The sequence below is a fragment of the Pseudomonas putida genome (assembly GCF_002906855.1).
Lineage (GTDB): Bacteria > Pseudomonadota > Gammaproteobacteria > Pseudomonadales > Pseudomonadaceae > Aquipseudomonas > Aquipseudomonas putida_N.
The window spans coordinates 954,702-1,010,859 of record NZ_MINI01000048.1 but is presented as its reverse complement, the minus strand read 5'-3'; the positions used below and the strand labels follow the sequence as shown (position 1 = coordinate 1,010,859).

The 56,158-nt window shown below is 63.5% G+C and carries 50 protein-coding genes, 2 pseudogenes and 1 riboswitch (1 of these 53 running past the window's edge); of the genes and pseudogenes, 15 read left to right on the top strand and 37 right to left on the bottom strand.

Going from position 1 to position 56,158, the window contains the following annotated elements:
* On the top strand, positions 1 to 701 hold the 3' portion of the coding sequence (locus BGP85_RS27400; RefSeq protein ID WP_103446239.1) for an amino acid ABC transporter ATP-binding protein. 34 nt of this gene lie to the left of the window's left edge; 701 of the gene's 735 nt are visible here — the last part of the coding sequence; its start codon lies beyond the left edge, outside the window; its stop codon occupies positions 699 to 701.
* 104 nt (positions 702 to 805) lie between these two features.
* Here BGP85_RS27400 and BGP85_RS29755 read toward each other — a convergent pair whose 3' ends face one another.
* The 13 genes and pseudogenes from BGP85_RS29755 to ubiE form a co-directional block, all read right to left on the bottom strand.
* Positions 806 to 1,510, bottom strand: a complete 705-nt coding sequence (locus BGP85_RS29755; RefSeq protein WP_445482634.1) for a methyl-accepting chemotaxis protein — start codon at positions 1,508 to 1,510, stop codon at positions 806 to 808.
* A 198-nt stretch (positions 1,511 to 1,708) separates the two neighbouring features.
* Positions 1,709 to 2,749 (bottom strand): annotated as a pseudogene (locus tag BGP85_RS29750) (methyl-accepting chemotaxis protein); the annotation flags it as partial.
* 133 nt (positions 2,750 to 2,882) lie between these two features.
* Positions 2,883 to 3,596 (bottom strand): methyl-accepting chemotaxis protein, encoded by a 714-nt coding sequence (locus BGP85_RS29860; RefSeq protein ID WP_422763809.1) that lies wholly within the window; start codon positions 3,594 to 3,596, stop codon positions 2,883 to 2,885.
* Between the two features lie 141 nt (positions 3,597 to 3,737).
* Positions 3,738 to 4,799 (bottom strand): annotated as a pseudogene (locus BGP85_RS29855) (methyl-accepting chemotaxis protein); the annotation flags it as partial.
* Positions 4,800 to 4,900: 101 nt separating this feature from the next.
* The gene (locus BGP85_RS27385) at positions 4,901 to 5,608 is read right to left on the bottom strand and encodes a 16S rRNA (uracil(1498)-N(3))-methyltransferase (protein ID WP_103446008.1); all 708 of its coding nucleotides are present in this window, start codon (positions 5,606 to 5,608) and stop codon (positions 4,901 to 4,903) included.
* Complete coding sequence (gene tatC / locus BGP85_RS27380; RefSeq protein WP_103446007.1) at positions 5,605 to 6,396, bottom strand: twin-arginine translocase subunit TatC; 792 nt, start codon at positions 6,394 to 6,396, stop codon at positions 5,605 to 5,607. The genes BGP85_RS27385 and tatC overlap by 4 nt, the downstream gene beginning before the upstream one ends.
* Positions 6,393 to 6,770 (bottom strand): Sec-independent protein translocase protein TatB, encoded by a 378-nt coding sequence (gene tatB, locus BGP85_RS27375; protein WP_103446006.1) that lies wholly within the window; start codon positions 6,768 to 6,770, stop codon positions 6,393 to 6,395. Before tatB ends, tatC begins: the two co-directional genes overlap by 4 nt.
* 3 nt (positions 6,771 to 6,773) lie before the next feature.
* Positions 6,774 to 7,046: a twin-arginine translocase TatA/TatE family subunit gene (locus BGP85_RS27370; RefSeq protein ID WP_103446005.1), complete on the bottom strand. Its 273-nt coding sequence runs from the start codon at positions 7,044 to 7,046 to the stop codon at positions 6,774 to 6,776.
* A 24-nt stretch (positions 7,047 to 7,070) separates the two neighbouring features.
* Positions 7,071 to 7,406: a phosphoribosyl-ATP diphosphatase gene (locus BGP85_RS27365; RefSeq protein ID WP_103446004.1), complete on the bottom strand. Its 336-nt coding sequence runs from the start codon at positions 7,404 to 7,406 to the stop codon at positions 7,071 to 7,073.
* 1 nt (position 7,407) lies between these two features.
* Complete coding sequence (gene hisI / locus BGP85_RS27360) at positions 7,408 to 7,800, bottom strand: phosphoribosyl-AMP cyclohydrolase (RefSeq protein ID WP_027592414.1); 393 nt, start codon at positions 7,798 to 7,800, stop codon at positions 7,408 to 7,410.
* A gap of 72 nt (positions 7,801 to 7,872) precedes the next feature.
* Positions 7,873 to 9,495 (bottom strand): ubiquinone biosynthesis regulatory protein kinase UbiB, encoded by a 1,623-nt coding sequence (gene ubiB, locus BGP85_RS27355; protein WP_103446003.1) that lies wholly within the window; start codon positions 9,493 to 9,495, stop codon positions 7,873 to 7,875.
* Complete coding sequence (locus BGP85_RS27350; protein WP_103446002.1) at positions 9,492 to 10,115, bottom strand: ubiquinone biosynthesis accessory factor UbiJ; 624 nt, start codon at positions 10,113 to 10,115, stop codon at positions 9,492 to 9,494. Before BGP85_RS27350 ends, ubiB begins: the two co-directional genes overlap by 4 nt.
* Entirely contained in the window at positions 10,115 to 10,885 is a 771-nt protein-coding gene (gene ubiE, locus BGP85_RS27345) for a bifunctional demethylmenaquinone methyltransferase/2-methoxy-6-polyprenyl-1,4-benzoquinol methylase UbiE (protein WP_103446001.1), read from the bottom strand. Before ubiE ends, BGP85_RS27350 begins: the two co-directional genes overlap by 1 nt.
* Before the next feature lie 124 nt (positions 10,886 to 11,009).
* Between ubiE and BGP85_RS27340 the strand changes: the two genes are divergently transcribed.
* A complete protein-coding gene (locus tag BGP85_RS27340) occupies positions 11,010 to 11,285 on the top strand; it encodes a polyhydroxyalkanoic acid system family protein (RefSeq protein WP_103446000.1) in 276 nt (91 codons plus the stop codon).
* 30 nt (positions 11,286 to 11,315) lie between these two features.
* On the opposite strand, the gene BGP85_RS27335 is transcribed toward BGP85_RS27340, so the two are convergent.
* On the bottom strand, positions 11,316 to 15,983 hold the full coding sequence (locus BGP85_RS27335) for a DUF6543 domain-containing protein (protein WP_258036123.1): 4,668 nt from the start codon (positions 15,981 to 15,983) through the stop codon (positions 11,316 to 11,318).
* 257 nt (positions 15,984 to 16,240) lie between these two features.
* On the opposite strand from BGP85_RS27335, the gene BGP85_RS27330 reads away from it, so the two are divergent.
* Both BGP85_RS27330 and BGP85_RS27325 read left to right on the top strand, forming a co-directional pair.
* A complete protein-coding gene (locus tag BGP85_RS27330) occupies positions 16,241 to 16,660 on the top strand; it encodes a phasin family protein (protein WP_103445999.1) in 420 nt (139 codons plus the stop codon).
* Between the two features lie 10 nt (positions 16,661 to 16,670).
* Positions 16,671 to 17,447, top strand: a complete 777-nt coding sequence (locus BGP85_RS27325) for a phasin family protein (protein ID WP_103445998.1) — start codon at positions 16,671 to 16,673, stop codon at positions 17,445 to 17,447.
* Positions 17,448 to 17,514: 67 nt separating this feature from the next.
* Here the strand turns inward: BGP85_RS27325 and BGP85_RS27320 are convergent, their stop codons facing one another.
* The 14 genes from BGP85_RS27320 to gshB all read right to left on the bottom strand — a co-directional run bounded on the left by BGP85_RS27320 (position 17,515) and on the right by gshB (position 31,478).
* Complete coding sequence (locus BGP85_RS27320) at positions 17,515 to 18,129, bottom strand: TetR/AcrR family transcriptional regulator (RefSeq protein WP_103445997.1); 615 nt, start codon at positions 18,127 to 18,129, stop codon at positions 17,515 to 17,517.
* Between the two features lie 13 nt (positions 18,130 to 18,142).
* Positions 18,143 to 19,825 carry a class II poly(R)-hydroxyalkanoic acid synthase gene (phaC, locus tag BGP85_RS27315; protein ID WP_103445996.1) on the bottom strand — a complete coding sequence of 561 codons (1,683 nt, stop codon included), beginning with the start codon at positions 19,823 to 19,825 and terminating at the stop codon, positions 18,143 to 18,145.
* 68 nt (positions 19,826 to 19,893) lie between these two features.
* Complete coding sequence (gene phaZ / locus BGP85_RS27310) at positions 19,894 to 20,745, bottom strand: poly(3-hydroxyalkanoate) depolymerase (RefSeq protein ID WP_103445995.1); 852 nt, start codon at positions 20,743 to 20,745, stop codon at positions 19,894 to 19,896.
* A gap of 63 nt (positions 20,746 to 20,808) precedes the next feature.
* On the bottom strand, positions 20,809 to 22,488 hold the full coding sequence (phaC, locus tag BGP85_RS27305) for a class II poly(R)-hydroxyalkanoic acid synthase (protein ID WP_103445994.1): 1,680 nt from the start codon (positions 22,486 to 22,488) through the stop codon (positions 20,809 to 20,811).
* A gap of 353 nt (positions 22,489 to 22,841) precedes the next feature.
* Complete coding sequence (locus BGP85_RS27300; protein WP_103445993.1) at positions 22,842 to 23,219, bottom strand: gamma-butyrobetaine hydroxylase-like domain-containing protein; 378 nt, start codon at positions 23,217 to 23,219, stop codon at positions 22,842 to 22,844.
* 159 nt (positions 23,220 to 23,378) lie between these two features.
* Entirely contained in the window at positions 23,379 to 24,722 is a 1,344-nt protein-coding gene (hslU, locus tag BGP85_RS27295) for an ATP-dependent protease ATPase subunit HslU (protein ID WP_103445992.1), read from the bottom strand.
* Between the two features lie 76 nt (positions 24,723 to 24,798).
* Positions 24,799 to 25,329 carry an ATP-dependent protease subunit HslV gene (hslV, locus tag BGP85_RS27290; protein WP_027920652.1) on the bottom strand — a complete coding sequence of 177 codons (531 nt, stop codon included), beginning with the start codon at positions 25,327 to 25,329 and terminating at the stop codon, positions 24,799 to 24,801.
* Between the two features lie 212 nt (positions 25,330 to 25,541).
* Positions 25,542 to 26,813, bottom strand: a complete 1,272-nt coding sequence (locus BGP85_RS27285) for a dihydroorotase (RefSeq protein ID WP_103445991.1) — start codon at positions 26,811 to 26,813, stop codon at positions 25,542 to 25,544.
* The gene (locus BGP85_RS27280) at positions 26,810 to 27,814 is read right to left on the bottom strand and encodes an aspartate carbamoyltransferase catalytic subunit (RefSeq protein WP_008099987.1); all 1,005 of its coding nucleotides are present in this window, start codon (positions 27,812 to 27,814) and stop codon (positions 26,810 to 26,812) included. Before BGP85_RS27280 ends, BGP85_RS27285 begins: the two co-directional genes overlap by 4 nt.
* 13 nt (positions 27,815 to 27,827) lie before the next feature.
* Positions 27,828 to 28,346, bottom strand: a complete 519-nt coding sequence (gene pyrR, locus BGP85_RS27275) for a bifunctional pyr operon transcriptional regulator/uracil phosphoribosyltransferase PyrR (RefSeq protein ID WP_103445990.1) — start codon at positions 28,344 to 28,346, stop codon at positions 27,828 to 27,830.
* Between the two features lie 60 nt (positions 28,347 to 28,406).
* Complete coding sequence (gene ruvX, locus BGP85_RS27270) at positions 28,407 to 28,832, bottom strand: Holliday junction resolvase RuvX (protein ID WP_103445989.1); 426 nt, start codon at positions 28,830 to 28,832, stop codon at positions 28,407 to 28,409.
* Positions 28,832 to 29,401, bottom strand: coding sequence for a YqgE/AlgH family protein (locus tag BGP85_RS27265; protein ID WP_103445988.1), 570 nt, complete (start codon positions 29,399 to 29,401; stop codon positions 28,832 to 28,834). Before BGP85_RS27265 ends, ruvX begins: the two co-directional genes overlap by 1 nt.
* 132 nt (positions 29,402 to 29,533) lie before the next feature.
* Positions 29,534 to 30,433 carry an energy transducer TonB gene (locus tag BGP85_RS27260; protein ID WP_103445987.1) on the bottom strand — a complete coding sequence of 300 codons (900 nt, stop codon included), beginning with the start codon at positions 30,431 to 30,433 and terminating at the stop codon, positions 29,534 to 29,536.
* 91 nt (positions 30,434 to 30,524) lie between these two features.
* The gene (gene gshB / locus BGP85_RS27255; protein WP_103445986.1) at positions 30,525 to 31,478 is read right to left on the bottom strand and encodes a glutathione synthase; all 954 of its coding nucleotides are present in this window, start codon (positions 31,476 to 31,478) and stop codon (positions 30,525 to 30,527) included.
* A 196-nt stretch (positions 31,479 to 31,674) separates the two neighbouring features.
* On the opposite strand from gshB, the gene BGP85_RS27250 reads away from it, so the two are divergent.
* The 7 genes from BGP85_RS27250 to trhA are packed head-to-tail and all read left to right on the top strand — an operon-like array spanning position 31,675 to position 41,153.
* On the top strand, positions 31,675 to 32,076 hold the full coding sequence (locus tag BGP85_RS27250) for a response regulator (protein WP_103445985.1): 402 nt from the start codon (positions 31,675 to 31,677) through the stop codon (positions 32,074 to 32,076).
* Positions 32,077 to 32,122: 46 nt separating this feature from the next.
* Positions 32,123 to 32,488, top strand: a complete 366-nt coding sequence (gene pilH / locus BGP85_RS27245; protein WP_103445984.1) for a twitching motility response regulator PilH — start codon at positions 32,123 to 32,125, stop codon at positions 32,486 to 32,488.
* Positions 32,485 to 33,039, top strand: coding sequence for a chemotaxis protein CheW (locus BGP85_RS27240; RefSeq protein ID WP_103445983.1), 555 nt, complete (start codon positions 32,485 to 32,487; stop codon positions 33,037 to 33,039). Before pilH ends, BGP85_RS27240 begins: the two co-directional genes overlap by 4 nt.
* Before the next feature lie 47 nt (positions 33,040 to 33,086).
* Positions 33,087 to 35,111 carry a methyl-accepting chemotaxis protein gene (locus tag BGP85_RS27235; protein WP_258035836.1) on the top strand — a complete coding sequence of 675 codons (2,025 nt, stop codon included), beginning with the start codon at positions 33,087 to 33,089 and terminating at the stop codon, positions 35,109 to 35,111.
* Positions 35,112 to 35,120: 9 nt separating this feature from the next.
* The gene (locus BGP85_RS27230) at positions 35,121 to 40,010 is read left to right on the top strand and encodes a hybrid sensor histidine kinase/response regulator (protein ID WP_103445981.1); all 4,890 of its coding nucleotides are present in this window, start codon (positions 35,121 to 35,123) and stop codon (positions 40,008 to 40,010) included.
* On the top strand, positions 40,003 to 40,476 hold the full coding sequence (locus BGP85_RS27225; protein ID WP_103445980.1) for a chemotaxis protein CheW: 474 nt from the start codon (positions 40,003 to 40,005) through the stop codon (positions 40,474 to 40,476). The genes BGP85_RS27230 and BGP85_RS27225 overlap by 8 nt, the downstream gene beginning before the upstream one ends.
* A gap of 59 nt (positions 40,477 to 40,535) precedes the next feature.
* Positions 40,536 to 41,153 (top strand): PAQR family membrane homeostasis protein TrhA, encoded by a 618-nt coding sequence (gene trhA / locus BGP85_RS27220; RefSeq protein ID WP_085676688.1) that lies wholly within the window; start codon positions 40,536 to 40,538, stop codon positions 41,151 to 41,153.
* Between the two features lie 8 nt (positions 41,154 to 41,161).
* Here the strand turns inward: trhA and BGP85_RS27215 are convergent, their stop codons facing one another.
* Together BGP85_RS27215 and BGP85_RS27210 are read right to left on the bottom strand one after the other, a co-directional pair.
* Positions 41,162 to 41,884, bottom strand: a complete 723-nt coding sequence (locus BGP85_RS27215; RefSeq protein WP_103445979.1) for a 16S rRNA (uracil(1498)-N(3))-methyltransferase — start codon at positions 41,882 to 41,884, stop codon at positions 41,162 to 41,164.
* A 53-nt stretch (positions 41,885 to 41,937) separates the two neighbouring features.
* The gene (locus BGP85_RS27210; RefSeq protein ID WP_103445978.1) at positions 41,938 to 43,344 is read right to left on the bottom strand and encodes an adenosylmethionine--8-amino-7-oxononanoate transaminase; all 1,407 of its coding nucleotides are present in this window, start codon (positions 43,342 to 43,344) and stop codon (positions 41,938 to 41,940) included.
* Between the two features lie 369 nt (positions 43,345 to 43,713).
* Between BGP85_RS27210 and BGP85_RS27205 the strand changes: the two genes are divergently transcribed.
* From BGP85_RS27205 to BGP85_RS27195, 3 genes are all read left to right on the top strand, one after another.
* Positions 43,714 to 45,480, top strand: coding sequence for a flavin monoamine oxidase family protein (locus tag BGP85_RS27205; RefSeq protein WP_103445977.1), 1,767 nt, complete (start codon positions 43,714 to 43,716; stop codon positions 45,478 to 45,480).
* Between the two features lie 200 nt (positions 45,481 to 45,680).
* Positions 45,681 to 46,232, top strand: coding sequence for a cytochrome b (locus BGP85_RS27200; RefSeq protein ID WP_103445976.1), 552 nt, complete (start codon positions 45,681 to 45,683; stop codon positions 46,230 to 46,232).
* A gap of 34 nt (positions 46,233 to 46,266) precedes the next feature.
* Positions 46,267 to 46,845 (top strand): YceI family protein, encoded by a 579-nt coding sequence (locus tag BGP85_RS27195; RefSeq protein ID WP_103445975.1) that lies wholly within the window; start codon positions 46,267 to 46,269, stop codon positions 46,843 to 46,845.
* 61 nt (positions 46,846 to 46,906) lie between these two features.
* On the opposite strand, the gene BGP85_RS27190 is transcribed toward BGP85_RS27195, so the two are convergent.
* The 5 genes from BGP85_RS27190 to ahcY form a co-directional block, all read right to left on the bottom strand.
* Positions 46,907 to 48,808, bottom strand: a complete 1,902-nt coding sequence (locus tag BGP85_RS27190) for a DEAD/DEAH box helicase (protein WP_103445974.1) — start codon at positions 48,806 to 48,808, stop codon at positions 46,907 to 46,909.
* Between the two features lie 218 nt (positions 48,809 to 49,026).
* On the bottom strand, positions 49,027 to 49,815 hold the full coding sequence (locus BGP85_RS27185; RefSeq protein WP_103445973.1) for a substrate-binding periplasmic protein: 789 nt from the start codon (positions 49,813 to 49,815) through the stop codon (positions 49,027 to 49,029).
* Between the two features lie 63 nt (positions 49,816 to 49,878).
* On the bottom strand, positions 49,879 to 50,955 hold the full coding sequence (locus BGP85_RS27180) for a hypothetical protein (protein WP_103445972.1): 1,077 nt from the start codon (positions 50,953 to 50,955) through the stop codon (positions 49,879 to 49,881).
* Positions 50,956 to 51,049: 94 nt separating this feature from the next.
* Positions 51,050 to 51,895, bottom strand: coding sequence for a methylenetetrahydrofolate reductase [NAD(P)H] (gene metF, locus BGP85_RS27175; RefSeq protein WP_103445971.1), 846 nt, complete (start codon positions 51,893 to 51,895; stop codon positions 51,050 to 51,052).
* A 126-nt stretch (positions 51,896 to 52,021) separates the two neighbouring features.
* On the bottom strand, positions 52,022 to 53,431 hold the full coding sequence (ahcY, locus tag BGP85_RS27170; protein ID WP_103445970.1) for an adenosylhomocysteinase: 1,410 nt from the start codon (positions 53,429 to 53,431) through the stop codon (positions 52,022 to 52,024).
* 20 nt (positions 53,432 to 53,451) lie between these two features.
* Positions 53,452 to 53,548: riboswitch (S-adenosyl-L-homocysteine riboswitch) on the bottom strand.
* 179 nt (positions 53,549 to 53,727) lie between these two features.
* Between ahcY and BGP85_RS27165 the strand changes: the two genes are divergently transcribed.
* The gene (locus tag BGP85_RS27165) at positions 53,728 to 54,129 is read left to right on the top strand and encodes an acyl-CoA thioesterase (RefSeq protein ID WP_012274534.1); all 402 of its coding nucleotides are present in this window, start codon (positions 53,728 to 53,730) and stop codon (positions 54,127 to 54,129) included.
* A gap of 32 nt (positions 54,130 to 54,161) precedes the next feature.
* On the opposite strand, the gene BGP85_RS27160 is transcribed toward BGP85_RS27165, so the two are convergent.
* Positions 54,162 to 55,397, bottom strand: coding sequence for a cation:proton antiporter (locus BGP85_RS27160; protein WP_103445969.1), 1,236 nt, complete (start codon positions 55,395 to 55,397; stop codon positions 54,162 to 54,164).
* Positions 55,398 to 55,781: 384 nt separating this feature from the next.
* Positions 55,782 to 56,078, bottom strand: coding sequence for a DUF3800 domain-containing protein (locus BGP85_RS29405; RefSeq protein ID WP_258035830.1), 297 nt, complete (start codon positions 56,076 to 56,078; stop codon positions 55,782 to 55,784).
* Between the last annotated feature and the right edge of the window lie 80 nt (positions 56,079 to 56,158).

Below are 56,158 nucleotides of genomic sequence, written 5' to 3'. Positions count from 1 at the left end.
ACACCCGTGGCCATGTGGTGCGGGCTGTGGATAACGTCACCACCAAAGTCGCCAAGGGCGAAGTGGTGGTGGTGCTCGGCCCGTCGGGTTCGGGCAAGTCGACCTTCCTGCGCTGCCTCAATGGCCTGGAGCACTTCGACCAAGGTCATGTGGCCATCGACGGCCTGCAACTGGCCGACCCTAAGACCGACATCAACGCCTACCGCCGTGAGGTCGGCATGGTGTTCCAGCACTTCAACCTGTTCCCGCACATGACCGTGCTGGAAAACCTGTGCCTGGCGCAGAAGGTGGTGCGCAAGCGCAACAAGGCCGAGCGTGAAGCCAAGGCCCGTGCTTTGCTGGAGAAGGTGGGTATCTCGCAGAAGGCCAACGAGTACCCGTCGCGCCTTTCGGGCGGCCAGCAGCAGCGGGTGGCGATCGCCCGTGCCCTGGCGATGGAGCCGAAGGTGATGCTGTTCGACGAGCCGACCTCGGCGCTCGACCCGGAAATGGTCGGTGAGGTGCTGGATGTGATGAAGACTCTGGCCCAGGAAGGCATGACCATGGTCTGTGTCACTCACGAAATGGGCTTTGCCCGTGAAGTGGCAGACCGGGTGCTGTTCTTCGATCACGGCAAGCTGCTGGAAGATTCGGCGCCGGCTGAGTTCTTTGCTGCGCCTAAAGACCCGCGTGCGCAGGCGTTCCTGCGCCAAGTGCTGTAACCGCACCGGCCCCTTCGCGGGACAAGCCCGCTCCTACAGGAAACGCGATCCCTTGTAGGAGCGGGCTTGTCCCGCGAAAGGGCTGCAAAGCAGCCCCGGCAATCTCAAAGGTTGAACCGCCCCACCATCCCCCGCAACTGTCGCCCCAGCTGCTCCAGCTCCCCACTCGAAGCCGCCGTCTGTTCACTGGCCGCACTGGTCTGGTCCGACACATCCCTCACATTGATCACGCTACGGTTGATCTGCTCGGCCACCACGCTCTGTTCTTCGCTGGCCGTGGCAATCTGCTGGTTCATGCCCTGAATGCTCGATACCGTGTCAGTGATTTGCCCCAAGGCATGTCCGGCCCTGCGGCTCAGCTCCACGCTCTGCTCGGTCAGGCGTTTGCTGTCGTCGAGGAGGCTGTTGACCTCATCGGTGCCGCTGTGCAGGCTGTCGATCAGTTGCTCGATTTCCTCGGTGGACTGCTGGGTACGCTGTGCCAGCCCGCGCACCTCATCGGCCACTACGGCAAAACCGCGGCCCGCTTCACCAGCCCTGGCCGCTTCGATCGCTGCATTCAGCGCCAGCAGGTTGGTCTGTTCCGACACGGACTTGATCACATCGAGAATGCTGCCGATGCGCTGGCTTTCGCCGGCCAGGTGCTGCATGGCGGCCAGGCAATGGTCCATCTGACCGGCCAGCTGTTCGATGCGGCCGATAGCTTCACCTACTACCTGGTCACCCAGTTGTGCTTGCTGATCGGCATTGGTGGCCGCCAGTGAAGCTTGCTCGGCGTTCTGCGCCACTTCCTGCACGGTGGCGCTCATCTGGTTCATGGCGGTGGCGACCTGGTCGGTTTCCTCGCGCTGCTGGTTGATGCGCAGCTTGGTGTCCTCGCTGCTGGCTGCCAGCTGCGAAGCAGCCTGGGACAGCTGGCCGACGCCCTGATCGATACCGCCAATCAGCTCGCGCAGGCTCATGGTCATCTCGCGCATGCTGGCCTGCAACTGCCCCATCTCGTCGCGGCGCTGCACGGGTTCGAGCTGGCTCAGGTCGCCTTTGGCGATACGCGCCGCCAATGTCAGTGTCTGGCGCAGGGGGTGAGTGATCTGTTGGGTAATCAGCCAGCCGGCAACGATGCCGACGATCAGGGCCAGCAGGGCCACGCTGGTTAGCAGGGAACGGGCAGCCACGGCCTCGTTGTCGCGCTGTTCCACTTTCCGTTCACCCAGTTCGACGCTGACAGCCCTGAGCTCGATGCCCATTTGCTCCATTTCGGTCTGTAGCTGCTCGACCTGCAGCGCGGTGCGGCGGTATTGATCGAGGCTGGTCCGATACTTGGCCAGTTCGATGCCGGGCTGCTCGGTGAGGGCACGAGGCAGGCCCAGCGGCCTGAGGGCTCTGAGCAACTGCTCGAGGCTAACGTCGGCGGCCTCCAGCGCGGCATCGCCAACCTTGGCGAAGTCTTCCAGCGGGAAAAACGTATAGGCCGGTACCAGGCTCTGCTGGTTGGCGCCGTCAACATGCCGGCTGAGGGTGTCCATCAGACCCAGCACGGCGCCTTGCTGGTTATCGCCTGGCATCTTCAGCAGCGCCTGAGTCTGCAGGTCATCGACGACGGTATTCAGTTTCGCTTCCTGCGCCTGCATGGCCGTGCGCAGCTGTGTGCGACTGCTCACGGCGTTCTGCAGGGCGGTGAAAACATCACGCATTCGCTGCAGCAGTTGCAGCTTCTGCGCCAGCATCTGCCGCGACTCATCGACGCTACTGCGTTGCTGAAGTGTCGTCAGCATGCTTTCCAGCTGCCCGAGGATCTGCACGATCTGCGCCTTGCTGGCGTCGTCCGCCAGCACCCGGTAGGTGATGCGCTCGGCGCGCAGGTCTTTGACCAGATCATTGATCCGGCCGATTTCGCTGAGTTGTTCCGAGCGGGTGATGGCGCCGTCGAGGGCGCGCCAGCCGCTGACCGTGGTGGCCAGTGTGAGCGCGAGGACTACGGCGAAGCCCAGGGCGAGCTTGGCGCCGACACTGATGTTGCCGAGCCTGTGATTGAGGTAGCCGAACATGGCAGGTCTCCGTCCAGTTGATAAGGATGGGGTGCTGGCGTAGTGCTGGCATCCCATCCCTGCCCATCGGCGGAGGGTTTGTAGGACTTGACCTGAAAGTTCTGTAGGAAAATTCAGCGTAAGTCGTGAAGCATCAGAGCCTGAACCGTCCGACCAAGCCCTGCAGGTGGGTGCCCAGGCGGGCCAGCTCAACGCTGGAACTGGCGGTCTCCTCACTTGCCGCCGACGTTTGGTCGGAGATATCGCGCACATTCATCACGCTGCGGTTGATCTCCTCGGCAGTGGCGCTCTGCTGCTCGGCGGCGGTGGCGATCTGCTGGTTCATCGCCTGGATCGACGACACCGTGTGGGTGATGGTCTCCAGCGAACTGCCAGCGCGGCGGGTCAGTTCGACGCTGCTGTCGGTCAGCTGACGGCTTGCGTCCATCACACTGGCCACGCGCTGGGTGCCGCTTTGCAGGCCGGCGATCAGCTCTTCGATTTCTTCGGTGGATTGTTGGGTGCGCTGGGCCAGGCTGCGCACCTCGTCAGCAACCACGGCAAAGCCACGTCCGGCCTCACCCGCACGAGCCGCTTCAATGGCGGCATTGAGCGCCAGCAGGTTGGTCTGTTGGGCCACCGACTTGATCACGTCGAGCACGCTGCCGATCTTGTCGCTTTCGGCCTTGAGCTGGTTCATCGCTTCGCTGGAGTTGACCACCTCACTGGCCAGGCGCTCGATCTGTGCGACCGCCTCGCTGACCACCCGATCGCCCTCGCGCGCCTGCTGGTCGGCCATGGCGGCAGCTTCCGAGGCCTGTTCGGCATTGCGCGCCACCTCGTGCACGGTGGCGGCCATTTCGTTCATTGCGGTCGCCACCTGGTCGGTCTCGACCTTTTGATTGTTGACCCCGGAGCTGGTCTGCTCGGTGACTGCCGACAATTCTTCGGCGGCGCTGGCGATCTGCGTCACGCCATCGCCGATGCCGCCGATCAGCTCGCGCAGGCCTTGGGTCATGCGCTGCATGCTGGCCTGCAGCTGGCCAAGTTCGTCGCGGCGGGTCGAGTGCAGGTCCTGGCGCAGGTCGCCATTGGCCACCCGCTCGGCGGCGGCGAGGGTCTGGCGCAGCGGGATGATGATCTGCCGGGTGATGGCCCAGGCCGCGAGCAGGCCCAGTACCAGGGCCAGGGCCGTGGCACTGCCGAGCATGACTTTGGCCTGAGCAGTGCCGGCATCGCGCACTGCGGTCTGCGAAAGGGTCATCGCTTCACTGGTCTGCAACAGCACCGTGCCTTGGTCAGCCATGCGCTGCAGCGCCTGCTCGCTGGCGCTTTGGGCAGTGCCGAACTGAGTTACCGCATCGCGGTAAGCGGCCAGCGCGGTGGCCGAGTCGTCGAGGCTGGCGGCATATTCGGCCGGTAGCCTGGCGGGCAATGCCTTGAGCTCGGCCAGCGCCTGGTCGATGGCCTGCAGCGCGGTCTGCTGGTAGTCAGCGTTGCCGCTGTAGGTGTAGCCGCGTACCTGAAAGCGTGCCTGCTGCACCAGCGTGCTGACGTCCACGGCATGCTGGTACTGGCTGATGTCGCCACTCTGCAGCAGGCGCTGCTGCACACGGCTGATCAGCTCGGCGGCCTTGTCGGCGCTGTCACCCAGCACACCACGAGCAGCATCGCGCCGTTGACCGGCTTGCTTGAGCTCGTTGAAGGCTTCCTGGTACTGGCTGACTGCGTCCTGTTGCTGTTGCAGGCGCTGGCGGTCGGTAGGCTGCTCGATCTGCCCGAGCATGAGGCCGATCTGGCGCTCAAGATTGCCCAGGGCTTTTTCCAGCTCGCCGATGGCCGCGTCGTTGCGGTCGCGCTGGTAGTGTTGGCGGGCGATGCGCAGTTCCTGGGTGTACTGGTGGATCACTGAAATGTTGCCCAGCTTGTCACCGCGCTCGGTAACGCTGTTCAGGCCCTGCCAACCGGTAAAGGTGATGGCCAGAGTCAGCAACAGCACCAGGCCGAAGCCCAGCCCCAACTTGCGATTGACGCTTACATTCCCCAGCGATTGGGAAAACCATTGGTGCATGTTCGACCCCCCCGGCAACGTGGCAGCACGGATTTTTGTTGTGTTGCCAACACCATCGGCTTGCGCGGGGGAAACTTGATAGGAAAAAACTGACCCGCCTGTCAGAAAATCCTTGAGAGCAGGGCAGTAACGGCTGTTTCCACCCGCAAAATGCGATGGCCCAACTGAACAGGTGCCAGGCCAGCCTTGCCAAACAGGTCGACTTCGTAAGGGATCCAGCCGCCTTCGGGGCCGATGGCCAGGGTTACGGGGCCTTCAACCGCGCGTGGGCAGGCCGGGTAGGGGCCGGGGTGGCCGACCAGGCCGAGGGTGCCGTCGGCGATGGCAGGCAGGCGGTCTTCGACGAACGGTTTGAAGCGTTTTTCGATGATCACCTCGGGCAGTACCGTGTCACGGGCTTGCTCCAGGCCGAGAATCAGGTTCTCGCGGATGGTTTCAGGGTGGAGAAAGGGCGTTTGCCAGAAACTTTTCTCGACCTTGTAGCTGTTGACCAGGATCAGCCGCGGCACACCGAGGGTCGCCACGGTCTGGAACAGCCGGCGCAGCATCTTCGGGCGCGGCACGGCCAACACCAAGGTCAGCGGCAGCTTGGCCGGTGGCTGCTGGTCGAAGGCGACCTCCAGCTCGGCTTCGTGCTTTTCCAGGCGAAGCACCGTGGCCTTGCCCATCATGCCGTTGATGCGGCCCACGCGCAGGGTGTCGCCCACGGCGACGCGGTGGATGTCCTGCATGTGGGTGAAGCGCCGATCAGCGAGAACGACGCGGTCGGCCGAGACGAAGTCGGCCTCTTCAAGGAGTAACAGGTTCACGGCTGGGTCGCTGGCGGCTGGTCGTTATGGTCGTTGGTGGCTTCGTCGTCAGCATGGCTGCGCTTGCGGATCAGGCTGCCACACAGCACGCCGATTTCGAACAGCAGCCACATGGGCACGGCGAGCAGCGTTTGCGAGAAGATATCCGGCGGGGTGAGGATCATGCCGACCACGAAGCAGCCGATGATCACGTACGGGCGGACCTTCTTCAGGTACTTCACGTCGACCACGCCGATCCACACCAGCAGCACCACGGCCACCGGGATCTCGAAGGCAACGCCGAAGGCGAAGAACAGCGTCATGACGAAATCGAGGTAGTTGGCGATGTCGGTCATCATCGCCACGCCTGCCGGTGTGGCAGCGGCGAAGAACTTGAACATCAGCGGGAACACCAGGAAGTAGGCGAAGGCCATGCCGGCGTAGAACAGCAGGATGCTCGACACCAGCAGCGGAATGGCGATGCGCTTTTCATGGCGGTACAGGCCTGGCGCGATGAAGCCCCAGATCTGCTGGAGGATGAACGGTATAGCCAGGAACAGCGAGACGATCATGGTCAGCTTGAACGGCGTCAGGAACGGCGAGGCCACGTCGGTGGCGATCATCGTCGCATTGGCTGGCAAGTGATCACGCAATGGCGCGGAAACAATGGTGTAGATCTGCTGGGCGAAGGAGAACAGCCCGGCAAAGATCAGGAAAATGACGGCAACGCAGCGCAGCAGGCGGGTGCGCAGTTCGGTCAGGTGCGAAACCAGCGGCATAGGCTGGTCGTGGTCCGGATTTTCGCTCATGGGGCTCGCGGCGGTTGAGGCGGTTCAGAAGGTGCGGCCGGGGCGGCAGGTGGCTCGGCCGGCCTGGCTTCGAGCCCGGCAGGTGGCTGCACACTGGCCGTGGTCACCGGCGGCTGCGCGGGTGGTGTCAGTGGGTTGAGGATGCGCTTGGCTTCTTCTTCCATCTGCAGGATGTGCTCGTTATGCAGCTGGCGGCGGATGTCGTCGGCGCCGATTTCGCGCTCGACCTCCATCTTGATCGCATTGAAGCTGCGTTTCAGCCGCCCGATCCACAGCCCCGCAGTACGCGCGGCGCCAGGCAGGCGCTCGGGGCCGAGCACCAGCAGGGCGACCAGGCCGACGAGCAGCAGCTCGCTGAAGCTGATGCCGAACATGGGTCAGTCTTTCCGCTGTGGCTCTTGGACCGGCTGGGCCTGGCCCTCGATGGTGTGGCCTTGCTGCGGCTGGGCAGTGTTCTGTACCGGCGGCACAGGCTGGGCGGGCGGCGGGGTCTGCTCGGCCGGCTTGTTCTCTTCTTCGCTCATGGCTTTGCGGAAGCCTTTGATCGACTCGCCCAGGTCGCTGCCGAAGTTCTTCAGCTTCTTGGTGCCGAACACCAGGACCACGACGACCAGCAGGACGATCCAGTGTTTCCAGTCAAAAATACCCATGGTGCTCTCCTAAATGCGGTTTGCTCAGGCCGATGGCTGACGCGCGGCCTTTTCATCGTGCCCGGAAAGCCCGAAACGGCGCTCCAGTTCATCAAGCACGGCTTGTGGATGCTGGCCCAGCGCGCTGAGCATGACCAGGCTATGGAACCACAAGTCTGCGGTTTCATAGATGACATCACTGTAATCCTTGCTCACGGCGGCGTCTTTGGCCGCGATGATGGTCTCGACGGACTCTTCGCCGAGCTTTTCGAGGATCTTGTTCAGCCCCTTGTGGTACAGGCTGGCCACGTAGGAGCTGTCGGGAGCCGCTTGCTTGCGCTCTTCGAGCACTTCGGCCAGGCGGTTGAAGGTGTCGCTCATGTCAGTGTCCTGCGCTGTAGATGGCATCCGGGTCTTTCAGGACCGGGTCGACGGTTTTCCACTGGCCGTCTTCAAAGACGCGATAGAAGCAGCTTTCGCGGCCGGTGTGGCAGGCGATATGGCCCAGTTGCTCGACCATCAGGATGATCACGTCGGCATCGCAGTCCAGGCGCATTTCATGCAGCTTCTGCACATGGCCGGACTCTTCGCCCTTGCGCCACAGCTTGCCACGGGAACGCGACCAGTAGATGGCGCGTTGCTCGGCGGCGGTCAGCGCCAGCGATTCGCGGTTCATCCAGGCCATCATCAGCACGCGTCCGGTCTTGTGGTCCTGGGCGATCGCCGGTACCAGGCCATCGCTGTTCCACTTGATCTCGTCCAGCCAGTCTTTCATCGTCGACTCCAAAGCGGGCCCGCTCCTGTGCCGGGCCCTTTGCGCTAGTGTGCCAGCCAGCAGCGCGGCTGGCTATTGGCGCACGATCAGGTAAAGGCCGGCGGCCAGCATCAGCCAAGCCGGCCAGGCGGCCGGGGCGGCAAGGCTGGCGGCTTCGGCGGCACCGGCGGCCAGTACTGCGCCGCCACCGAGCAAGCCGGCACCGAGCAGGCGCAGTGCCCAACGGTCGCCCTGGCGACGACGTTCCGGCAGTTGCGGGTCTTCCAGGTGCGGCTGCGACAGGCGCTCAAGCAGGTCTCGGGTCATGCCGGCCAGGTGGGGTAACTGTTCAGCCTGGCTATACAGGTTGCCGATGACCGCCTTGGGGCTCATGCGGTCGCGCATCCAGCGTTCCAGGAACGGCTTGGCGGTGCTCCACAGGTCCAGGTCGGGGTACAGCTGGCGGCCCAGGCCTTCGATGTTGAGCAGGGTCTTCTGCAGCAGCACCAGTTGCGGCTGGACCTCCATGTTGAAGCGCCGTGCGGTCTGGAACAGGCGCATCAGCACCTGGCCGAAAGAAATATCCTTTAACGGTTTTTCGAAGATCGGCTCGCACACCGTGCGGATCGCCGCTTCGAATTCATTGACCTTGGTATGCGCCGGTACCCAACCCGAGTCGATGTGCAGCTGGGCAACGCGGCGGTAGTCGCGCTTGAAGAAGGCGATCAGGTTGCGCGCCAGGTAGTCCTGGTCCTCGGCTGTGAGGCTGCCGACGATGCCGCAGTCGATGGCGATGTATTGCGGGCTCCACGGTTTGACCGTGCTGACGAAGATGTTGCCCGGGTGCATGTCGGCGTGGAAGAAACTGTCACGGAACACCTGGGTGAAGAACACCTCGACGCCACGCTCGGCCAGCATTTTCATGTCGGTGCGCTGGTCGGACAGGGTAGCCATGTCGGTGACCGGCACGCCGTAGATACGCTCCATCACCAGCACCTTGGGGCGGCACAGGTCCCAGTACACTTGGGGCACGTACATCAGCTCGGAACCTTCGAAGTTGCGCCGCAGCTGGCTGGCGTTGGCCGCCTCGCGCAGCAGGTCGAGCTCGTCGTAGATGGTCTTTTCGTAGTCGCCGACGATTTCCACCGGGTGCAGGCGACGGGCGTCGGCCGAGGCGCGTTCTGCGGCCTTGGCGATCAGGAACAGCCAGGCCAGGTCCTGGGCGATGATCGGCTTCAGGCCAGGGCGAACCACCTTGACCACCACCTCTTCGCCACTCTTGAGGCGGGCGGCGTGCACCTGCGCGACCGAGGCCGAGGCCAGTGGCTCGACGTCGAAGCGGCTGAACACTTCGCCGACCTTCGCACCGAGCTGATCTTCGATCATCGCCACGGCTTTTTGTGGGTCGAATGGCGGCACGCGGTCCTGTAGCAACATCAGCTCGTCGGCGATGTCGGTGGGCAGCAGGTCGCGGCGGGTGGACAGCAACTGGCCGAACTTGATGAAGATCGGCCCCAGGTCCTGCAGCGCCAGGCGCAGGCGCGCCCCGCGGCTGAGCTCGGAGGGCTTGCGCGGCAGCCAGCGCCAAGGCATCAGCAGGCGCAGGCTGGCCAGCCACCAAGGCAGCAGGGGTTGTTCGAACAACAGGTCATCGAGACGGTAGCGGATCACCACACGCTGGATGCGAAAAAGACGGCGGACGGCGAGCAGCTTCATGCGTTATCGCTGGTATCAAGGGATCGGGAGAGGCGCTTGAGGCGGGCCTCGAGGCGTTCTGTGTCGAGTTTCAGGGCATCGAGTTCGCTGAAAGCGGCTTCGGCTTCGCGCTTGCCGACCAAGGTGCGGGACTCTTCGGCCAGGTATTCGGAGAGGTTCTGGCTGAAGCGTGCCAGGCCCTGGCGGGTCCAGCGTGCGCGCAGGCGAAGGTGGCCAGCTAGCATTGCCGTGGCGACTGGGCCGAGCCAGCGCTGCAGCTCGTGTTCCCAGTCCAGTTCCAGGTCCTGCAGCACGCCGAACAGGTCGAGCAGCACGGCACTGTCGCCGTGCAGTTCGACTTGCGGGCTGTGCAGCACGGCAGTCTTGTCACGGGCCATGGCCAGTTGTATCAGGCTGCCAGCCGGGGCGTGCAGGCTGCAGTCGACCTCGCCTTCCCAGTGGCCGGCAAGCATCAGGCCTTCTTCATCGGGCAGGATGAACACCTGCAGGGCCGGTTGGCGGCAGTCGATCTCGATGACCTTGCCTTCCAGCGCGGCCAGCCGCGGCAAGGCCGTGCTGTCCATGCGCAGGACGCGGTTCAGGCCATGTTCGACACTGGCGAGCAGCCCGGCCAGCAGCATCAGGGCTTGATTCCCCGGTGCACGGCAACGATGCCGCTGGTCATGTTGTGGTAGGTGACGCGGTCGAAACCGGCCTCGACCATCATGCTCTTGAGGGTTTCCTGGTCGGGGTGCATGCGGATCGACTCGGCGAGGTAGCGGTAGCTCTCGGAGTCATTGGTGATCAGCTTGCCGGCCAGCGGCATGAAGGCGAACGAGTAGGCGTCGTAGGCCTTGGACATCAGCTTGTTGGTCGGCTTGGAGAACTCCAGGATCAACAGGCGGCCGCCCGGCTTGAGTACACGCAGCATCGAACGGATGGCTTCGTCCTTGTGGGTGACGTTGCGCAGGCCGAAGGCGATGGTCACGCAGTCGAAGTGGTTGTCCGGGAATGGCAGCTTCTCGGCGTCAGCCTGGACGAACTCGATATTGCCGGCCACGCCACGGTCGAGCAGGCGGTCACGGCCGACCTTGAGCATCGAATCGTTGATGTCGGCCAGCACCACCTGCCCGGTCGGTCCTACAAGACGCGAGAACTTGGCGGCCAGGTCGCCGGTACCGCCGGCGATGTCCAGCACGCGGCTGCCGGCGCGCACGCCCGACAGTTCGATGGTAAACCGCTTCCACAGGCGGTGCATGCCACCGGAGAGCACGTCGTTCATCAGGTCGTACTTGGCGGCGACCGAGTGGAACACTTCGGCGACTTTCTTCGCCTTCTGGCTTTCAGGGACGTCCTGATAGCCGAAATGGGTGGTGGGTTCGGCGTGGTCGCCTTTGCGCTGGTCGTTCATATCGCTTCACCGGAAAAAATTACCGCCATTCTAGGGCGAATGGGCGGATTTGTCTTGGCGGGGTGTGCCTTGGTGCAGGGGCGGGCATAATGCAGATTATGTCTACATACCCAGGAACACCCGCATGACCCAGATCAGCGTCGAACGCAAACACTCCCTCGGCCGCGATGCCGCGCGCGCCAAGGCCGAAGCTCTGGTCGACAAGCTCAGCCGCGAGTACGACCTCAAGGCCACCTGGAACGGTGACCGCGTCGATGTGGCCCGCAGCGGCGCCAATGGCAGCGTGCACATCGGTGACGACAGCATCCGCGTGGAACTGAAACTGGGCATGATGCTGTCGATGATGAGCGCTACCATCAAGGGCGAGATCGAGCGGGCGCTGGACAAGGCCCTGGCCTGACGCCCGGGCTGTCGCTGGCAAGGGCGTAGTTTACTGGTCAGGGAACGGAATCACCCCGTCCACCTGCTCCAGGCGCAGGTCGCCACGGTAGACCTGCAAGCGCTCTGCAGCGCTGCTGGCTTCTTCCATCCGCGCCTCACGGTCCTTGCCACGCGGCTCCCAGAATTTCAGGTGACCCTTGGCGAAGTCCCGGGCCGGTGCCTCTGCGCTGCGGTAGTGGAAGTGGGCTTCCCAGAGCACCGTTTGCGCCGCCTCGGTGTCCCTGATCTGGTACACGTCGAGGTAGTCGCCGGGTTTGCTCAGGGCCTTGCGCGTGGTGGTACGGCTGATCTGCAGGCGCTTCTGTTCATTCAGGTAACGTAGAGCTTCGCCGTCCGGGTGGCGGGTCTTCAGGTAGGCCTCGGTGAGCAGGCGCTGCTTTTCTGCCGTAATCGTCAGGATGGCCAGGTCCAGTTGGCTGGCCAAATTGATGTCCTTCGGCGTATCGCTAGTTGCCAGTTGCTCAGACACCTCGCGCATGTCCTGGGTCTGCCAGTCCAACAAGTCCCTGAGGCTATTGGGCTCGTTGGTATACAGTTTGGCGAGCCTGATCCGTTCGTCCTTTCGCTCCAGCAGACGCTTCGCGCGATAGCGCTGCTCGGCTCGGTCCGGAACCCCCGGTTGGGCATTCTGGGCGGGGATTTCGTACCAGACACCCTCGCGTAGCTCATAGCGGCCAGCCGGTTGCTCGGTGATCGGATTGAGTTGAACCGCCAGATTGTCCTCCTGCTCACGCTCCACCAGCACCGAGTGCCCCTTCGAGGTGCGAATCAAGGTGCGTTTGCCGGCCTTGACGCGATGAGTGACGGGGCGGGGGGGCGAGGCAACGCCGCTTTCGATGCTTTTGACGACCCCGTCCAGTTCGGTTTCGGTCAGGTCGATCAAGGTATCCATCGCCTGCGTGAACTCAGCCAGGACGGGGCTATCGATGGCCACTTCGTCGAACGACTGCAGGTAGTGAGCTTTGCCAAGCGTGCGCCGGTAGTCGCGCAGGGCGTTGTTCAGCACCTCGGCCTGTTGCTCGACCGGCAGGTTGGCGGCGGCCAGACCATCATGGGTCCAGAAGGTGGTAGACAGCGCGTTGTCGCTAAGGGCGCCCTGCAACGGCAGCAGCTCGGCCGCCGATTCGGCGCTGAGCAAGGTCTTGTCCAGCGTGAGGTACGCCAGGTCGCTCAGCATTTGCGCACGGATGATCAATGTCGAATAAGGGCGCGTCTTGATGGCTTTGTCGATCTTGGCTTTTTTTTTCTGGAAGTCGACCTGGCTGTTATCGAGCGCTGCTGCCAGTGTCTTGTCCAGCCGTTCACTGGTCTTGAGCAGGCGTCGGCTGACGGCCAGTGCGTCGCGGGTGGCTTCACGGAACACGATGTAGTTGCGTATCTGTACCTCATCTACCGGCTGCTTGCGCAACCCTTGGGCCAGTTCCTTCAAGCGTTCGTGGTCGGGAAGCTCCAGCAGGCGCCGCATCAGCAACATGTCGTTGTCGATGCAGGTTTCGGTCCAGTCGTTGAGCCTGCGTTGAATGACATTGCCACGGTCGAACTTGAGAAAGCGTGGTTCGAGCATCTGCTTGAACAAGGCCGCGTTGGCGTGCAGGAAAACACCTTGTTTTTCCAGATACAGGCTTGCCAGCCTGAGATGTGGCAGTTGCGTCTTGCGCAGGTCCAACAGTTGCTGGCGTTGTTGCTGGAGTGTTGCGGGCAATGACGAGCGCGCGTCAGCCGGGAGTGCCTTGAAGGCGTCGGTGAAAGCCTTGGCCAGTTCGTCATAGGGCTTCAGCCGCTTCTGGGCCTTTTCCAGCAGCGGCTCGAGCTTGGCCAGTTCCTGCTGATTGGCCAGGGTACTGGTACGCATCTGATCGAACGCCTGCCGGTTCTCGGCGGTGATGGCCTGGCGGTTTCTTGGCATGCCGCCAGCCAGGCTCAGGTCCAGCGACCACTCGCCGTTCCAGCGGGTCAGCCAGGGGCCTTTACTGCGCTCACGCCCGACGATGTGGTAGCCGTCCGCGCTCCCTTGCCATTGCGATACCCATTCATCCTGGCTCTGGTCCGGGCCAATTACCTGCACACCGCCCCAGGTTTCCTGCACCTCGAAAACCGCCTCGTCCAACTTCACGTAGTAACGCTGCGCAACCTCGTACAGCCCTCGCAGGCGCCCCTCGCTCAAGGGCGTCAGGCCTGCGAGCGACTGCCGGGCCTGCAGCCTGACCAGTGCCTGGCGTCGCTCCGTCGACAGGTTGCCCAGCCTTTGGTTGTTGCGCCAGCTGCTGGCATAGGCATACCCAGGCCGAGTGCTGGCATCAGGGGCTGCCCAGTCACGCTCTGTGGGTGGTGCGCTGGACGGCGCCTCGTTGAATAGCCGCTCGGGCGGTTGCGCGAAACGCGGCGGTGCCAGCGGCTCGACAGTGGGCGCAGGAGCGTGCGTTGCGCCGTGCGCCAGGAGCATGGCCAGGTTGGTGAGCAGGTCGGTGACCGCCAGAATGCGGTCTTCGTCCGCGCCCTTGAGCAATGCCGACACATCATCCTTGGCTGCCGAGACCGCCAGCACCAGCCACACAAGACTGGCGAGGGGGCCATGCCAGAACAGCGTCAGCGTATTGAACAGCGCCCAGGCCGCCTGCTTCACCAGTGCCCATTTTTCCTGGGCATTGGAGACGCTGTTTGTGGACGCCGCCTGTAACATGGCTTGGACCCTGGCATCGAACAGGTGCCGGTCGAGGTCGTCGTCCCAAGCCGCGAATGTGATCGTTACCGGCTGCTTGAGCTTGTCCAGCACGGTGTCGACCAGCGCGGAATCGACGCCCAGCAAGTGGGCGATGTTCGACAGCCCGGGATGCAGATGCGGGCGGATGAAACCGTCGTTTTCGTAAACAGCCCGGACGTCATTACCCAGCCAGTCGAGCACGCTCTGCTGCAGTTCACCTTTGCTGCGCAGGGCCGCCATCAGCGTCTCCAGGGTGGCGAATTGCAGCAGGGTGTTGTTCTCATAGAACGGGCGGTACAACAGCCAGCCAGTGCGCTCTGGCAGGTCGATGAGGTACATGCCGTGCGCACGATCGGCGGTTGTGGCCCCCGGTGCGCAGAGAAAGGCCAGCGGGGCGAAGCGTGGCCCTGGGGCGTTGTCGTCGGCATTGCTACAGGCATCGAGAAGCGCCTTGCGGGTGGCTTCGTCCAGTTGCCCCTCGCAGCCGGCCTTGAGCGTGCTGAACCGCAGCTGGCTGCGCCATTCACGGGCAAACTGGCTGATACGTGCAGCCCTGCGTGGCTGGGCGTTGACCATGTCGTTCACGTACTTCGGGTAGCTGCCGCCGATGTCAGCCTTGAGGATCAGCGACTCGATGTCCTCAAGCGTGAGCCCAGCTTGGTAGGGTGTGCCGTCGGCGTTGCTGATGCGGGTTGCCACTTCATTGGAGCCCAGCCGGGAAATGGCCAGCTCGGTCAGGGTTTCGTCCCTTAGGAACAGGCTCTGTGGTGCTGTCGGGCTAGACCCTTCGAGCCTTTCGGAAATGCTGATGAGCAGCGCATCCGGATTGCACGTTGCCTTGCCTTGATGTGCCATCTGCAACTGCTCACGCAAGCGTCGGCTGGCGTAGCGGCTTATCGAGTCGATATCGCCCAGCGAGGTGGTTCCCTTGAATTGCCCCTGGCTGGCGGCCAGGTCGAGCAACGCCGCATGATAGTCGAAGCGCTCCCCGGGCTTTGCATTCACCAGCCAGCCAGGCAGCTTGATGGATGGTAGGCCATCGACCTGGCAAGCTTGGTCGAGAAAGTGGGGTGATGGGTCGCTGACGCGAGCGAAATTCGCCTCTAGCTCGGTGACAGAGGGCAGGCCGGTCACCCGCAGGCGCCTGATGTCGTCAAGGATGACGTTGAGAATTTCAGTGGCCTGCAGGGCAAAGGGGCTTTCGCCTGCAGGCGAGCGGGCCCAATGGAGCGTGCGGAAGCGGTATCGGTCGGCCAGTTCGGCCTGCAGCGCGGCACTGAACGCAGGCAAGTCCTTGTAACTGCAAATGACGCCGGACGACTTGCAGGCCAGCACCCGATTGGCTATGCCCCGCGTGGCTGTCAGCAGCAGGGTGGGCAGTGGCGGATGAAAAGTGTTTCCGTCGTTTTCCAGCGTGATCTGCAGGGTATTGATCGACAACCCATCAGTAGTGCCCGCGAGCATTTCGTAAAGCACCGATTTTTCGTCGTCGCGCAGCCCTTGGCGCTGCACGTTGACTGACAAAGCGGCTTTGATGGTCTGCTCGACCCAGCGCAGCCGGGGTACCTGGCTGTCGTCGTCGTAGCCGCTCCAGAAGCTGACCTGGGCTTGCTGGAAGGCTTCGACAAGGGTGCTGAGGAGGTCGTCGAAAACGCTGTTGAGTCTTGCCATGTCCAGGTTGATTTCCGGCTTCGAAGCGCTGTCATCGGCGCTTTCCTGTGCACGAAAAACCTGTGGCGGGGCAATGCTCAGCTGGTCTGTTTCCTTCAGCTGCATTGGGGTGCGCGCCAGGAAATGCGCCAGCAACACATCAATCAGTTGGCGTTGTCCTGGCGAGTTGCCATCTTCGGCAGGGGAGAGGACGACAAACAGGTCCAGGGAAGACAGTTGTGGGTGGTTGTGACGGATCCACGGGTAGTGATCGACGAGGAGGTCGTAACCCTCGCGAGACAACACTTCTCGCAAGCGCGGCCGCTTGGCAAAGCAATTTGCGATGGATTGTCTGAAGGTTGGGCTTTGCAGCATGTCGCTCATGGTGAGGCTCCGATCAGGTGAAAGCCTGCACGCTAGGGCACCTGCGCGGATGGACGGCGGTACATGAATGTGGCCGCCGTGAGCTTAGGGTGAGGTTTCTAATTTATTTGCCTACCGTGTGCACAAGCCCAACCTCCATGGGCGGTTTTTCCTCCACTCATGAACATGAGGTACACAGCATGGCCAAAGTGATTGTGAAGAAAAAAGACGAAGCCCTGGGCACGCTTGGCGAGGTGCGTGGCTATGCACGCAAGATCTGGCTGGCCGGTATCGGCGCCTACGCCCGTGTTGGCCAGGAAGGCTCCGACTACTTCAAGGAGCTGGTCAAGGCCGGCGAAGGCGTCGAGAAACGCGGCAAGCAGCGCATCGACAAAGAGCTCGATGCCGCCAACCACCAGCTCGACGAAGCGGGTGAAGAAGTCAGCCGCGTACGCGGCAAGGTCGAAATTCAACTCGACAAGATCGAAAGAGCTTTCGACGCACGGGTAGGTCGCGCCTTGAATCGCCTTGGCATTCCGTCTAAACATGACGTTGAGGCGTTATCCATCAAGCTTGAACAGCTGCATGAGCTGCTCGAGCGCGTCGCGCACAAACCATAAGGAGAGCAGGATGGCTGGCAAGAAGAATTCCGACAAAGAAGGCAGCTCCTGGATCGGCGGGATCGAGAAGTATTCCCGCAAGATCTGGCTGGCGGGGCTGGGTATCTATTCGAAAGTCGACCAGGACGGCCCGAAGCTGTTCGACTCGCTGGTGAAAGATGGCGAGAAGGCTGAGAAGCAAGCGAAGAAGACAGCTGAAGACGTGGCTGAAACCGCCAAGTCCTCGACCACTTCGCGCGTATCGGGCGTGAAGGACCGTGCTTTGGGCAAGTGGAGCGAACTCGAAGAGGCCTTCGACAAGCGCCTGAACAGTGCCATTTCGCGCCTGGGTGTACCGAGCCGCAACGAGATCAAGGCCCTGCATCAGCAGGTCGACAGCCTGACCAAGCAGATCGAGAAACTGACCGGCGCATCGGTTACCCCGATCTCCTCGCGCTCCGCAGCGGCCAAGCCGGCAGCGAGCAAGGCAGCGGCCAAACCATTGGCCAAGCCAGCGGCAAAAACCGCAGCAGCCAAACCGGCAGCAGCCAAACCAGCAGCGGCCAAACCAGCAGCGGCGAAACCGGCTGCCAAGACTGCAGCGGCCAAGCCCGCGGCGAAACCGGCTGCCAAGCCTGCCGCAGCGAAGAAGCCGGCAGTGAAGAAGGCCCCGGCCAAACCGGCAGCCGCCAAGCCGGCAGCACCAGCGGCCAGCGCCGCGCCGGCCGCTACCGCCGCTCCGGCGCCTACTGCGGCCCCAGCGAGCAACCCGCCTTCGGCTCCGGCCAGCACCGGCTCTCTGCTCTGATAGCGGTGTAATGCCCTTCGCGGGAGCGGGCTTGTCCCGCGAAGGGCGCGCCATCGAGCTGTCAGATCTATCCCTCCAGATACCTCACCGCCAACTCCTCGGCCGCCGCCCGTGCCTGCACCTGAAGATGCGGCGCCACCAGCATCATCACCTGATACACCACGATCCCCACATCGCCCTCGCGCCCCAGCACCCGTTGGTAGTCCAGCGAGAACATCAAGGTCAGGGTGATCTGCTCCACCAGTTGCCCCAATGCCCGCGTCTCACTGACCACCTGCCCTTGGCCCTTGAGGCTGGCCAGCAATGCCGCCAGCGTGCGCTTGAGCGCGTTGATCAGGCTGCGCATGCCCCGTGCCAGCTTCGGCAGGCGCCCGGTCAGGTTGGACAGGTCCTGGAACAGAAAGCGGTACTGCGCCATGCGCTCGACGATCAAGTGCAGGAACAGCCAGTAGTCCTCGGCCTCCAGGCGCACCTCCAGCGGAGGGTCGAGCAGCGGCATCAGCGCTTCCTCGAAGCGGTCGAACAGCCCGTGGATCAAGGGCTCCTTGCCGTGGAAGTGGTAGTACAGGTTGCCTGGGCTGATACCCAGTTCGTTGGCAATCTCCAGGGTCGAGACATTCGGCTCGCCCTGCAAGTTGAACAGCTGCAGGGCGCATTCGAGGATACGGTCGCGGGTCTTCATCCAGTCGTGGCGCTCATCGGGTCAGGACATAGGTGCCTGGCGCAGGGCCCAGCGGTGGATAGGTGGTGTTGCCCAGTTCCGTGCGTGGCGCCTTGAGCGGGCCGGAGCGCGGCGTGATCCACTCCAGCCACAACGGCCACCAGCTGCCTTCGCGGCGCTGTGCGTCATGGAACCAGGCGCGTGGGTCGCTCGAGAGCTTGGGGTTTTCCAGGTAGTACGCCTTGGGGTTACCGGGTGGGTTGATGATGCTCTGGATGTGCCCGCTGTTGGCCAGCACGAACTGTCGGTCGCCACCGAGCAGCAAGGCCGAGCGGTACACCGCGTCCCACGGCGTGATGTGATCGTTGCTGCCGGCCACGGTGAAGCTGTCGAGGTCCACCTGTTTGAGATCGATGGGGGTGCCGCACACTTCCAGGCCCGCGGCGCGGGTCAGTGGGTTGACCTTGAAGAAGTCCAGCAAGTCGCCGTGCAGCGCGGCCGGAAGGCGAGTGCTGTCGGCGTTCCAGTAGAGAATGTCGAAGGCCGGCGGGGTCTTGCCGAGCAGGTAGTTGTTGACCCAGTAGTTCCAGATCAAGTCGTTGGGCCGCATCCAGGCGAAGATCCGCGCCACCTCGCCACCGTCCAGCACACCACGCTGGTACGAGCGACGCTTGGCGGCCTCGATGGTCTGTTCGTCGGCGAACAGGCTGGCCGGGCCGTCGAACTTGCTGTCGAGCAGGCTGACCAGGTAAGTGGCGCTGCGTACCCGGCGCAGCTGGTGCTTGGCCTGCAGGTGGCCTTGCAGTGCGGCCATGGTCAGGCCCCCGGCGCAGGCGCCCATCAGGTTCGGGTCGCGGCTGCCGCTGATGCTGCGGCAGGCGTTGAGTGCTTCTTCCAGGGCCTGCACATAGCTCGACAGGCCCCACTCGCGGTGGCGTGGGTCGGGGTTGCGCCAGCTGACCATGAACACCTGCAGGCCATTCTTGAGCATGTACTGGACGTAGCTGTTGCTCGGCTGCAGGTCGAAGATGTAGTACTTGTTGATTTGCGGCGGCACCACCAGCACGGGCCGGGCGTACTGTTTTTCGCTCATCGGCTTGTACTGGATCAGCTCTAGCAGATCGTTGCGCAACACCACGGCGCCGGGCGTGGCGGCCAGGTTGCCGCCCACTTCGAAGGCGCGCTCGTCGACCTGGCGCGGCAGGCCGTCGTTGTGGCGCAAATCGTCGAGCAGGTGGGCGACGCCACGCACCAGGCTCTGCCCGCCAGTGTTGAACAGTTCCTTGACCGCCAGTGGGTTGAGCAGCGAGTTGCTCGGTGCCAGGGCGTCGTTGATCAGGGTGAACAGAAAGTGTGCACGGGCCCGGTCATCGTCGTTCAGGTGGCTTTCCTCGATCCACAGGCGGGTCTGTTTCTGCCAGGCCAGGTAGGCCTGCAGGCTGCGCCGGTAGAACGGGTTCTGGCTCCACGTAGGATCGTTGAAACGGGCATCACGCGCGCTCGGCTGATAAGGCGTGTCGCCGAGCATCACCCGGCCGAGCTGGCCGCCCAGTGTCAACAGGTGACGGGCGGTGTGCAGTGGATTGAGCAGGCTATGGCGGCCAACACTGCGCAAGGTGGAGATCAGGTCGCGGCCGCGCACACCGAGGATGGCGTTCTGCACGTTCATGCTGGTGGCAGGGAGCGTTGACGTTCCTTTGGCCGGTTTTTCTTTCATGGCAACAACTCCCTTGTCAGGCCACGGTGGTACTCATCAGTCGTGCTCGTGCAACAGCAAGCAACAATTCAGCCACCAGAGGCCGGACTGGGGTGCATGACCGCGCGCTGACGTTCTTGCTGGAGAAACTTCATGATGATCGGGGCGACGGCCTCGGCCCGGGTGATCAGGAACAGATGACCGTCGTCGATAATGTGTAGCTGGGCATTGGGAATTCGCCAGGCCAGCAGGCGCATGTTGATCAGCGGGATCAGCGGGTCGTCGTCGCCGGCCAGCACCAGGGTCGGTTGCTGGATCTTGTGCAGCCAATGGATGCTGGTCCAGCCCAGCCCGGCGAACAGTTGCCAGTAGTAGCCCATCTTGCCGCCGGAGCGCACCTTGGCGGCGTGGTGCATGGCCAGCTCCGGGTCGCGGCGAAAACCGCCGCCATAGATCAGCGGCGCGATGCGGATCACGTGCGATGGCTGCACGTAGCGCCTGGGGCTGGCCATCATCCACAGCACCTTGGGCTTGCCGGGCACCATCACCGCCCCCGCCGCCGTGGCTGCCAGCACCAGCTTCTTGCAGCGCTCGGGGTAGTCATGGGCGAACTGCTGGGCCAGGGCGCCGCCCCAGGAAACGCCGATGACATTGACCTGGCCGTAGTCCAGATAGTCGAGCATGCGCGCCGTCAGCTTGGCCAGGCCTGGAAAGCGGTAAGGGTGGCGTGGCGTGGACGAGCCGCCCACGCCCGGGACGTCGAAGGCGATGACTTCCAGGTCCGGGTCCAGTGCCTCGATGAACGGGAACACCAGCTCCAGGTTGGCGCCGATGCCGTTGAAGATCAGCAACGGCGTCAGATGCGGCTTGCCCGGGCGCACCGCGGTACGGATGGATTGGTCGTCCAGCTCGACGGTCCGGAAGATGTAGGGTAGCGGCATGCGCGTGGCTCTGTGGCTTGAAAATGTACCGTGGCACGCTCCAAGCGGCCACGGCATTGTGACTCAGCGCTCGTGGACGTAAGTCCCCGGTGCAGCCTCGCCAGCGGTATAGGCGCGGTTGCCCAGGCGCGTCGGTGCCTTTTTCAGCTCGCCGGCGCGTTCGCCCAGCCAGGTCTGCCAGTGTAGCCACCAGGAGTCGGCATGCTTTTCGGCGTTATCCTGCCAGGCCACCGGGTCGCCCGGGCGGTCGGCGCCGGTCATGAAGCGGGCCTTGGGGTTGCCTGGCGGATTGAGGATGCTCTGGATGTGGCCGCTGTTGGACAGCACGAACTCGATCTTGCCGCCGAACAGGTGCGCCGAGCGGTAGCACGATTGCCACGGGGTGATGTGGTCGGAAGTGCCGGCGACACTGAAGATGTCGCACTGGACTTTCTTCAGGTCGATGGCAGTGCCGCACACTTCCAGGGCATCCGCGCGGGTCAGCGGGTTGTTCTTGAACAGTTCGATCAGGTCGCCGTGGAAGGCGGCTGGCAGGCGCGTGGTGTCATTGTTCCAGAACAGGATGTCGAATACCGGTGGCTCGTTGCCGAGCAGGTAGTTGTTGACCCAGTAGTTCCAGATCAGGTCGTTGGGGCGCATCCAGGCGAACACCTTAGCCATGTCGCTGCCTTCGAGCACCCCGGACTGGTAGGAGTGACGCTTGGCGGCCTCCAGCGTCTGTTCGTCGACGAACAGTGCCACCTCGGTGTCCAGGGTGGTGTCCAGCACGCTGACCAGCAGGGTCAGGGCATTGACCTTCTGCTCACCCAGCGCGGCGTAGTGGCCGACCAGGGCGGTGCAGGTGATGCCACCGGAGCAGGCACTGAGCATGTTCAGGTCTTTGCTGCCGGTGATTGCCAGGACCGCATCGACCGCTTCCTTCAAGGCATCGATGTAGGTCGACAGGCCCCACTCGCGCTGGGCCTTGGTCGGGTTGCGCCAGCTGATGATGAAGGTCTGCTGCTGCGAGCGCAGGCAGAAGCGCGCCAGGCTCTTCTCCGGGCTCAGGTCGAAGACGTAGAACTTGTTGATCTGCGGCGGGACCACCAGCAGCGGGCGGGCATGCACTTGCTCGGTGATGGGGCTGTACTGGATCAGCTCCAGCACATCGTTGCGGTAGACCACGGCGCCTTCGCTAGTACCGAGGTTCTTGCCGACCTCGAACGCTTCCATGTTGACCTGGCTGGGCATGCCGCCGTTGTTGACCACGTCCTTGGCCAGGTTGGACAGGCCGTCCAGCAGGCTCTTGCCGCCGGTTTCGAAGAAGCGTTTGACCGCCGCCGGGTTGGACAGGGTGTTGCTCGGCGCCATGGCCTCGGTCATCAGGTTGATGACGAACTGGCCGCGGGCGATGTCCTGGGGCGACAGGTCACTGTTGCCGATCCACTCCTGCAGTTCCTTGCGCCAGGCCAGGTAGGTTTGCAGGTAGCGGCGGTACAGCGGGTTCTTGCTCCAGGCTGGGTCCTGGAAGCGACGGTCGTCACCTGCCGGGGCGAGGCTGGATTTGCCCAGCAGGACGTTCTTCAGCTCCAGGCCGAAGTGCGCCACATGTTTGGCACTGTGCAGCGGCTGGCGCACGGCCTGACGCAGCACGGTACGCGCAGAGCTCAGCAGGTCCTTGCGGCGGATGCCGATGACCGGGTTCAGCCCCAGGGTGTTTTCCGAGGCCTGCCGCTGCAACTCATCGTTGTTCTTGTTACTCATCTACGACGCTCCGTTGTCCTGAGACGAGTACCGGATTGCTGTGGCGCATTGCACAGCGGACAGCCCGGTACTGTTACTCGGGTGACCAGTGATAAGGAACAGCGGTGCTGCAGGCCGGATGCATTCGGCGATGAGCTGCGGGGGATTCTGCGTGTGAAGACAGCCTGCTTTCGCTCGCGACCTCTACATACCGGCCAGTGCCTGATTGCCTTCAAGGCGATGCAGGGAACTTGCCAGCTCCATTGGTTACCCGACTTTCATGTAATGCGCAAGACAACCCGTTTAAGAGTTGTCTGTAAGGCATTCAAACAGATGAGATTAGAAAATGCGCTCTAAAGCCTGGAAGGCTTGAGCTAGAGCATGAGTTTGACCACCGATTCCGCCGGGTCACGGGACTTGCCGGCCTTGTGCAACTCGTCGAGGTACTCGGCCCACAGCTGCTCCTGGCGCAGGCACAGCTGCTCGAGGTATTCCCAGGTGAACAGGCCGCTGTCATGGCCGTCGTCGAAGGTCAGTTTCAGTGCATATTGGCCGGCAGGCTCCAGGCCGATGAGGCCGACATTGATCTTGCCGAATTGCAGGATGGGGTTGCCGTGGCCTTGAACCTCGGCGGAAGGGGAGTGCACCCGCAGGAACTCGGCGGGCAGCTGGTACACCTCGCCGGGGGCGTAGGTGAGGCTGAGGGTCTTGGAGGCTTTGTGCAGATTGATGGCGGTGGGCAGGCGGGCCATGGCTGGAATCTCTCGGGATCTGATGGTGCAAGCTTCCAGCTTCCGGTGGTGGGATTCAAGGGCCCTTTCGCGGGACAAGCCCGCTCCTACAGTTATCGCGCAGTCTTCAAGCACTGTGCAGTAGGAGCGGGCTTGTCCCGCGAAGAGGTTGACGCGGTCTTACAGGATGTAGCGCGACAGGTCTTCGTTCTGCGCCAGCTCACCGAGGTGGCCGTTCACATACGCCGCATCGATGTGGATCGGTGTTTCGTCGTGGGTGCTGGCCAGGTCACCGGCACTGAACGACACCTCTTCGAGCAGGCGCTCGAGCAGGGTGTGCAGGCGGCGGGCACCGATGTTCTCGGTCTTCTCGTTTACCTGATAGGCAATCTCGGCCAAGCGCTTGATGCCGTCGGCGGCGAACTCGATGTTCAGGCCTTCGGTCTTGAGCAGCGCACTGTATTGCTCGGTCAGCGAAGCGTGCGGCTCTTTGAGGATTCGCTCGAAATCTTCCGGGGTCAGCGCTTTCAGTTCGACTCGGATCGGCAGACGGCCCTGCAGCTCTGGCACCAGGTCGCTCGGCTTGCTCAGGTGGAACGCACCGGAAGCGATGAACAGGATGTGGTCGGTCTTGACCATGCCCAGTTTGGTGTTGACGGTGCAGCCTTCGATCAGCGGCAGCAGGTCGCGCTGCACGCCTTCACGGGATACATCGGCACCGCCGACATTGCCACGCTTGGCCACCTTGTCGATTTCGTCGATGAACACGATACCGTGCTGCTCGACCGCTTCCAGTGCCTTGGCCTTGAGTTCTTCCTCGTTGACCAGGCGGCCGGCTTCTTCGTCGCGCACCATCTTCAGCGCGTCCTTGACCTTCAGCTTGCGAGCCTTGCGCTTGCCTTTGCCCATGTTGGCAAACAGGCTCTGCAGCTGGTTGGTCATCTCTTCCATGCCGGGTGGCGCGGCGATTTCGACGCCCATGTTCTCGGCCACTTCGATTTCGATTTCCTTGTCGTCCAGCTGGCCTTCGCGCAGGCGCTTGCGGAACAGCTGGCGGGTATTGGAGTCGCTGCTGGTCTGTGCGGCTTCCTCGCTGAAGCTGCTGACCCGCGCCTGCGGCAGCAGGGCATCGAGGATGCGGTCTTCGGCGGCGTCTTCGGCGCGGTGGCGCACACGGACGATTTCCTGCTCGCGCAGCATCTTCAGCGCGGCATCGGCCAGGTCACGGATGATCGACTCGACGTCACGGCCGACATAGCCCACTTCGGTGAACTTGGTGGCTTCGACCTTGAGGAACGGCGCGTTGGCCAGCTTGGCCAAGCGGCGGGCGATTTCGGTCTTGCCGACGCCGGTAGGGCCGATCATCAGGATGTTCTTCGGGGTCACCTCGGCGCGCAGCTCGGCAGGGAGCTGCATCCGCCGCCAGCGGTTGCGCAGGGCAATGGCGACGGCACGCTTGGCGTCGTCCTGGCCGATGATGTGGCGGTTGAGTTCGTGGACGATCTCGCGGGGGGTCATGGACATGATCAATACGGTCCTGAAACAGAATGTGTCAGCGTGGAAAAGCCCCACCGCCGGGATGGGGCGCCAGAACAGCTGATCACTCGGCCAGGTCCTGCTCCTCGATGGTCAGGTTGTGGTTGGTGAACACGCAGATGTCGCCGGCGATGTTCAGGGCGGCCTCGGTGATTTCCCGGGCCGACAGGTCGGTCTTGTTCAGCAGGGCGCGGGCTGCGGCCTGGGCGTAGCCGCCACCGGAACCCATGGCGATCAGGCCGTCTTCCGGTTCGACCACGTCACCGTTGCCGGTGATGATCAGCGATGCGTCCTTGTTGGCCACCGCCAGCATGGCTTCCAGGCGGCTCAGGGAGCGGTCGGTACGCCATTCCTTGGCCAGCTCGACGGCGGCACGCACCAGGTGGCCGGAGTGTTTCTGCAGCTGGGCTTCGAAGCGCTCGAACAGGGTGAAGGCGTCGGCGGTGGCACCGGCGAAACCGGCGATCACTTCGCCGTTGTACAGGCGACGGACCTTCTTGGCGTTGCCTTTCATCACGGTGTTGCCGAGGGATACCTGGCCGTCGCCGCCCATGACGACTTTGCCGTTACGGCGGACAGAAACGATGGTGGTCAAGGGGAGAGTCTCCACGCAGCGGGGCAAAATTGCCTGATGCAGACTCATATGGGGGTGGGGGGAAGGATTTCAACCGCGGGGGATGAATGGTCGCGCCTGGCAAGGACACTGGTGCTGGCACCTTCGCGGGCAAGCCCGCTCCCACAGGACGCTTGCAAGGCGACGGCCTGCGCTGATCCTGTGGGGGCGGGCTTGCCCGCGAAGGGTTTTACTCAGGCCTCGTGGCAGACGTGCCCATCGACCAAGGTATAACGCACGGCCGCCGGCAGGCAGTGGCCGATGAACGGGCAGTTTTCGCCGCGCGACAGCCATTGCTCACCGGCAATCGTCGAGGCCTTGGCGTCGAACAGCACCATGTCGGCCGCGCCGCCGACTTTCAGCTCACCGGCCGGCAGGCGCATGGCCTTGGCCGGGCCGCTGCTCAGGCGGGCGAGCAGGGTCGGCAGGTCGAGCAGGCCGTCCTCGACCAGGGTCATGGCCAGCGGCAGCAGCAGTTCGACGCTGCTGATACCCGGTTCGGTGGCGCCGAACGGGGCCAGCTTGGCATCGCGCTCGTGGGGTTGGTGGTGGCTGGAGATCGCCTGGATCACGCCCGACTTCACTGCCGCGCGCAGGCCGTCACGGTCGGCGGCGGTGCGCAGTGGCGGCTGTACGTGGTACAGGCTGGAGAACTCACGCAGCGACTCGTCGGTGAGGATCAGCTGATACAGTGCCACGTCGGCCGTCACCGGCAGGCCCAGCTGCTGGGCCTGTTCGATCAGCCGTGCGCCACGGGCGCTGGTGATCTGGGTGAAGTGCGCACGCACGCCTGTCTGTTCCACCAGCAGCAGGTTGCGCGCCAGGGCCACGGTTTCGGCGGTCTCGGGGATGCCGGGCAGGCCGAGGAAGCTGGCCATGGCGCCCTCGTGGGCCAGGCCGCCCTGCGCCAGGTCACGGTCCTGAGAGTGGAACACCACGGTCAGGTCGAAGGTAGCAGCGTACTCCAGGGCACGGGCCAGGGTACGGTTGTTGGGGATTTCCTTCAGGCCGTTGCTGAAGGCCACGCAACCGGTGTCGCGCAGGGCAACCAGTTCGGCCAGCTGCTCGCCTTCCAGGCCCTTGGTCAGGGCGCCGATCGGGTAGACCTTGCTGTTGGACGCTTCGCGGGCGCGGTCGAGGATCAGCTCGGCCACTGCCGAAGTATCCAGCACAGGCTTGGTCTGCGGTGGGCAGCACAGGCTGGTTACGCCACCGGCCACGGCGGCGCGGGTTTCACTGGCGATGGAGCCCTTGCGGCTGTAGCCCGGCTCGCGCAGCGAGACACCGAGATCGACCAGGCCGGGTGCGGCGATCAGGCCGTCAGCTTCGATCGTGCGGCTGGCGCTGAAACCGGCCGGGGCGGCGCCGATGGCCGCGATGCGCCCACCGTCCAGGTGCAGGTCGGTGACCTGGTCCAGGCCGCTGGCAGGGTCAATGACTCGGGCGCCAAGAATACTGATGGTCACTGGGCGTTCTCCTGGTCGAATTGACGTTGCGCGTTCTGCCCGCTCATGGCCATGGACAGCACGGCCATGCGTACGGCGATGCCGTAGGTAACCTGGTTGAGAATCACCGAGTGTTTGCCGTCGGCCACCGCCGATTCGATTTCCACGCCGCGGTTGATTGGCCCCGGGTGCATGACGATGGCGTCCGGCTTGGCCCCGGCCAGGCGTGCGGTGGTCAGGCCGAACAGGCGGTAGAACTCGCCTTCGCTAGGCAGCAGGCCGCCGGCCATGCGCTCACGCTGCAGGCGCAGCATGATCACTACGTCGACGTCCTTGAGGCCTTCGGCGAGGTCGGTGTAGACCTTCACGCCGTACTGCTCGATACCGATCGGGATCAGGGTTTTCGGGCCGATCACGCGGATGTCCGGACAGCCCAGCGCCTTCAGCGCGAGCATGTCGGAGCGGGCCACGCGCGAGTGCAGGATGTCGCCGACGATCGCCACCGAGAGGTTCTCGAAGCTGCCTTTGTGGCGGCGGATGGTCAGCATGTCGAGCATGCCCTGAGTCGGATGCGCGTGGCGGCCGTCACCGCCGTTGATCACGGCGACGTCCGGGCACACATGCTCGGCGATGAAGTGCGCGGCGCCGGAGTCGGAGTGGCGCACGACGAACATGTCGGCGGCCATGGCTTCGAGGTTGCGCAGGGTATCGAACAGAGTCTCGCCTTTGCTGGTCGAGGAGGTCGACACGTTCAGGCTGATCACGTCGGCCGACAGGCGCTGCGCGGCCAGCTCGAAGGTTGTGCGGGTACGGGTCGAGTTCTCGAAGAACACGTTGCACACGGTCTTGCCGCGCAGCAACGGGACTTTCTTCACGGCCCGTGCGCCGACTTCGAGGAACGAGTCGGCGGTGTCGAGGATCTCGGTGAGCAGTTCGCGGGGCAAACCGTCGAGCGAGAGGAAGTGGCGCAGCTGGCCCTGGTCATTGAGCTGCAGCGGGCGCTTGGCGTCGATTGGCGTCATCGCGAGGGGACTCTTAAAGGGCGGAAGCGGTGGCGAGGTCCTGGCGCTCGAGGGCGAGCGGTGCGGGTCCGGTCAATTTTACCCGTTCATGGGCCGCCAGTGACAGGGTGGCGCCGAGTACATTGGGGCGGATGGGCAGTTCGCCGGCATCCAGGTCGAGCAGGCAGACCAGGGTGACACTGGCCGGGCGGCCGTAATCGAACAGTTCGTTGAGTGCGGCGCGAATGGTGCGGCCGCTCATCAGCACGTCGTCGATCAGCACCAGGTGCTGGCCTTCGACCTCGAACGGCAGCTCCGATGGGCGTACCTGCGGGTGCAGGCCGTTCTGGCTGAAATCATCACGATAGAACGACACGTCCAGGGTACCGAGCGGGCTCTGGTCGGCCATTTCCTCCTGCAGGGCCTGGGCAACCCAGACGCCGCCGGTGCGGATGCCGATGAAGCGCGGCTCGGAGATGTTGCGGCGGGTCAGATGGGCGCGAAGGTCGACGGCCATCTGCCGGATCAGGTCGGCGGGATTGGGTAGGCTCATTGCGTATCTCCTGGGGGCGCCGGAGGCGTTGTGATAGCCCCGACGTAAACGCGGGAAAAATCAGGTATTGGCCTCCAGCCAGCCTTGCAGCAGCAGGGCGGCGGCGATGGCGTCGACCGGGTTGTCACGGTAGCTGCCGCGCTGGCCGCCACGCGCCAGGCGCTCACCTTTGGCCTCGAAGGTGGTCAGGCGTTCGTCGTGGGTGTGCACCGGCAGGTTGAAGCGGCCATTGAGGCGGCGGGCGAACTTTTCCGCGCGCTCGCTCATTTCGCTCGGTGTGCCATCCATGTTCAGCGGCAGGCCGACGACGATGGCGTCGGGCTTCCATTCAGCGATGAGCTTTTCCACCTGGGCCCAGTCCGGCACGCCGTTTTGCGCCTTCAGGGTGCACAGTTCGCGGGCTTGGCCGGTCACCACTTGGCCCACGGCCACGCCGATCTGTTTGGTACCGTAGTCGAAGCCCAGCAGTAAACGCAGTTCGCTCATCAGGCGTGCCCCGCCTGGCTGGTCAGCAGGCTGAGGTTGATCCCCAGGCTGGCGGCGGCGGCGTCCAGGCGCAGGTCGCTGGCCAGGCCGAAAATGATCTCTGGGTCGAACGGGCAGTTGAGCCAGGCGTTGTCGGCCAGTTCGGCTTCCAGTTGGCCCGCTTCCCAGCCGGCATAGCCGAGCGTGATGAGGCTTTGTTTCGGCCCGACTCCGGCGGCGATGGCCAGCAGCACGTCCTGCGAGGTGGTCAGCGACAGCCCTTCCAGGGCCACGGTGGCCTGGAAGCTGCATTCGCTGCTGTGCAGCACGAAACCACGGTCGGTCTGCACTGGGCCACCCTGGTAGATCGGCACCTGCAAGGTGCTGGCCGGCGGCAGTTCGTCTGGCCGCAACTGCTCGAGAATGTCGGCCAGGTTCAGCTCCTGCGGTCGGTTGACCACCAGGCCCATGGCGCCATTGGCGTTGTGCTCGACGATGTACGTGAGGGTCTGGGCGAAGTTCGGATCGGCCATGTGCGGCATGGCGATCAGGAACTGATGCTTGAGGTAGCTCGGGGTGAGGATTTTCATGGGAGATAGTGTGGCGCTAGGTGGCGAGGCTGACAAGGTGCGCAATTGTGTCGTCTGGTTGGGGTCTGTCGTGAGGGTTTTGGCGCCTGTGAGATCGAGCGCAACCACATCCGGCAAGCCCGGCGTCAATACTCAATTACTGGACAGACGGTCACCACGGGCAAAGCGCCAGGTGCGGATGATCTCCAGCCGGTCGAACTCGGCCAGGTCCCCGGTAAACGGCGCAAACGGTGCTGCCAGACGTACGATGCGCTGGGCCGCCTGGTCCAGCACCGGCTGCCCGGACGATTCCAGCACCAGCACCTCGTACAGCGAGCCATCGCGGTTGATCGACACCATCATCCGCAAGTTGCCGTAAATCTGCTGCCGGCGTGCCTCGTCGGGGTAGTTCAGGTTACCTACTCGCTCGACCTTCTTGCGCCACTCTTCCTTGTACCAGGCGCCCTTGTCGCGCATGGTCGAAGCCGCATTGAGGCGGTGAATCTTCGGGCGTTTGGCGTACATCTGCTGTTCGTTGGAAAGCTCTGCCTCAAGGCTGGCGATCTGGCTCGACAGTTGCGAACTGTCGAAGTCCGGCGTGGCCGCCGCCGGCTTTGGCTTGCTTTCCTTGGGCTTGGGCTCGACCTTCTGCGCTTTCGGCGCCTTGGTCGCCACTGCGGACTTCTCCGGCACTGGCGGTGGTGCTACCTCCGGCTTGGCCGCAGGCGGCGGGGTGACCTTGTTGATCTTGGTGTCCTGGAACGGCGCCACCTCGGTGGTGGTCGGCACGGCTTTCTTTTCCAGGGTACCGCTGCCTTGCTGGTTGGCCTGAGCCTGGTAATCAGCCTTCTTCGGCGCTTTCTCGCTTTTGAAGGTGGCCAGGGTGATGTCCATGGTCTGGCGGATTTCCGCCGGTTTGACCACGGTAAAGCCGACGCCAAGGATCAGCGCCAGGTGCACCAAGGCAGCCAGGAACAGGGTAAAGCCAAGCCGGTCCACCGGGCGAACGCGCGGTGGCAGCAGGTCGGAAGGGATGTCGGCAGGCAGCGTCATCAGGTATCCAGCAACCGCAGGGCGGGGCAGCAGCTCAGTCGAAAAGGACCGGCATCATACCCCACTCCGCGCATTTGCTCCGCGTCGGCGGTCAGCGCGCCTTGAGCTGGCGATCAATGGCATCCATCAGCCTGCCACCGATATCGGTGTTGTAGGCCGCGTCGATCTCGCGGATGCAGGTTGGGCTGGTGACGTTGATTTCGGTGAGGTAGTCGCCGATCACGTCGAGGCCGACGAACAGCAGGCCCTTTTCACGCAGGGTCGGGCCGACCTGGGCGGCGATCCAGCGGTCACGCTCGGTCAGTGGGCGGGCTTCGCCGCGGCCACCAGCAGCCAGGTTGCCACGGGTCTCGCCACTGGCCGGAATACGGGCCAGGCAGTAATCGACTGGCTCGCCGTCGATCATCAGGATGCGTTTGTCGCCGTCCTTGATGGCCGGCAGGTAGGCCTGCGCCATGATCTGCTGGGCACCCAGGGCGGTCAGGGTCTCGAGGATCACCGACAGATTGGGGTCGCCCACCCGGTGACGGAAGATCGACGTGCCGCCCATGCCATCCAGCGGCTTGAGAATCACGTCACCGTGCTGAGCCGCAAATTCGCGGATGATGTCCGGGCGACGGCTGACCAGAGTAGGCGGGGTGCACTGAGGGAACAGCGTGGCGAACAGTTTTTCGTTGCAGTCACGCAGGCTCTGCGGGCGGTTCACCACCAACACGCCTTCGCTCTCGGCCTGCTCCAGCAGGTAAGTGCTGTAGACGAACTCCATGTCGAACGGTGGGTCCTTGCGCATCAGGATCACGTTCAGCTCGGCCAGCGGGCTGTCCTGCTCTTCGCCCAGCTCGAACCAGTGTGCCGGGTCGGCGAACACTTTCAGCGGGCGCATGCGTGCGCGGGCCTTGCCTTCGCCCTGGTACAGGTCGCGCTGCTCCATGTAGAACAGCTCCCAGCCACGGGCCTGGGCGGCCAGCAGCATGGCCAGCGAGCTGTCCTTCTTGTAGGAGATGGACGCGATCGGGTCCATGACAATGCCGAGGCGAACGCTCATGGGGTGGTTCCTCTTGGCGGCCCGTGGCCGCGGTGAATCGAAAGAAAAGTGGCTCAGGGTGGCGCCGTGAACGCCGCGGGTCAAGGGGGTGGCAGATGGAACGGGCCTGCGGAGTGTGCTAAAAATGCCCTCAGCTTCAAGCGTCAAGCCATCCGTGGCTTGCCGCCCACACAGTGCAGCGATGGTAGCGCGACTTATGGAACAGCCCCTGAAGGTGATGGTGATCGACGATTCCCGCACGATCCGCCGCACCGCGCAGATGTTGCTCGGCGAAGCGGGCTGCGAGGTGATCACCGCCAGTGACGGCTTCGATGCCCTGGCCAAGATCATCGACCACCAGCCACAGATCATCTTCGTCGACGTGCTGATGCCCCGTCTGGACGGTTATCAGACTTGCGCGGTGATCAAGCACAACAGTGCCTTCAAGGACATCCCGGTGATTCTCCTGTCGTCTCGCGACGGCCTGTTCGACAAGGCCCGCGGCCGGGTGGTCGGCTCCGACCAGTTCCTGACCAAACCATTCAGCAAGGAAGAACTGCTCGACGCGATCAGGGCCCATGTGCCTGGTTTCGCCGCGCCCGAACAATCCTCACCCTGACCGCGCCGCGCTGGCGCGGCCTTCAATTTCCTGATGGGGAAACAGCATGGCCCGCGTTCTGATTGTCGACGACTCGCCGACAGAGATGTACAGATTGACCGAATGGCTGGAAAAACACGGTCACCAGGTGCTCAAGGCCAACAACGGTGCCGACGGCGTGGCCCTGGCCCGCCAGGAAAAGCCTGACGCGGTGCTGATGGACATCGTCATGCCCGGCATGAACGGCTTCCAGGCCACCCGCCAGCTGAGCAAGGACCCGGAAACCAGCGCCATCCCGGTGGTGGTAGTGACCACCAAGGACCAGGAAACCGACCGCATCTGGGCCACGCGCCAGGGTGCCCGTGACTTCCTGACTAAACCGGTGGAAGAGGAAGCGCTGATCGCCAAGCTCAAAGAAGTGTTGGGCGCTTGACCACCCGCCCGCAAGGCGCGTCGCTGACCGCCTTCGAGCTGTTGCTGGACATCGACCGGCGCTGCCGCCTGCTGGTGGCCGACCAGCCGCTGCAGGACACCCGCCTGCAGCAATGGAGCGGCATCGGCTTTCGCATTGCCGGGCAGTGGTTCGTCGCGCCCATGGGCGAGGTCGCCGAGGTGCTGCGCGAGCCGCGCAGCAGCCGCGTGCCTGGCGTGCAGCCGTGGGTGTGCGGCGTGGCCAACCTGCGCGGCCGGCTGCTGCCGGTGATGGACCTGAGCAGTTTCTTCGGCCTTGGCCCTGCTGCGCCAGGCAAGCAGCGGCGGGTGCTGGTGCTGGACCACGAAGACCTGTTCGTCGGCCTGTTGGTCGACGAGGTGCTGGGCTTGCAGCATTTCGCCCTGAGCAGCCTGGAGCTGTCGCCACCGCAACCGCTGCTGCGAGCTGCTACCCGCTTCGTGCAGGGGCACTTCCCGCGTGAACGCAACTGGGCGATCTTCAGCCCCTTCGCCCTGGCCCAGGCGCCGGGTTTTCTTGACGTGGCGCTATAGGATTTTCAAACGTGAACAAGCCGGCCACACCCGTCGCCCCCGCCAGCATGACCCCACGCACGCGCAGCATCGTGCAGATCACCGTGCTGTTCGTGATCCTGATCCTGTCGATCATCCTGTTGTTCGCCAACTTCGCTTACCTCAATACTCAGGCCAATCACGACAAGCAGTACATCGGCCACGCCGGTGAGCTGCGGGTGTTGTCCCAGCGCATCGCCAAGAACGCCACCGAGGCCGCGGCAGGCAAGGCCCTGGCGTTCAAGCTGCTGTCGGATGCGCGCAACGATTTCGAGCGGCGCTGGGGCTACCTGCGCGAAGGCGACAAGTCCACCGGCCTGCCTGCGGCGCCGGCCGCAGTCCGCGATGAAATGGAGGCGGTGCGCCAGGACTGGGAAAACCTGCGCAAGAACACCGACACCATCCTGGCCAGCGAACAGACCGTGCTGTCGTTGCATCAAGTGGCGGCGACCCTCGCCGAAACCGTGCCGCAGCTGCAGGTCGAATACGAGAAGGTGGTCGAGATCCTGTTGCAAAGCGGTGCACCGGCCAACCAGGTGGTCGTCGCCCAGCGCCAGCTGCTGCTGGCCGAGCGCATTCTCGGTTCGGTCAACACCGTTCTGGCCGGCGACGACGCGGCGGCGCAGGCCGCCGATACCTTTGGCCGCGATGCCAGCCGCTTCGGCCAGGTGCTCGAGGGCATGCTGGGCGGCAACCCGGCCATCCAGGTGACCCGCGTCGAGGACGCTGATGCCCGCGCGCGCCTGGCGGAAATCGCCGAGTTGTTCCAGTTCGTGGCCGGTTCGGTCGATGAAATCCTCGAAACATCGCCCGAGCTGTTCCGCGTGCGCGAAGCGGCCGGCAACATCTTCAGCCTGTCGCAGACGCTGCTGGATGAGGCCTCGCACCTGGCCAACGGGTTCGAGAACCTGGCCAGCGGCCGCACCCTGGATACCGTCGGCGGTTATGCGCTGGGCCTGCTGGCGCTGGCTTCGATCATCCTGATCGGCCTGGTGATGGTCCGCACCACTCACCGCCAGTTGCATGAAACCGCCGAAAAGAACGAACGCAACCAGCAGGCGATCATGCGCCTGCTCGATGAAATCGAAGAGCTGGCCGACGGCGACCTGACCGTCACTGTGTCGGTGACCGAAGACTTCACCGGCGCCATCGCCGACTCGATCAACTACTCGGTCGACCAGCTGCGCGACCTGGTGGCCACCATCAACCACAGCGCCGAGCAGGTCGCCGCTGCCGTGCAAGACACGCAGAACACCGCGCGCCAGCTGGCCAAGGCCTCGGAGCACCAGGCCGAACAGATCAGCGAGGCGTCCGAAGCAGTCGGCGACATGGTCGAATCAATCGACCGGGTTTCCGCCCACGCCTATGAGTCAGCCAAGGTCGCCGAGCGCTCGGTGGCGATCGCCAACAAGGGCAACGAGGTGGTGCACAACACCATCAACGGCATGGACAACATCCGCGAGCAGATCCAGGACACCGCCAAGCGGATCAAGCGCCTGGGCGAGTCTTCCCAGGAAATCGGCGACATCGTCAGCCTGATCGACGACATTGCCGACCAGACCAACATCCTGGCCCTCAATGCGGCAATTCAGGCCTCGCTGGCGGGTGAGGCCGGCCGCGGTTTCGCTGTGGTCGCCGACGAGGTGCAGCGCCTGGCCGAGCGCTCGTCCTCGGCGACCCGGCAGATCGAAGCGCTGGTGCGGACCATCCAGGCGGACACCAACGAGGCGGTGATCTCCATGGAGCAGACCACCGCCGAGGTGGTGCGCGGTGCGCGCCTGGCCCAGGATGCCGGCGTGGCGCTGGCCGAGATCGAGGGCGTATCGCAGAACCTCGCCGAACTTATCCACAGCATCTCCGATGCAGCCCAGTTGCAGACTTCTTCGGCGGGGCAGATTTCCCACACCATGGCGGTGATCCAGCAGATCACCGCGCAGACCTCCGCCGGTTCCGGCGCCACCGCCGACAGCATCCGCCACCTGGCGCGGATGGCCAGCGAGATGCGCCGCTCGGTCTCCGGTTTCACCCTGCCGGCTCCCGCCGAGCGAAGCTGAGGAAAATTCATGGCTTCTGCCGTCGTAAGCCCCGAGCGCCACGATACCGTGGCCCTGGCCTGGACCCGGGCCGCCATCCTCGATTGCCTGAGCCAGGCCCGTCAGGCCCTGGAGCGCTTTGCCGGCGAGACCGACGACTTGTCGATGCTGGCGTTCGTTGTGGATAACCTGCATCAGGTGCATGGCTGCCTGCGCATGCTCGAACTGCGCGGCGCCACACGCCTGGCCGAAGAACTTGAGCTGCTGGCCAAGGCCCTGGCCGAGGGCCAGGTGAGCCCCCGCGGTGACTGCCTGGGGCCGTTGTTCCGTGGCTTGGAGCAACTGCCGTCGTATCTGGAAAGGTTGCGTGGTGCACGCCATGACCTGCCACTGGTGATGCTGCCGCTGCTCAACCAGCTGCGTGCCTGCCGTGGCGTCGAGCCCCTGGCCCAGGCCAGCCTGATCAGCGGCGCCGCGCAGCGCTTTGCCGGTTCCGATGACCTGGCCAACCTCGACTTGTCGCTGGGCAACTGGCGGGAACAGATGCAGGCCGGGCCGGGGCGTGATGCCCTGCGTTCTGTGGTCAGCGCCCTGTGCGACGACCTGATGCGGATCAAGGAGCGTCTGGACCAGTTCGTGCGCGGCGACCGCCAGCACAGTGAGGAGCTGGAGGCGCTGCTCGCGCCATTGCGCCATGTTGCCGACACCCTTGCAGTGCTGGGCTTCCAGCAACCTCGCCGGGTGATCATCGACCAAGTGCTGGCGCTGCAGGCATTGGCCCAGGGTGAGCGCACGGCGGACGACGCGGTCTTGATGGATGTGGCCGGCGCCCTGCTGTATGTGGAGGCCACGCTCAACGGCATGGTCCTGCCACTGGAGGAGGGCGGGCAGGGCGGCCTGCCCGGTTCTGACCTGGCCGAGATTCGCCAGTTGGTGCTGCAGGAATCATTGTCTGTGCTGCAGCAGGCCAAGGACCTGATTGGAGATTGCCTGGAGTCCGGCTGGCCGCGCCAGCGCCTGCAGCCACTGCCGGGGCTGCTGCAGCAAGTGCGCGGCGCGTTGGCGATGCTGATGCTGCCAGCCGCTGCCGAAGTGTTTGCCGGCTGCGCAGGCTATGTACAGGGCTGGTTGCAGCACCTGGAAGTGGAGCCGCCAGCGGACGAACTGAGCCATCTGGCCGACTCCCTCTGTGCCGTCGAGTGCTACTTGCAATGGCGCGTCGCCGACCCGTTGGCCGATGCTCAACCGTTTCTCGACATGGCCCGTGCCAGCCTGACGAAGCTCGGTGTGCAGTGTACCCATGCGGACCCGTCCCAGGCGCAGGATGGCAGCGATGGCATCGATGATGAATTGCGTGAGGTGTTCCTCGAAGAGGCCGGCGAGTTGCTGCCGGAAATCGAGCGCCACTGGCTGCGCTGGCGCGCCGACAACAGCCTGCGCGACGCCCTGATCGAAGTGCGCCGCGACCTGCATACGCTCAAGGGCAGCGGGCGCATGGTGCATGCCGAGGCGGTGGCCGAGCTGGCCTGGGGCGCTGAGCACCTGCTCAACCGGGTGCTGGAGGGGCGTATCGCCCTGACCCCGGAGGGCGCGGTGGCGTTGCAGCAGGTATTCGTCCATCTGCCGGATCTGCTGGCTGACTTTGCCGCTGGCCAGTTGCCGCAATTGACCGAGATCGAACAACTGGCGAGCCACCTGCACGCCCTGGCCGAGAACGACACTCCGGTCAGCGCCGATATCGATGGCCTGGACCCGCAGTTGCTGGATATCTTCCGCAACGAAGCACAAGGCCACCTGGCCAGCCTGGAAGGCTTTCTGCATGGCGCCGACGGCCAGGGCAGCGAAGTCAGCGACAGCCTGCAGCGCGCCTTGCACACCCTCAAGGGCAGCGCAGCCATGGCCGGGGTCATGCCGATTGCCGAGCTGGCCACTGCCTTCGACCGCCTGGTGCGCGAGTACCGGGGGCACCAGCTGACGTTGCAGGCGGCGGAGATGCAATGGCTGCAAACCGCCCATGGCCTGTTCCTGCAGGGCTTGGCGCAGTTGGGCAGTACACCGTTGGCCGCCATCCCGGGCGCGGCCCAGCTGATCGAGCAGGTTGGCGAGGCGGTTGATCTGCGCCTGGCCAGCCTGCATGCCGAGCCTCAGCACACCCGCCATGGCAAGCGTGACCCGCAGCTGATCGCCAGTTTCCTGGCCCAGGCCATGGATATCCTGCTGGATGCCGAGTCGCTGCTGTCACGTTGGCAACAGCAGCCCGGTCAGCGCGAGCCTCTGGATACCTTGCTCGACGAGCTGACCAGCCTTGGCCACGCTGCGCACCTGGCCGACCTGTGGCAGATGGATGCCGTCTGCGAAGCGCTGCTCGACCTCTACGGCGCCGTGGAAGAGGGCAGCCTGGGCGCCAGCCCGCGCTTCTTCAGCGTTGCCCAGCAAGCCCATGAAGCCCTGTTGGACATGCTCGACGAAGTGGCTGCCGAGCAGGAAATCAGCCCCCGGCCTGACAGCGTCGACGCCCTGCGCGAACTGTTGGATGGCGCGCTGGCTCCGGAGGCCACCGGCCTGGTAAGCCCTGATGCGGTAATGCCGCTACCTGGTGCGTTGGAGCACGATGACGAGCCCGACAGCCCAGGCGACAAGGAATTGCTGGAAGTCTTCCTCGAAGAAAGCTCGGACATCGTCGAAAGCGCCGCCGCCGCCCTGGCGCGCTGGCAGGCCGACCCGCGCAGCAGCGTCGAGGTGGAGAACCTGTTGCGTGACCTGCATACCCTCAAGGGCGGTGCGCGCATGGTCGAGATCAGCGCCATCGGCGACCTGGCCCATGAACTGGAATTCCTCTACGAACTGCTCGCCGCGGGCCGCCTGCCGCCGAGCGGGCCGCTGTTCGCGCTGCTGCAGAACTGCCATGACCGCCTGGCGCACATGCTCGACGCCGTGCGCCTGGGCCAGCCGTTGCATGCCGCCACTGCGCTGATCGACTACATCCGCAACTTCAGCAGCGCCGCGCTGACCGACAGCGCAGCCGGCCAAGCCCAGGCCGACGCCGCGCCCTCCGAAGTACCGGCTACGGCACCGGAGCGGGCGGCTGGCGACATGGTCAAGGTCGATGCCGAGCTACTCGACGACCTGGGTAACCTGGCCGGTGAGCATTCGATCATTCGTGGCCGTATCGAACAGCAGGTCAACGACGCCCAGTTCGCCCTCAACGAGATGGAAACCACCCTGGAGCGCATGCGCGACCAGCTGCTGCGCCTGGACATCGAGACCCAGGGGCGGATCAGCAGCCGGCAGGCGTTCGAGGGGGATGCCTACGAAGACTTCGATCCGCTGGAGATGGACCGTCATTCGCAGCTCCAGCAGCTGTCGCGGGCACTGTTCGAGTCGGCCTCCGACCTGCTCGACCTCAAGGAAACCCTCACCCAGCGCGCCCAGGAAGCCTACAGCCTGCTGCAGCAACAGGCGCGGGTGAACAGCCAACTGCAGGAGGGCCTGACTGCGACCCTGATGGTGCCGTTCGAGCGCCTGGTACCGCGCTTGCAGCGGGTGGTGCGTCAGGTGGCCAGCGAGCTGGGCAAGCAGGTCGAGCTGGTGGTCGGCAACGCCGAGGGCGAACTGGACCGCAGCGTGCTCGAACGCATGGTCGCGCCTTTGGAGCACATGCTGCGCAATGCCGTCGACCATGGCCTGGAAGCACGTGAGGTACGCCTGGCCGCAGGCAAGCCGGAGCAGGGCACCATTCACCTGAACTTGCTGCATGAGGGCGCCGACATCGTCATCGAGATGACCGATGACGGCGCCGGTGTGCCGCTGGAAGCGGTACGGCGCAAGGCGATCAAGCGCGGCCTGCTGGACCCGCAGGCACAACTGAGCGACCACGAGATCCTGCAGTTCATCCTGCGCCCAGGCTTTTCCACGGCAGAGAAGATCACCCAGATTTCCGGGCGCGGCCTGGGCATGGACGTGGTGCACGAAGAGGTCAAGCAGCTGGGCGGTTCGATGACCATCGAGTCGGCCTTGGGCAAGGGCGCGCGCTTCCTGATCCGCCTGCCGTTCACCGTGTCGATCAATCGGGCCTTGATGGTGCACCTGGGCGAGGAGCAGTACGCCATTCCGCTCAACACCATCGAGGGCATCGTGCGCGTGCCACCTGCCGAGCTGGCCGCCTGTTACCAGCTGGATGCCCCGCGTTATGTGTATGGCGGCCACGAGTACGCCTTGCGTTACTTGGGGGAACTGCTGCAGGGGCTGCCGCGCCCGGTGCTGTTGGGGCAAAGCGTGCCATTGCCGGTGTTGCTGCTGCACTCCCAGGAGCAGTCGTTCGCCATCCAGGTAGACAGCCTGTCGCCGAGCCGCGAGATCGTGGTGAAGAGCCTTGGCCCGCAGTTCGCCGCCGTGGCGGGCTTGTCGGGTGCGACCTTGCTCGGTGATGGCCGGGTGGTGCTGATCCTCGACCTGCTGGGCCAGCTGCGCGGCCAGCAGCGGCGGTTGGCGCGTCTGCCCGGTGGCAGCGGGGTGCAGCGGACCCTGTTCGGCCCGGCACCGCGGCGGGCCACGCTGGTAATGGTAGTGGACGACTCGGTCACCGTGCGCAAGGTCACCAGCCGCCTGCTGGAACGCCATGGCATGAGTGTGATGACGGCTAAGGACGGGGTCGATGCCATGGCCCTGCTGGAAGAGCACCGCCCTGACGTGCTGTTGCTGGACATCGAGATGCCGCGCATGGATGGCTTCGAAGTGGCCACCCGCATTCGCCGCGACGAGCGTCTGAAAGACCTGCCAATCATCATGATCACATCGCGCACCGGGCAGAAGCACCGCGACCGTGCCATGGCCATTGGCGTCAACGATTACCTGGGCAAACCCTATCAGGAGTCGGTACTGCTGCAGAGCATCGCCCATTGGAGCCAGACCCATGCTTGAACTGATTGCAGGGCAGCGCAGCAGCCTGACCGGCCTGTTGCTGCCGCTGGGTGACCGCACCCTGGTGTTGCCCAACGTCGCCGTGGTCGAACTGATCGGCCAGCGCAACCTGGTGTGTGAACCCGGCGATCCGCCCTGGCACCTGGGGTGGATCGACTGGCGGCAGCAGCATCTGCCGTTGATCGGTTTCGAGGCAGCCTGTGGTGGTGAGACACCGTGTGGCGAGCGGGCGCGGATCGTGGTGCTGAATGCGCTGGGGGATACCGGTTTGCGTTACCTGGCAGTGCTGCTGCAGGACATTCCACGCTCGTGCAAGCTGGACAGCCAGCTCAATTATGTGGATGTGCCGCTGGGCAGCCTGGAGCTGGCCGCCGTACAGGTGGGCGAACAGGTGGCGCGGGTGCCGGACCTGGCCGGCCTGGAAAGATTGGTGCGTGACGCTGAACTGCAACCTGCCCTTGGCTAGGATGAGGCAGGAATGGAAGCTGTAATGAACCCAGTCCGCTTCGGGAGGTCTGTGTTTGCATGTACTACGGTGAACGCTTCAATGCCTGGACCCACCTGGTCGGTGCCGTCCTGGCCTGTATTGGTGCCATCTGGCTGATCGTCGTCGCGGGCCTGCAGGGCGACCCCTGGAAGATCGTCAGTTTCTCCATCTACGGCAGCACCTTGCTGTTGCTCTACAGCATTTCCACCCTTTACCACAGCACCCGCGGGCGGGCGAAGGTGATCATGCGCAAGCTCGATCACCTGTCGATCTACCTGTTGATCGCCGGCAGCTACACCCCATTCTGCCTGGTCAGCCTGCGCGGGCCCTGGGGCTGGAGCCTGTTCGGCGTGGTCTGGGGGCTGGCGGTGATCGGCATGCTGCAGGAGATCAAGCCGCGCTCGGAAGCGCGTATCCTGTCGATCATCATCTATGCGGTGATGGGCTGGATCGTACTGGTGGCGGTCAAGCCACTGTTGAACAGCCTTGGCACCGCCGGTTTCACCTGGTTGGCGGCCGGCGGCGTGTTCTACACCGTGGGCATCATCTTCTTCGCCTTCGACAGCCGTTTCCGCCACTGGCACGGCATCTGGCACCTGTTCGTGATTGCCGGCAGCCTGATGCACTTCGTGGCGGTGTCGCTGTACGTGCGTTAGCTTTTTGTTTACGAAAAATCACCCCACAACTGCTGCGCTACCGACAGCGCCACCACCGGCGCTGTCTCGGTACGCAATACCCGCGGCCCGAGGCGTGCGGCATGGAAGCCCGCAGCCTTGGCCTGTTCGACTTCTGCCTCGCTCAGGCCACCTTCCGGGCCGATCAGGAAGGCCAGCGTTGCCGGCTTGTCATGGCTGGTCAGTGGCTCGGCGACCGGATGCAGGACCAGTTTGAGGTCGGCTTCGGTGCTCTTGAGCCATTCGGCCAGGGTCACCGGTGGATGAATGACCGGCAGGGTCGAGCGGCCGCATTGTTCACAGGCGCTGATCGCCACCTGGCGCCAGTGGGCCAGGCGCTTGTCGGCACGCTCGTCCTTCAGGCGCACTTCACAGCGTTCACTGACGACCGGGGTGATTGCGTTGGCGCCAAGCTCGGTGGCCTTCTGGATCGCCCAATCCATGCGTTCGCCGCGGGACAGGCCCTGGCCGAGGTGGACGTGAAGCGGTGAGTCGGGCTGACCGGCGAGGGCCTGGTCGAGGCTGACGCGTACCACCTTCTTGCCGACTTCGAGCAGTTGGCCGAGGTATTCCTGGCCACTGCCATCGAACAGTTGCACGGCGTCGCCAGGGGCCATGCGCAGAACGCGGCCGATGTAATGGGCCTGGGCTTCGGGCAGGTCGTGCTCGCCAAGGCTCAGGGGGGCGTCGATGAAGAAGCGGGACAGTCTCATGGTTCAGCTCGGACGGAGTAGGATCACATGGCGGCGGTGGGCTTGCAGGTTTACTAGCCCGGGTCGCGGAAGTCGGGGTGGAAGTTGGCCGGCACGGCGACGCTGACGCTGTCGCGAGTGGCAATGTCGATGCCTTCGCTGGCCACTTCGGCGAGGAAGTCGATCTGCTCCGGGGTAATCACGTACGGCGGCAGGAAGTACACCACGCTGCCCAAGGGGCGCAGCAGGGCGCCGCGGGTCAGGGCGTGCTTGAACACTTTCAGGCCACGACGCTCCTGCCACGGATAGGCAGCCTTGGTCGCCTTGTCCTGGACCATCTCGATGGCCAGGGCCATGCCGGTCTGGCGGATCTCGGCGACGTGGGCGTGATCGGCCAGGTGCGCGGTGGCGCTGGCCATGCGCGTGGCCAGGGCCTTGTTGGCCTCGATCACATTGTCCTGCTCGAAGATGTCCAGCGTCGCCAGAGCCGCGGCGCAGGCCAGCGGGTTGCCGGTGTAGCTATGCGAGTGAAGGAACGCGCGCAGGGTCGGGTAATCGTCGTAGAAGGCCTGGTACACCTTGTCGGTGGTCAGGCAGGCGGCCAGCGGCAGGTAGCCACCGGTCAGCGCCTTGGACAGGCACAGGAAGTCCGGGCGGATGCCGGCTTGCTCGCAGGCGAACATGGTGCCGGTGCGGCCGAAACCGACGGCGATCTCGTCGTGGATCAGGTGCACGTCATAACGGTCGCAGGCTTCGCGCAGCAGCTTGAGGTACACCGGGTGGTACATGCGCATACCACCGGCGCCCTGGATCAGCGGCTCGATGATCACCGCCGAGATTGTCTCGTGGTGTTCGGCCAGGGTCTGCTCCATGGCGGCGAACATGTTCCGCGAGTGTTCTTCCCAGCCCATGCCCTCGGGGCGCAGGTAGCAGTCGGGGCTTGGCACCTTGAGGGTGTCGAGCAGCAGTGCCTTGTAGGTTTCCGTGAACAATGGCACGTCGCCGACCGACATCGCGGCGATGGTCTCGCCGTGGTAGCTGTTGGTCAGGGTCACGAAGCGCTTTTTTGCCGGTTTGCCGATGTTCTGCCAATAGTGGAAGCTCATCTTCAGCGCTACTTCGATACACGACGAACCATTGTCGGCATAGAACACTCGGTCGAGCCCGGCGGGGGTCATGGCCACCAGGCGCTCGGACAGCTCGATCACCGGCTGGTGGCTGAAGCCAGCGAGGATCACGTGTTCCAGCTGATCGACCTGATCCTTGATGCGCTGGTTGATACGCGGGTTGGCGTGGCCGAACACGTTGACCCACCAGCTGCTCACGGCATCCAGGTAGCGTTTGCCGTCGAAGTCCTCCAGCCACACGCCTTCGCCGCGCCGGATCGGGATCAGTGGCAGTTGCTCGTGGTCTTTCATCTGGGTGCAGGGGTGCCATAGGACCTTGAGGTCGCGCTGCATCCACTGATCGTTGAGGCCCATGGGCACTTCTCCTGGCTTTACTGCCTGCTTTGACCGCGTAAGCCTAAGCAAAGCGAGGGGGCAGGACAACCGCTAGTAGTCAATGGCACCTGGTGCGGGTCCATTCCAGGCGGCGAATGTGCTTTCTACCTGTGCGAAATGCTCCTCATAGGTCATGGTGCAGCTCCTTTTGTCGGTTTTTTTTAGCCACCTTCGCCAGCTTCATCTAGTGGCCAGAGGCCTGACTACTGACAAAAATGCCAGTTGCCAAAGGCACTTGATATCGCTGTGCTGGCAGGGTCCAGATACCTGACGTATTCTTAGCGCATCGACTCTCGGGGCATTCCCGCCTCTTCCCATCCCTGCTTTTTCAACTCGGAGTTCGCCGACATGGCTGCTGCTTGGGTGCGCCTGTGCGCGTTGGTATTGATCGGTGTGTCCAGCGGCGCCGCGCTGGCAAAGGACAAGACACCCTCGGCAATCGTGGTGGGTGGCGGCCTGGCAGGCCTGACCGCGGCCTATGAGCTGCAGAACAAGGGTTGGCAGGTCACCCTGCTGGAGGCCAAATCAGGCATGGGCGGCCGTTCGGGCCTGGCCACCAGCGAGTGGATCGGTAACGCCAAGTCCCAGCCGGTACTGAACCAGTACCTTGACCGTTTCAAGCTTGAAACACTGCCCGCGCCGGAGTTCGTGCGTACCCCGGGTTACCTGATCGACGGTGAGTACTTCAGCGGCACCGACCTGGCCACCAAGCAACCGGCCACCGCCGAGGCGCTCAAGCGCTACGAGAAGACCCTCGACGACCTGGCCCGTTCGATCGACGACCCGCTCAACCCGCAGGCGAACAGCACCCTGTTCGCCCTCGACCAGATGAACGTGTCCACCTGGCTCGACAAACTGCAGTTGCCGACCACTGCGCGTCAGCTGATCAACCAGCAGATCCGCACCCGCTATGACGAGCCATCGCGCCTGTCGCTGCTCTACTTCGCCCAGCAGAACCGCGTCTACCGCGGCGTCAGTGATCGCGACCTGCGTGCCGCGCGCCTGCCTGGCGGCAGCCCGGTGCTGGCCCAGGCATTCGTCAAGCAGCTGAAGACCATCAAGACCAGCTCGCCGGTCACGGCGATCGTACAGGACAAGGATGGCGTTACGGTCAAGGTCGGCAGCACGGACTACAAGGCCGATTACCTGGTGTTGGCGGTGCCGCTGCGAGCGCTGGCCAAGATCCAGATCACCCCAGGTCTGGACACTCAACATGTGGCAGCGCTCCGAGGCACCAACTACGGCTGGCGCGACCAGCTGATGCTCAAGTTCAAGCAGCCGGTCTGGGAAAGCCGCTCGCGCATGTCGGGTGAAATCTTCAGCAATGCCGGTCTCGGCATGCTGTGGATCGAGCCGGCGCTCAAGGGCGGTGCCAACGTGGTGATCAACCTCTCGGGCGACAATGCGCGACTGCTGCAGGCCTTTGGCGACAAGCAGATGGTCGACCAGGTGCTGATCCGCCTGCATGCGTTCTATCCACAAGCCCGTGGCGCGTTCACCGGTTATGAGGTCAAGCGTTACAGTGTCGACGCCGGTACCGGTGGTGCGTACCTGGCTTACGGCCCGGGGCAGATCAGCAAGTACTGGCGCCTGTGGGAGCGCCCGGTGCAGCGCATCACCTTCGCTGGCGAGCACACCGATGCGCTTTACCCAGGCACCCTCGAAGGCGCCCTGCGCAGCGGCCAGCGTGCTGCCAGCCAGGTGCAGGACTTGCTGGCCGGCAAGTCGTTCGACCCGGCCAAGGCTGCGACCGTCGCGGCAGCGGCAACAGCGGGTGCCGCAGTGGCGAAAAAGGACAGCGGCGGCTTCTTCTCGCGGCTGTTCGGTAGTTCGGACAAGCCTGAGGTGAAGGCTGCGCCGGTTGCCAAGGGCGAGGAAATTGCACCGGCGCCTGCACCTGCTCCAGCCGCGGCCCCTGCTGCCCCTGCAGCTGCAGAAGTCGCCAAGGAAGAACCGGCCAAGCCCGCTGCGACCAAGGCAGCTCCGGCCAAGCATGCGCCGGCGCACAAACCTGCGGCGAAACAGGCGAAAAAGGCGGTCGAGCCGAAGAAGGCCACAGTCAAATCCGAGCCAGTGAAGAAGCCGGTGGACAATACCCAGGCCAAGGCAAACTGATCCCTGTGCTGGCCTCTTCGCGGTCTTACCCCTGAAGAGGCTGGAAACCCTTAACTCTCCGACTATTGTTAATGTTTCCTTAATAGGAAACTCACACACTAATCATCGTATTTTTCGATAATCCAAAGCAGTTTTTTAAGCTTTTATTCGATACGTTACGCGTTAGTCTGTGCACAGCTTTCACGGGGAATCACGTCATCATGCAACTGCGCAATTCACCTTCTCGCTATGGCGTGGTCAGCATCGTCCTGCACTGGGGCGTTGCACTGGCAGTCTTCGGCCTGTTCGGCCTGGGCCTGTGGATGGTCGGTCTCGACTACTACGACCCTTGGCGCAAGGCCGGCCCTGACCTGCACAAAAGTATCGGCCTGGTGTTGCTGGCGGTGATGCTGCTGCGTGTGGTCTGGCGTTTCATCACCCCGCCACCGCCGGCACCGGCCAACCATGGGGCATTCACCCGCATGGCGGCCAAGCTGGGGCATCTGGCGCTGTACCTGGGGCTGTTTGCCGTCATGATCGCCGGTTACCTGATTTCCACTGCCGACGGCGTCGGTATTCCAGTGTTCGGCCTGTTCGACGTGCCGGCGCTGATCAGCGACCTGCCTGACCAGGCGGACGTGGCCGGCGTGATTCATCTGTGGCTGGCATGGGGCCTGGTGATCTTCGCCGTGCTGCATGCCCTGGCCGCCCTGAAACACCATTTCATCGACCGTGACGCGACCCTGACTCGCATGCTGGGCCGCAAAGCTTGACTCTCAACCTCAATTGCATAGGAAGGAAGTAAGGATGTTGAAAAAGACTTTTGCCGCTCTGGCGCTCGGTACCGCTCTGTTCTCCGCCGGCCAGGCCATGGCTGCCGAGTACAAGATCGACAAGGAAGGCCAGCACGCGTTCGTCGACTGGAAGATCAGCCACCTGGGCTACAGCTTCATCCACGGCACCTTCAAGGACTTCGATGGTAAATTCACTTGGGATAGCGCCAAGCCTGAGGCCAGCAAGATCGAAGTCGATGTCAAAACCGCCAGCCTGTGGTCAAACCATGCGGAGCGTGACAAGCACATTGCGAGCAAGGACTTCCTGGAGGTAAGCAAGTTCGCCGACGCCAAATTCGTCTCCACCGCCGTCAAGTCGACCGGTGAAAAGACTGCCGACGTGACTGGTGACCTGACCATGCACGGTGTGACCAAGCCAGTCACCTTCAAGGCCACCTTCAATGGTGAGGGCAAGGACCCGTGGGGCGGCGAGCGCGCTGGCTTCAACGCTACCACCACTCTGAACCTGAACGACTTTGGCATCAAAGGCCCAGGCCCGACTTCGCAGACCGTCGATCTGGATATCAGTCTCGAAGGCGTGAAGCAGAAGTAAGCCGCTTCAGGCAAAAAAACGCCGCCCATTGGGCGGCGTTTTTTTATGCCTGCTGCGCGACTCAGCCCTTGCGGGTGAGCAGTGCAGGGCGCTCACCGCGCGGGCGGCTCGGCAGATCGTCCAGCTGCTCTGGCGTTGGGTAACGGTCGAGCTTGGATTCCTTGCGGATGATCACTGGCTGGTGCTGTTCGCGGGTGCTGCGTACTGCCGGCTCCTGACGCGCGGCATCGTCACGCCCGGCCGAACGGTTGCGGCCACCGCCATTGTTGTCACGACGCGCGCCGCCACCGTTGTTGTTGCGTGGGCGCTTGTCGCCGCTGGCGCTGCGCTGCTGGCCGCCAGCATTGCGGCCCTGGCCTTGGCCACCACCGCTATTATTGCTGCGCTGGCCGCTGCCCTGGCTTTGGCCCTGGCCTGCACCACCCGGACGGCGGTTGCGTCCTTGGCCTTTACCGTTCTGGTAAGGGCTGACGTAGTCGGCGCGGTTACCGAAGTTGTCGACATCGTCGTCCAGAAACTCTTCCGGATCACGGTCGGCAGCGACTTTCGGTGCAGAGCTGTTACTGGCCTGCTGTTGCTGACGCGGTTTCTTGTCACGCGGCTTGCGTTGCTGCTGTTGCTTATCGCCGGACTTTTCCTTGTCGGCTGGCTTGTCAGCAGCCTGCTGCTTGGCCTTGCCTTTGTCCTTGCCTTTGTCCTTACGGCCGCCGTTGGCGTCTTTGCTGCCTTCGCCGCGGGCTTGCTGCTGGTTGCGGCCGCCGCGGCCGTTGTTCTGCTGGCGCTCACGCACCTCAGGCTTTTCAGCTTCTACCTGGCTGGCATCGAAGCCCATCAGGTCGCCGTCAGGGATCTTCTGCTTGGTGACGCGCTCGATGCTCTTGAGCAGCTTTTCTTCATCCGGCGCGACCATGGAAATGGCCTCGCCCGAGCGCCCGGCACGGCCGGTACGGCCAATGCGGTGCACGTAGTCTTCCTCGACGTTCGGCAGCTCGAAGTTGACCACGTGGGGCAGCTGGTCGATGTCCAGGCCTCGGGCGGCGATGTCGGTGGCTACCAGCACGCGCACGCTGTTGGCCTTGAAGTCAGCCAGGGCCTTGGTGCGGGCGTTCTGGCTCTTGTTACCGTGGATCGCGGCAGCGGTCAGGCCGTGCTTTTCCAGGTATTCGGCCAGGCGGTTGGCGCCGTGCTTGGTGCGGGTGAACACCAGTACCTGTTCCCAGGCACCCAGCGTGATCAAGTGCGCCAGCAGGGCGCGCTTGTGGCTGGCGGGCAGGCGGTAGACGCGCTGCTCGATACGCTCGACGGTGGTGTTCGGCGGGGTGACCTCGATGCGCTCCGGGTTGTGCAGGAGCTTGTCGGCCAGGTCGGTGATGTCCTTGGAGAAGGTCGCCGAGAACAGCAGGTTCTGGCGCTTGGCCGGCAGGCGGGCGAGGACCTTCTTCACGTCATGGATGAAGCCCATGTCGAGCATGCGGTCGGCTTCGTCCAGGACCAGGATTTCCACGTGGGCCAGGTCGACCTTGCCTTGGCCGGCCAGGTCGAGCAGGCGCCCCGGGCAGGCGACGAGCACGTCGACACCCTTGGCAATGGCCTGGATCTGCGGGTTCATGCCGACGCCACCGAAGATGCAGGCGCTTACCAGTGGCAAGTCGCGGGCGTATACCTTGAAGCTGTCGTGTACCTGGGCGGCGAGTTCACGGGTCGGGGTCAGGACCAGAACGCGCGGCTGGCGCGGGCCGTGACGCTGAGACTTGTCGGGGTGGCCGGCCGGGAACAGGCGCTCGAGGATCGGCAAGGCGAAGCCGCCGGTTTTACCAGTACCTGTCTGTGCGGCGACCATCAGGTCGCGGCCTTGCAACACGGCGGGAATGGCCCGCTGTTGCACCGGGGTCGGCTGGGTGTAGCCCGCTGCCTCGATAGCGCGGACAAGAGCCTCGGAGAGTCCGAGGGAAGCAAAGGACATGGGCAATCCTGTTCTCGTGTGGGCTGGGCCCGTTGGGATATTCTGCCTGGCGCGACGGGCATCGAAGGGATGCGATCGCGTCCGGTCCAGCTGGGCTTTCACTGCACATCCGGGAAACGGAAGGTGGACGCTAAGTTGCGTCGATGCCGATCGGGATGCCTGTTGCGAGGCCGAGCGTCCGGGCGTGAGCCGGGCGGGAAGGCCCGAGTATAACAGAGCTAACGCAGCGTGCTGCTTTCCTGCTGCTCAACGGCGCCAGCAAGATCGCCTGCGTCGCCGATGTAGTGTTCGATAATCGCCTCGAACGCCGGTTCCTGCTTGAAACGACGCAGTTCTTCGGCATACGCCTGGGCGAGTTGTTCGCGCCCGGGTTTGCGCGCCAGGCCCAGGTATTGCGCCTGACGGCTGATCATCAGGGGCAGCTCTTCGACCTGCTGTTCGAGGCCAAGCTGTTTTCGCAGGTAACGCCCGACCAGACGGTCGGTGACCAGCAAATCGATGCGCCCACGAATGAGTTTGCCGAAATTGGCTTCGTGGCTCGGCGCGGTTTCGCGGCGGAATGCCTGGGACTCATTAAATGCCTTGTCGTAGGCGTAACCCGGCGACGTGCCTACGGTCAGGCCGCTGAGGTCATCCAGCTGGCGGATGGCATGGCGCCGGTCGCTGGCCTGATACAGCACGAACTCGACATCGGACATGGGTTCTGCCGGGTAGACCAAATACGCCTTGCGCGATTCAACCTGGAAAATGTCCATCACGCCGTCAGCCTGGCCCTGTTCCACCAGGGCAAGGCAGCGCTTCCACGGCAGGAACTGCCAGTCCACCTCGACACCCAGGCGGCGAAAAACCTCAGTAGTGACTTCGTAGTCGATCCCTTTGGCCCGGCCGCCATCGCGATACACATAGGGCGCCCAGTCGTCGCTGACCAGGCGCAGCCGCTCGCCCAGCGCCATCGGGCTCAGGCAGGCGAGCAGCAGGATGCACAGCAATTGGGCGATGTGGGGCATGGCGCGAGATTACGCGCTCACCAGAGGCAAGGCCAGTGAAGATCAAAGCCCCTGGTTTCGGCCTCAGCGATGGGAAGAACGCAGCAGGTGTGCCTCGATATCCTTGCGCCGACCGCCCAGTGACAGGCGCAGGCTCGGGTGGCGAAGGCACTGGCGCAATTGCTCAGGCTCGATGCGCCCGTGGCGTTCGTTGAGGTTCTCCAGGGCCTTGTCCCACCAGGCCGATGCACAGGCGCGATCGAACTCGTTGGGGTAGGGGTAGCAGCCATACAGCAGCTCGCGCACGAACTGGCGCTCGCGGCTGGGCATGGTCAGGCTCAAGGCCTTGTAGCCCAAGCGCTGCAAGGTCGGTGGGCGTGGCAGTTGGTCGTTGACCAATGCCACATCGGCGAGCGCTGCCGGCCCCAGCGGGTTATCACCGTGCTTGCGCAACCAGGCCTGAATCTTGGCGCGGAACTGGGCTTTGCGGCTCCAGTAGTGATGGATCACGTCGGTGCATTCGGCCAGTTCCATCTTGCGGTAAGCGGCCACCGCCAGGCAGAACTCTTCCAGGGTATAGGCGGTGCGGGCCAACGGGTAGAACTCGTCCATCATGGCAATGGAACGGTCCAGCACGTCGGTATCTTCGGCACACAGGCCGATTACGCCCGAGTTGACCAGCGGCATCTGGCAGTCGGCCAGGCCGCGTGATTCGAGAATGCCGAGCAGGTTCGTGTACAGCAGGCACTGCTGATTCGCGCCGTAGCGTGCGCCAATGGCGTTGCACAGCAGCGTGCCGGGTTTGACCCGCTGGAACAGTTGCAGCGGCGACTTGCGGAAGAAGGTATCGGTGTCGATCAGTACAGCCTGAGGATGCTGCTGCAGCACCTGGCGCAACAGCACGTGCTTGCTGCGGAAGTGATAGCCGTGGGGCTGGTTCCAGGCCTTGCGGGTGGCCTCGTCGAGCAGATGGACGGTCACCGGCAGTTTGCCGTAGGGCTCGGCATTGTCGGTATAGACCTGAATGTCGATGGCCTGAGTGGCATTGCCCTTCAGGTGCGCGAGGGCGCTGACGATGCTGAAACAGGCTTCCTGATGATAGGTGGCAGGGCCGAACGCCAGGTACACGAGCTGAGGGCGAGATGGCAGGAAATGTTGCATTGCGAACGACACCTATCAGGGCCAGAAAGAAAATAAGGCCCTAGTCTACGACTAAAGCCTTAATTCTTTCAGAATCCGATGATGCCAAAAAGTTTCAGCGTGGCAATTTCAGATTGTTCCAGATCGCCAGGCTCGCCTCGGCCTGGTTGAGGGTGTAGAAGTGCAGGCCCGGCGCGCCGCCTTGCAGCAGTTGCTCGCACATGCGGGTGATGACTTCTTCGCCAAAGGCCTGGATGCTCGCGGTATCGTCGGCGTAGGCTTCCAGCTGCTTGCGGATCCAGCGCGGGATCTCGGCGCCGCAGGCATCGGAGAAACGCGCCAGTTTGCTGTAGTTGGTGATCGGCATGATGCCGGGCACCACCGGGATATCCACGCCCATTTTCTGTGCACGCTCGACGAAGTAGAAGTAGCTGTCGGCGTTGAAGAAGTACTGGGTGATGGCGCTGTCGGCGCCGGCCTTGACCTTGTGCACGAAGTTGCCCAGGTCGGCTTCGAAGTTGCGCGCTTGCGGGTGCATTTCCGGATAGGCGGCTACTTCCAGGTGGAAGTGGTTGCCGGTTTCCTGGCGAATGAACTCGACCAGGTCGCTGGCATAACGCAGCTCACCACTGGCCATGCCCATGCCCGACGGCAGGTCGCCACGCAGGGCGACGATGCGCTTGATACCGGCAGCCTTGTATTCGGCCAGCAGGGCGCGCAGTTCGTCCTTTGTGTCGCCAACGCACGACAGGTGCGGCGCGGCAGGAATTTTCACTTCGCTTTCCAGCTGCAGCACGGTGTTCAACGTGCGGTCGCGGGTAGAGCCGCCGGCACCGTAGGTGCAGGAGAAGAAGTCCGGGTTGTACGCGGCCAGCTGGCGAGCAACGCCCATCAGCTTCTCGTGACCGGCGTCGGTCTTGGTTGGGAAGAACTCGAAACTGTAACGGCGATCTTGGGACATCAGGCGTTCCTCGAGCAGCAGGCCTCTGGCAGCAAGCTGCAAGTAAAAGCCAGATCGGTGATGGCCGATCTGGCTTGGGCATCGTTCAGGTTTCGGCGTTGAAGCGTGTCGCTCCAAGCCTGCCGCTTAGTAGCGGTAGGCGTCCGGCTTGAACGGGCCTTCGACGGTCACGCCGATGTACTCGGCCTGTTGCGGGGTCAGCTGGGTGACCACGCCACCGAAGCCGCGGACCATTTCCAGGGCCACTTCTTCGTCGAGTTTCTTCGGCAGCACTTCCACGGTCAGGCGCTCGGCCTTTTTGACAGCTGGCAGTTCAGCGAACTTCTGCTCGAACAGGAAAATCTGCGCCAGCACCTGGTTGGCGAACGAACCGTCCATGATGCGGCTTGGGTGGCCAGTGGCGTTGCCCAGGTTCACCAGGCGGCCTTCGGCCAGCAGGATCAGGTAGTCGTCGTTCTGCGGGTCGAAGGTACCAGCGCCAGTGCGGTGGATCTTGTGAACCTGCGGCTTGACCTCTTCCCATGCCCAGTTCTTGCGCATGAAGGCGGTGTCGATTTCGTTGTCGAAGTGGCCGATGTTGCAGACCACGGCACGCTTCTTCAGGGCCTTGAGCATGTTGGCATCGCAGACGTTGACGTTACCGGTGGTGGTGACGATCAGGTCGATGCGGCCCAGCAGGTCGGCATTGATGCCGGCTTCAGTACCGGTGTTGATACCGTCTTTGAACGGCGAAACGACTTCGAAGCCGTCCATGCAGGCCTGCATGGCGCAGATTGGGTCGACTTCGGTGACCTTGACGATCATGCCTTCCTGACGCAGCGACTGGGCCGAGCCCTTGCCCACGTCACCATAGCCGATTACCAGGGCCTGCTTGCCCGACAGCAGGTGGTCGGTGCCGCGCTTGATGGCATCGTTCAGGCTGTGACGGCAGCCGTACTTGTTGTCGTTCTTGCTCTTGGTGACCGAGTCGTTGACGTTGATCGCCGGGACTTTCAGCTCGCCCTTGGCCAGCATGTCCAGCAGGCGGTGCACGCCAGTGGTGGTTTCTTCGGTCACGCCGTGGATCTTTTCCAGCATGGCCGGGTATTTCTTGTGCAGGATTTCGGTCAGGTCACCACCGTCGTCCAGCACCATGTTGGCGTCCCAAGGCTGGCCATCCTTGAGGATGGTCTGCTCGATGCACCACTCGTACTCCTGCTCGGTTTCACCTTTCCAGGCGAACACAGGAATGCCGGCGGCGGCGATGGCGGCAGCGGCCTGGTCCTGGGTGGAGAAGATGTTGCACGACGACCAGCGGACTTCTGCACCCAGGGCGACCAGGGTCTCGATCAGCACGGCGGTCTGGATGGTCATGTGGATGCAGCCGATGATCTTCGCGCCCTTGAGCGGTTGTTCGGCTTGATACTTGCGGCGCAGGCCCATCAGTGCCGGCATTTCCGATTCGGCGATGATGACTTCCTTGCGGCCCCAGTCGGCCAGGGAAATGTCGGCGACCTTGAAGTCGGAAAAACCAGCAGGCGTGTTTACAGCGCTCATGAGAGCCTCCATTCGTAGTGTGCGAATGGGCGCCGTTGTGCGTTGAGCGTCCGCTTCAGCGGACAACGCCCCAACCGAGCCTGACAGGCCGAGCCTGCTGCAGCGCCCCTCGGATGGGTGGCGGGATGGCCGCCACTGCGGGCAGCCATGAGAATCGGCAGCGATTATAGCCGTGGCTGTGTGACACACCCAAGGCTTTCTGTCGATTTATCGCGACGATAGTCGATGTTCAATGGAGCGGCGGCGGCCGCTCTGCCATCATTACTTCACGTTAGCCAAGCAGGTCAGGAGTAAAGATGAACTTTCACACCCGCAAATGGGTAAAACCCGAAGACCTCAACCCCAACGGCACGCTGTTCGGCGGCAGCTTGCTGCGCTGGATCGACGAAGAAGCGGCAATCTATGCCATCGTCCAGCTGGGCAATCAGCGCGTGGTGACCAAGTACATGTCGGAGATCAACTTCGTCAGTGCCTCGCGCCAGGGCGACATCATCGAGCTGGGCATCACGGCCACCGAGTTTGGCCGTACCTCGATCACCCTCAAGTGCGAAGTACGCAACAAGATTACCCGCAAGAGCATTCTGACGGTCGACAAGATGGTCTTCGTCAACCTGGGCGAAGACGGCTTGCCGGCGGCCCATGGGCGGACCGAGATCAAGTACGTCCAGGACCAGTTCCCGGACTCCGCAGTCGAGTGACAATTCGGGGGCCGCGACGCGGCCCCTGCCTTTCAAGGCTGTGCACTGACCTTGCGAACCACCCGGCCAATGCTCAAACCCTGCACCAGGATCGACGACAACACCACGATGTAAGTGATCGACAGCAGCAGGTCACGTTCCGCGCCCAGTGGCAGCGACAGCGCCAGGGCCACCGAAACCCCGCCACGCAGACCACCCCAGGTCAGAACTCGCACAGTGCCTTTCGGCACTGGCCGCCAGCGGCGCAACAGCACGATTGCCGGGGCCACGGTCAGCAGCCGCGACAGCAGCACCGCCAACGCCAGCACGCCACCCGCCGCCAGGTGCAGCCAGTTGAACGGCAACAGCAACAGTTCCAGGCCGATCAGGGCGAACAGCAGGGCGTTGAGCATGTCATCGATCAGCTCCCAGAAGCCGTCCATGTAGCGGCGAGTCATGTCGTTCATTGCCAGGTTGCGCCCCAGGTTACCGATGATCAGGCCCGCGACCACCATGGCGATCGGTGCCGAAACATGCAGCTCGTAGCACATCGCCGAACCACCGATCACCAGCGCCAGGGTCAACATTACCTCGACCTGGTACTGCTCGACGCTCTTGATCATGCGGTAGGTGGCATAGCCGATCACGCCGCCGAACAGCACGCCGCCGATTGCTTCGCGGGCGAACAGGATGGCGGTGTCGGAGACGCTCGGCGTTTCGCCGAGTTGGATGATGCCCAGCAACACGGTAAACACCACCACCGCAGTACCGTCGTTGAACAACGACTCGCCGACGATGGTGGTCTTAAGCGGCTTTGAGGCGTTGGCGGTTCGCAGCGCGCCCAGCACGGCGATCGGGTCGGTCGGGGAGATCAGCGCGCCGAACAGCAGGCAGTAGATCAGCGGCACCTGCCAGCCGAACATCGCGAACACCCAGTGCGACAGGTAGCCGATCACCACGGTGGCAATCAGCACACCCAGTGTGGCCAGCAGGCCGATCGGCCAGCGATAACTGCGCAGGTCGCTGAGGTTGACGTGCAATGCGCCGGCGAACAGCAGGAAGGCCAGCATCCAATGCATCAGCAGGTCGTTGAAATCGATCTGGTTCATCAAGCCTTCGACGCGTTCTTCCAGGCCGGGGAAGCCGATCAGGCTCAGGCCCTGCAGCATCAGGGAGAACAGCAACGCCGTGACCATCACGCCGATGGCGGGTGGCAGGCCGATGAAGCGGTAATTTACATAGGTGAGGAGGGTGGTGAGGCAGATAAACGCGGCAACTAGTTCAAGCATCCCGAATCCTGTGACAGTGGCTTCCAAGTCGTTACCCGAATGGCTCGGGCAGTTCTTTGATGATCTGGCGAGGGGCTCGGGACACACTTTCTGACTGTGCAGATAGACCGCGTATCCGTTGTGAGGTTTCCTGCATGCGGTTTCAGGCTTCTGTTTTGGCCGTTGGGCGCTTGCCGATTGGCAGCATGGCGGGATGACGCTGTAAGCCTGAACCCGGCAGGGCGACTTCAGCGATTCGGGCTGCGAAATATCTGTCGAAAGGCTCCCAGTCAGGGTACTCCTCGGGCGAAACAGACATCGCCATCAAACGCCCCACCAAGCCGCAGATCCAGTCTGCGCATTGAAGTGTCTAGAAAAGGTGGCTTTCGCCCTGCAGGGGAGGCTCTACCAAGCTTCGGCATTTTTCAGTGGCATCGTGACGTTACGTGTCGTGAAGAGTTTGGAACCTTTCTTTTTCCACTGATAGGCGGGGAGCCTCCTGGGGTTTTCATGGGCTATGTCCCAGACAAGTAGCTGGCATTTCAGTTGATAGAAGAAGATGGCGAACTCTCGCACTTCTTCAGCTGGGATAAGAATCCCACCCAGGCCAAACACGGGGCTGGTTTTGAATTGGCTGTGTGTACGCGAGATGTATTGCCCGACATGGCCGAATTCGTCGAGGTAGGCCACAAAGTGAGTCATGAGTTCCGGGGTTCCTTGCCCCCAGAAACACGAAAGCCCGCTTGCTTGCGCATCGCGGGCCTCGGAAGGTAGGCACGGGT

Excerpts from the sequence above, each read along its gene's own strand:
- BGP85_RS29755 (WP_445482634.1), bottom strand. The coding sequence starts at position 1,510 with ATGAGCGCCACCGTGCAGGAAGTGGCGCAGAACGCCGAGCAAGCTTCA.
- BGP85_RS29860 (WP_422763809.1), bottom strand. The coding sequence starts at position 3,596 with ATGAACGAAATGGCCGCCACCGTGCACGAGGTGGCGCGCAATGCCGAA.
- tatC (WP_103446007.1), bottom strand. The coding sequence starts at position 6,396 with ATGAGCGAAAATCCGGACCACGACCAGCCTATGCCGCTGGTTTCGCAC.
- tatB (WP_103446006.1), bottom strand. The coding sequence starts at position 6,770 with ATGTTCGGCATCAGCTTCAGCGAGCTGCTGCTCGTCGGCCTGGTCGCC.
- BGP85_RS27370 (WP_103446005.1), bottom strand. The coding sequence starts at position 7,046 with ATGGGTATTTTTGACTGGAAACACTGGATCGTCCTGCTGGTCGTCGTG.
- BGP85_RS27365 (WP_103446004.1), bottom strand. The coding sequence starts at position 7,406 with ATGAGCGACACCTTCAACCGCCTGGCCGAAGTGCTCGAAGAGCGCAAG.
- hisI (WP_027592414.1), bottom strand. The coding sequence starts at position 7,800 with ATGAAAGACTGGCTGGACGAGATCAAGTGGAACAGCGATGGCCTGGTA.
- ubiB (WP_103446003.1), bottom strand. The coding sequence starts at position 9,495 with ATGAAGCTGCTCGCCGTCCGCCGTCTTTTTCGCATCCAGCGTGTGGTG.
- BGP85_RS27350 (WP_103446002.1), bottom strand. The coding sequence starts at position 10,115 with ATGCTGCTGGCCGGGCTGCTCGCCAGTGTCGAACATGGCCTGAACCGC.
- ubiE (WP_103446001.1), bottom strand. The coding sequence starts at position 10,885 with ATGAACGACCAGCGCAAAGGCGACCACGCCGAACCCACCACCCATTTC.
- BGP85_RS27340 (WP_103446000.1), top strand. The coding sequence starts at position 11,010 with ATGACCCAGATCAGCGTCGAACGCAAACACTCCCTCGGCCGCGATGCC.
- BGP85_RS27330 (WP_103445999.1), top strand. The coding sequence starts at position 16,241 with ATGGCCAAAGTGATTGTGAAGAAAAAAGACGAAGCCCTGGGCACGCTT.
- BGP85_RS27325 (WP_103445998.1), top strand. The coding sequence starts at position 16,671 with ATGGCTGGCAAGAAGAATTCCGACAAAGAAGGCAGCTCCTGGATCGGC.
- BGP85_RS27320 (WP_103445997.1), bottom strand. The coding sequence starts at position 18,129 with ATGAAGACCCGCGACCGTATCCTCGAATGCGCCCTGCAGCTGTTCAAC.
- phaC (WP_103445996.1), bottom strand. The coding sequence starts at position 19,825 with ATGAAAGAAAAACCGGCCAAAGGAACGTCAACGCTCCCTGCCACCAGC.
- phaZ (WP_103445995.1), bottom strand. The coding sequence starts at position 20,745 with ATGCCGCTACCCTACATCTTCCGGACCGTCGAGCTGGACGACCAATCC.
- phaC (WP_103445994.1), bottom strand. The coding sequence starts at position 22,488 with ATGAGTAACAAGAACAACGATGAGTTGCAGCGGCAGGCCTCGGAAAAC.
- BGP85_RS27300 (WP_103445993.1), bottom strand. The coding sequence starts at position 23,219 with ATGGCCCGCCTGCCCACCGCCATCAATCTGCACAAAGCCTCCAAGACC.
- hslU (WP_103445992.1), bottom strand. The coding sequence starts at position 24,722 with ATGTCCATGACCCCCCGCGAGATCGTCCACGAACTCAACCGCCACATC.
- BGP85_RS27280 (WP_008099987.1), bottom strand. The coding sequence starts at position 27,814 with ATGACGCCAATCGACGCCAAGCGCCCGCTGCAGCTCAATGACCAGGGC.
- pyrR (WP_103445990.1), bottom strand. The coding sequence starts at position 28,346 with ATGAGCCTACCCAATCCCGCCGACCTGATCCGGCAGATGGCCGTCGAC.
- ruvX (WP_103445989.1), bottom strand. The coding sequence starts at position 28,832 with ATGAGCGAACTGCGTTTACTGCTGGGCTTCGACTACGGTACCAAACAG.
- BGP85_RS27265 (WP_103445988.1), bottom strand. The coding sequence starts at position 29,401 with ATGAAAATCCTCACCCCGAGCTACCTCAAGCATCAGTTCCTGATCGCC.
- BGP85_RS27260 (WP_103445987.1), bottom strand. The coding sequence starts at position 30,433 with ATGACGCTGCCTGCCGACATCCCTTCCGACCTGCTGCCACCGCGCGTT.
- gshB (WP_103445986.1), bottom strand. The coding sequence starts at position 31,478 with ATGAGCGTTCGCCTCGGCATTGTCATGGACCCGATCGCGTCCATCTCC.
- BGP85_RS27250 (WP_103445985.1), top strand. The coding sequence starts at position 31,675 with ATGGAACAGCCCCTGAAGGTGATGGTGATCGACGATTCCCGCACGATC.
- pilH (WP_103445984.1), top strand. The coding sequence starts at position 32,123 with ATGGCCCGCGTTCTGATTGTCGACGACTCGCCGACAGAGATGTACAGA.
- BGP85_RS27235 (WP_258035836.1), top strand. The coding sequence starts at position 33,087 with ATGACCCCACGCACGCGCAGCATCGTGCAGATCACCGTGCTGTTCGTG.
- BGP85_RS27230 (WP_103445981.1), top strand. The coding sequence starts at position 35,121 with ATGGCTTCTGCCGTCGTAAGCCCCGAGCGCCACGATACCGTGGCCCTG.
- BGP85_RS27225 (WP_103445980.1), top strand. The coding sequence starts at position 40,003 with ATGCTTGAACTGATTGCAGGGCAGCGCAGCAGCCTGACCGGCCTGTTG.
- trhA (WP_085676688.1), top strand. The coding sequence starts at position 40,536 with ATGTACTACGGTGAACGCTTCAATGCCTGGACCCACCTGGTCGGTGCC.
- BGP85_RS27215 (WP_103445979.1), bottom strand. The coding sequence starts at position 41,884 with ATGAGACTGTCCCGCTTCTTCATCGACGCCCCCCTGAGCCTTGGCGAG.
- BGP85_RS27210 (WP_103445978.1), bottom strand. The coding sequence starts at position 43,344 with ATGGGCCTCAACGATCAGTGGATGCAGCGCGACCTCAAGGTCCTATGG.
- BGP85_RS27205 (WP_103445977.1), top strand. The coding sequence starts at position 43,714 with ATGGCTGCTGCTTGGGTGCGCCTGTGCGCGTTGGTATTGATCGGTGTG.
- BGP85_RS27200 (WP_103445976.1), top strand. The coding sequence starts at position 45,681 with ATGCAACTGCGCAATTCACCTTCTCGCTATGGCGTGGTCAGCATCGTC.
- BGP85_RS27195 (WP_103445975.1), top strand. The coding sequence starts at position 46,267 with ATGTTGAAAAAGACTTTTGCCGCTCTGGCGCTCGGTACCGCTCTGTTC.
- BGP85_RS27190 (WP_103445974.1), bottom strand. The coding sequence starts at position 48,808 with ATGTCCTTTGCTTCCCTCGGACTCTCCGAGGCTCTTGTCCGCGCTATC.
- BGP85_RS27185 (WP_103445973.1), bottom strand. The coding sequence starts at position 49,815 with ATGCCCCACATCGCCCAATTGCTGTGCATCCTGCTGCTCGCCTGCCTG.
- BGP85_RS27180 (WP_103445972.1), bottom strand. The coding sequence starts at position 50,955 with ATGCAACATTTCCTGCCATCTCGCCCTCAGCTCGTGTACCTGGCGTTC.
- metF (WP_103445971.1), bottom strand. The coding sequence starts at position 51,895 with ATGTCCCAAGATCGCCGTTACAGTTTCGAGTTCTTCCCAACCAAGACC.
- ahcY (WP_103445970.1), bottom strand. The coding sequence starts at position 53,431 with ATGAGCGCTGTAAACACGCCTGCTGGTTTTTCCGACTTCAAGGTCGCC.
- BGP85_RS27165 (WP_012274534.1), top strand. The coding sequence starts at position 53,728 with ATGAACTTTCACACCCGCAAATGGGTAAAACCCGAAGACCTCAACCCC.
- BGP85_RS27160 (WP_103445969.1), bottom strand. The coding sequence starts at position 55,397 with ATGCTTGAACTAGTTGCCGCGTTTATCTGCCTCACCACCCTCCTCACC.
- BGP85_RS29405 (WP_258035830.1), bottom strand. The coding sequence starts at position 56,078 with ATGACTCACTTTGTGGCCTACCTCGACGAATTCGGCCATGTCGGGCAA.